This window comes from Gymnodinialimonas ulvae (assembly GCF_037543845.1).
GTDB lineage: Bacteria > Pseudomonadota > Alphaproteobacteria > Rhodobacterales > Rhodobacteraceae > Gymnodinialimonas > Gymnodinialimonas ulvae.
On record NZ_JBBIFX010000001.1, the window covers coordinates 1693842 to 1751080 of the forward strand.

General features: G+C 64.0%; 54 protein-coding genes (2 of these 54 cut by a window edge). 32 read left to right on the top strand and 22 right to left on the bottom strand.

The genetic code is table 11. The features are described from left to right. On the top strand, positions 1-592 hold the 3' portion of the coding sequence (locus V8J83_RS08165; protein ID WP_339985281.1) for a hypothetical protein. It extends 353 nt beyond the left edge of the window; only the last 592 of its 945 coding nucleotides appear in the window; the start codon falls outside the window, past its left edge; the stop codon is at positions 590-592. Positions 593-645: 53 nt separating this feature from the next. On the opposite strand, the gene V8J83_RS08170 is transcribed toward V8J83_RS08165, so the two are convergent. After that, complete coding sequence (locus V8J83_RS08170; RefSeq protein ID WP_339985283.1) at positions 646-1629, bottom strand: AI-2E family transporter; 984 nt, start codon at positions 1627-1629, stop codon at positions 646-648. 172 nt (positions 1630-1801) lie between these two features. Here V8J83_RS08170 and V8J83_RS08175 point away from each other — a divergent pair, with 172 nt between their 5' ends. After that, entirely contained in the window at positions 1802-1960 is a 159-nt protein-coding gene (locus V8J83_RS08175; protein ID WP_339985285.1) for a hypothetical protein, read from the top strand. 426 nt (positions 1961-2386) lie between these two features. Here the strand turns inward: V8J83_RS08175 and cueR are convergent, their stop codons facing one another. Next, positions 2387-2779, bottom strand: a complete 393-nt coding sequence (cueR, locus tag V8J83_RS08180) for a Cu(I)-responsive transcriptional regulator (RefSeq protein ID WP_339985287.1) — start codon at positions 2777-2779, stop codon at positions 2387-2389. A 15-nt stretch (positions 2780-2794) separates the two neighbouring features. Beyond that, positions 2795-5299 carry a heavy metal translocating P-type ATPase gene (locus V8J83_RS08185; protein ID WP_339985289.1) on the bottom strand — a complete coding sequence of 835 codons (2505 nt, stop codon included), beginning with the start codon at positions 5297-5299 and terminating at the stop codon, positions 2795-2797. Positions 5300-5485: 186 nt separating this feature from the next. On the opposite strand from V8J83_RS08185, the gene xylB reads away from it, so the two are divergent. Then, positions 5486-6976: a xylulokinase gene (gene xylB / locus V8J83_RS08190; RefSeq protein ID WP_339985291.1), complete on the top strand. Its 1491-nt coding sequence runs from the start codon at positions 5486-5488 to the stop codon at positions 6974-6976. On the opposite strand, the gene hppD is transcribed toward xylB, so the two are convergent. Next, the gene (gene hppD / locus V8J83_RS08195; protein ID WP_339985293.1) at positions 6943-8046 is read right to left on the bottom strand and encodes a 4-hydroxyphenylpyruvate dioxygenase; all 1104 of its coding nucleotides are present in this window, start codon (positions 8044-8046) and stop codon (positions 6943-6945) included. The two genes, xylB and hppD, sit on opposite strands and share 34 nt — an antisense overlap. Positions 8047-8231: 185 nt before the next feature. Between hppD and V8J83_RS08200 the strand changes: the two genes are divergently transcribed. Next, the gene (locus V8J83_RS08200; RefSeq protein ID WP_339985294.1) at positions 8232-8918 is read left to right on the top strand and encodes an SDR family oxidoreductase; all 687 of its coding nucleotides are present in this window, start codon (positions 8232-8234) and stop codon (positions 8916-8918) included. Here V8J83_RS08200 and bhcR read toward each other — a convergent pair. Then, positions 8915-9766 carry an HTH-type transcriptional regulator BhcR gene (gene bhcR, locus V8J83_RS08205; RefSeq protein WP_439649762.1) on the bottom strand — a complete coding sequence of 284 codons (852 nt, stop codon included), beginning with the start codon at positions 9764-9766 and terminating at the stop codon, positions 8915-8917. The two genes, V8J83_RS08200 and bhcR, sit on opposite strands and share 4 nt — an antisense overlap. A 162-nt stretch (positions 9767-9928) precedes the next feature. Here bhcR and bhcA point away from each other — a divergent pair, with 162 nt between their 5' ends. The 16 genes from bhcA (at position 9929) to V8J83_RS08285 (ending at position 29792) form a co-directional block, all read left to right on the top strand. After that, on the top strand, positions 9929-11119 hold the full coding sequence (gene bhcA, locus V8J83_RS08210; RefSeq protein ID WP_339985296.1) for an L-aspartate--glyoxylate aminotransferase BhcA: 1191 nt from the start codon (positions 9929-9931) through the stop codon (positions 11117-11119). Positions 11120-11130: 11 nt separating this feature from the next. Next, positions 11131-12099, top strand: coding sequence for a beta-hydroxyaspartate dehydratase BhcB (gene bhcB / locus V8J83_RS08215; protein ID WP_339985298.1), 969 nt, complete (start codon positions 11131-11133; stop codon positions 12097-12099). 27 nt (positions 12100-12126) lie between these two features. Next, the gene (gene bhcC, locus V8J83_RS08220; protein ID WP_339985300.1) at positions 12127-13290 is read left to right on the top strand and encodes a 3-hydroxy-D-aspartate aldolase BhcC; all 1164 of its coding nucleotides are present in this window, start codon (positions 12127-12129) and stop codon (positions 13288-13290) included. Positions 13291-13310: 20 nt separating this feature from the next. Further along, positions 13311-14270: an iminosuccinate reductase BhcD gene (bhcD, locus tag V8J83_RS08225; protein WP_339986040.1), complete on the top strand. Its 960-nt coding sequence runs from the start codon at positions 13311-13313 to the stop codon at positions 14268-14270. A gap of 187 nt (positions 14271-14457) precedes the next feature. Then, positions 14458-16164, top strand: a complete 1707-nt coding sequence (locus V8J83_RS08230; protein WP_339985302.1) for an AMP-binding protein — start codon at positions 14458-14460, stop codon at positions 16162-16164. 5 nt (positions 16165-16169) lie between these two features. Further along, positions 16170-17051, top strand: a complete 882-nt coding sequence (locus tag V8J83_RS08235) for a bile acid:sodium symporter family protein (RefSeq protein ID WP_339985304.1) — start codon at positions 16170-16172, stop codon at positions 17049-17051. Between the two features lie 155 nt (positions 17052-17206). Further along, positions 17207-19069, top strand: coding sequence for a glycosyltransferase family 2 protein (locus V8J83_RS08240; RefSeq protein WP_339985306.1), 1863 nt, complete (start codon positions 17207-17209; stop codon positions 19067-19069). Positions 19070-19145: 76 nt separating this feature from the next. Next, a complete protein-coding gene (locus tag V8J83_RS08245; protein ID WP_339985308.1) occupies positions 19146-20552 on the top strand; it encodes a hypothetical protein in 1407 nt (468 codons plus the stop codon). Next, positions 20545-21282: a hypothetical protein gene (locus tag V8J83_RS08250; RefSeq protein ID WP_339985310.1), complete on the top strand. Its 738-nt coding sequence runs from the start codon at positions 20545-20547 to the stop codon at positions 21280-21282. The genes V8J83_RS08245 and V8J83_RS08250 overlap by 8 nt, the downstream gene beginning before the upstream one ends. Continuing rightward, entirely contained in the window at positions 21279-23555 is a 2277-nt protein-coding gene (locus V8J83_RS08255; RefSeq protein WP_339985312.1) for a sulfatase-like hydrolase/transferase, read from the top strand. Before V8J83_RS08250 ends, V8J83_RS08255 begins: the two co-directional genes overlap by 4 nt. A gap of 291 nt (positions 23556-23846) precedes the next feature. After that, on the top strand, positions 23847-24521 hold the full coding sequence (locus V8J83_RS08260; RefSeq protein WP_339985314.1) for a DUF8453 domain-containing protein: 675 nt from the start codon (positions 23847-23849) through the stop codon (positions 24519-24521). 234 nt (positions 24522-24755) lie between these two features. After that, entirely contained in the window at positions 24756-25565 is an 810-nt protein-coding gene (locus tag V8J83_RS08265; protein ID WP_339985316.1) for a hypothetical protein, read from the top strand. Continuing rightward, entirely contained in the window at positions 25565-26695 is a 1131-nt protein-coding gene (locus V8J83_RS08270) for a glycosyltransferase family 61 protein (protein WP_339985318.1), read from the top strand. The genes V8J83_RS08265 and V8J83_RS08270 overlap by 1 nt, the downstream gene beginning before the upstream one ends. After that, positions 26695-27699 carry a glycosyltransferase family 2 protein gene (locus V8J83_RS08275; protein WP_339985320.1) on the top strand — a complete coding sequence of 335 codons (1005 nt, stop codon included), beginning with the start codon at positions 26695-26697 and terminating at the stop codon, positions 27697-27699. The genes V8J83_RS08270 and V8J83_RS08275 overlap by 1 nt, the downstream gene beginning before the upstream one ends. After that, positions 27696-28574 carry a glycosyltransferase family 2 protein gene (locus V8J83_RS08280; protein ID WP_339985322.1) on the top strand — a complete coding sequence of 293 codons (879 nt, stop codon included), beginning with the start codon at positions 27696-27698 and terminating at the stop codon, positions 28572-28574. Before V8J83_RS08275 ends, V8J83_RS08280 begins: the two co-directional genes overlap by 4 nt. A 3-nt stretch (positions 28575-28577) precedes the next feature. Next, complete coding sequence (locus V8J83_RS08285) at positions 28578-29792, top strand: glycosyltransferase family 2 protein (RefSeq protein WP_339985324.1); 1215 nt, start codon at positions 28578-28580, stop codon at positions 29790-29792. Between the two features lie 46 nt (positions 29793-29838). Here V8J83_RS08285 and V8J83_RS08290 read toward each other — a convergent pair whose 3' ends face one another. After that, positions 29839-30297 carry a DUF1178 family protein gene (locus V8J83_RS08290; RefSeq protein WP_339985326.1) on the bottom strand — a complete coding sequence of 153 codons (459 nt, stop codon included), beginning with the start codon at positions 30295-30297 and terminating at the stop codon, positions 29839-29841. Positions 30298-30343: 46 nt separating this feature from the next. Next, the gene (locus V8J83_RS08295; protein ID WP_339985328.1) at positions 30344-30835 is read right to left on the bottom strand and encodes an NUDIX hydrolase; all 492 of its coding nucleotides are present in this window, start codon (positions 30833-30835) and stop codon (positions 30344-30346) included. Positions 30836-30926: 91 nt separating this feature from the next. Between V8J83_RS08295 and V8J83_RS08300 the strand changes: the two genes are divergently transcribed. The 3 genes from V8J83_RS08300 (at position 30927) to V8J83_RS08310 (ending at position 32656) form a co-directional block, all read left to right on the top strand. Next, positions 30927-32087, top strand: coding sequence for an acetoin utilization protein AcuC (locus V8J83_RS08300; RefSeq protein WP_339985330.1), 1161 nt, complete (start codon positions 30927-30929; stop codon positions 32085-32087). Between the two features lie 92 nt (positions 32088-32179). Further along, the gene (hemP, locus tag V8J83_RS08305) at positions 32180-32362 is read left to right on the top strand and encodes a hemin uptake protein HemP (RefSeq protein WP_339985333.1); all 183 of its coding nucleotides are present in this window, start codon (positions 32180-32182) and stop codon (positions 32360-32362) included. 30 nt (positions 32363-32392) lie between these two features. Then, a complete protein-coding gene (locus tag V8J83_RS08310) occupies positions 32393-32656 on the top strand; it encodes a DUF1289 domain-containing protein (protein ID WP_339985335.1) in 264 nt (87 codons plus the stop codon). Positions 32657-32683: 27 nt separating this feature from the next. On the opposite strand, the gene V8J83_RS08315 is transcribed toward V8J83_RS08310, so the two are convergent. From V8J83_RS08315 to V8J83_RS08345, 7 genes are all read right to left on the bottom strand, one after another. After that, entirely contained in the window at positions 32684-33151 is a 468-nt protein-coding gene (locus tag V8J83_RS08315; protein WP_339985337.1) for a Dps family protein, read from the bottom strand. 115 nt (positions 33152-33266) lie between these two features. Further along, positions 33267-33698 carry a hypothetical protein gene (locus V8J83_RS08320; RefSeq protein WP_339985339.1) on the bottom strand — a complete coding sequence of 144 codons (432 nt, stop codon included), beginning with the start codon at positions 33696-33698 and terminating at the stop codon, positions 33267-33269. 60 nt (positions 33699-33758) lie between these two features. After that, complete coding sequence (locus V8J83_RS08325) at positions 33759-34328, bottom strand: cobalamin biosynthesis protein CobQ (RefSeq protein WP_339985341.1); 570 nt, start codon at positions 34326-34328, stop codon at positions 33759-33761. A gap of 56 nt (positions 34329-34384) precedes the next feature. After that, complete coding sequence (locus V8J83_RS08330) at positions 34385-34750, bottom strand: hypothetical protein (RefSeq protein WP_339985343.1); 366 nt, start codon at positions 34748-34750, stop codon at positions 34385-34387. A gap of 87 nt (positions 34751-34837) precedes the next feature. After that, a complete protein-coding gene (locus V8J83_RS08335) occupies positions 34838-35320 on the bottom strand; it encodes a hypothetical protein (protein WP_339985345.1) in 483 nt (160 codons plus the stop codon). Positions 35321-35395: 75 nt separating this feature from the next. Further along, on the bottom strand, positions 35396-36904 hold the full coding sequence (locus V8J83_RS08340) for an NAD(P)(+) transhydrogenase (Re/Si-specific) subunit beta (RefSeq protein ID WP_339985347.1): 1509 nt from the start codon (positions 36902-36904) through the stop codon (positions 35396-35398). Positions 36905-36919: 15 nt separating this feature from the next. Then, the gene (locus tag V8J83_RS08345) at positions 36920-38497 is read right to left on the bottom strand and encodes a Re/Si-specific NAD(P)(+) transhydrogenase subunit alpha (protein ID WP_339986042.1); all 1578 of its coding nucleotides are present in this window, start codon (positions 38495-38497) and stop codon (positions 36920-36922) included. A gap of 187 nt (positions 38498-38684) precedes the next feature. On the opposite strand from V8J83_RS08345, the gene V8J83_RS08350 reads away from it, so the two are divergent. Together V8J83_RS08350 and V8J83_RS08355 are read left to right on the top strand one after the other, a co-directional pair. Beyond that, positions 38685-39446 carry an SDR family NAD(P)-dependent oxidoreductase gene (locus V8J83_RS08350; RefSeq protein ID WP_339985349.1) on the top strand — a complete coding sequence of 254 codons (762 nt, stop codon included), beginning with the start codon at positions 38685-38687 and terminating at the stop codon, positions 39444-39446. Between the two features lie 167 nt (positions 39447-39613). Continuing rightward, on the top strand, positions 39614-40897 hold the full coding sequence (locus tag V8J83_RS08355; RefSeq protein ID WP_339985351.1) for a DUF3422 family protein: 1284 nt from the start codon (positions 39614-39616) through the stop codon (positions 40895-40897). Positions 40898-41017: 120 nt separating this feature from the next. On the opposite strand, the gene V8J83_RS08360 is transcribed toward V8J83_RS08355, so the two are convergent. Both V8J83_RS08360 and V8J83_RS08365 read right to left on the bottom strand, forming a co-directional pair. After that, on the bottom strand, positions 41018-42667 hold the full coding sequence (locus V8J83_RS08360) for an AMP-binding protein (RefSeq protein ID WP_339985353.1): 1650 nt from the start codon (positions 42665-42667) through the stop codon (positions 41018-41020). Then, entirely contained in the window at positions 42657-43142 is a 486-nt protein-coding gene (locus tag V8J83_RS08365; protein WP_339985355.1) for a hypothetical protein, read from the bottom strand. The genes V8J83_RS08360 and V8J83_RS08365 overlap by 11 nt, the downstream gene beginning before the upstream one ends. A 102-nt stretch (positions 43143-43244) precedes the next feature. Here V8J83_RS08365 and moaA point away from each other — a divergent pair, with 102 nt between their 5' ends. From moaA to V8J83_RS08380, 3 genes are read left to right on the top strand one after another with little or no spacing between them, the layout of a single operon-like run. Next, positions 43245-44255 (top strand): GTP 3',8-cyclase MoaA, encoded by a 1011-nt coding sequence (gene moaA, locus V8J83_RS08370; RefSeq protein ID WP_339985357.1) that lies wholly within the window; start codon positions 43245-43247, stop codon positions 44253-44255. Next, the gene (locus V8J83_RS08375; RefSeq protein WP_339985359.1) at positions 44256-44669 is read left to right on the top strand and encodes a hypothetical protein; all 414 of its coding nucleotides are present in this window, start codon (positions 44256-44258) and stop codon (positions 44667-44669) included. Positions 44670-44674: 5 nt separating this feature from the next. Beyond that, complete coding sequence (locus tag V8J83_RS08380; RefSeq protein WP_339985361.1) at positions 44675-45169, top strand: hypothetical protein; 495 nt, start codon at positions 44675-44677, stop codon at positions 45167-45169. Between the two features lie 79 nt (positions 45170-45248). Here the strand turns inward: V8J83_RS08380 and V8J83_RS08385 are convergent, their stop codons facing one another. The 5 genes from V8J83_RS08385 to V8J83_RS08405 form a co-directional block, all read right to left on the bottom strand. Next, complete coding sequence (locus V8J83_RS08385; RefSeq protein ID WP_339985363.1) at positions 45249-45731, bottom strand: thermonuclease family protein; 483 nt, start codon at positions 45729-45731, stop codon at positions 45249-45251. A 313-nt stretch (positions 45732-46044) separates the two neighbouring features. Continuing rightward, positions 46045-47208 (bottom strand): M20 aminoacylase family protein, encoded by a 1164-nt coding sequence (locus V8J83_RS08390; RefSeq protein WP_339985365.1) that lies wholly within the window; start codon positions 47206-47208, stop codon positions 46045-46047. A gap of 54 nt (positions 47209-47262) precedes the next feature. Further along, the gene (locus V8J83_RS08395; protein ID WP_339985367.1) at positions 47263-48606 is read right to left on the bottom strand and encodes an NAD(P)/FAD-dependent oxidoreductase; all 1344 of its coding nucleotides are present in this window, start codon (positions 48604-48606) and stop codon (positions 47263-47265) included. Beyond that, complete coding sequence (argE, locus tag V8J83_RS08400) at positions 48603-49757, bottom strand: acetylornithine deacetylase (protein ID WP_339985369.1); 1155 nt, start codon at positions 49755-49757, stop codon at positions 48603-48605. The genes V8J83_RS08395 and argE overlap by 4 nt, the downstream gene beginning before the upstream one ends. Continuing rightward, positions 49750-51615: an ABC transporter ATP-binding protein gene (locus V8J83_RS08405; protein ID WP_339985371.1), complete on the bottom strand. Its 1866-nt coding sequence runs from the start codon at positions 51613-51615 to the stop codon at positions 49750-49752. The genes argE and V8J83_RS08405 overlap by 8 nt, the downstream gene beginning before the upstream one ends. Before the next feature lie 267 nt (positions 51616-51882). On the opposite strand from V8J83_RS08405, the gene V8J83_RS08410 reads away from it, so the two are divergent. The 4 genes from V8J83_RS08410 to V8J83_RS08425 are packed head-to-tail and all read left to right on the top strand — an operon-like array spanning position 51883 to position 56202. Continuing rightward, on the top strand, positions 51883-53601 hold the full coding sequence (locus V8J83_RS08410; protein ID WP_339985372.1) for a peptide ABC transporter substrate-binding protein: 1719 nt from the start codon (positions 51883-51885) through the stop codon (positions 53599-53601). Between the two features lie 56 nt (positions 53602-53657). Further along, a complete protein-coding gene (locus V8J83_RS08415; protein ID WP_339985374.1) occupies positions 53658-54053 on the top strand; it encodes a hypothetical protein in 396 nt (131 codons plus the stop codon). A 21-nt stretch (positions 54054-54074) separates the two neighbouring features. After that, positions 54075-55091, top strand: a complete 1017-nt coding sequence (locus V8J83_RS08420; RefSeq protein ID WP_339985376.1) for an ABC transporter permease — start codon at positions 54075-54077, stop codon at positions 55089-55091. Further along, positions 55084-56202 (top strand): ABC transporter permease, encoded by a 1119-nt coding sequence (locus V8J83_RS08425; protein ID WP_439649763.1) that lies wholly within the window; start codon positions 55084-55086, stop codon positions 56200-56202. The genes V8J83_RS08420 and V8J83_RS08425 overlap by 8 nt, the downstream gene beginning before the upstream one ends. Here V8J83_RS08425 and xseA read toward each other — a convergent pair. Next, positions 56199-57239, bottom strand: partial view of an exodeoxyribonuclease VII large subunit gene (xseA, locus tag V8J83_RS08430; protein WP_339985378.1) — the 3' portion only. The gene runs 525 nt beyond the window's last position; the window shows 1041 of its 1566 coding nt (coding positions 526-1566); its start codon lies beyond the right edge, outside the window — the gene reads right to left on this strand; its stop codon occupies positions 56199-56201. The genes V8J83_RS08425 and xseA overlap by 4 nt on opposite strands.

Consider the following 57239-nt stretch of genomic DNA (forward strand, 5'->3'; position numbering starts at 1 on the left):
CGACGCGCGCCTGCGGGCCGCCGATGCCGCCAGCACCGGGCGATTCGGAACCGAAACCTATGAAGGAGACACCGATATGACGACCTCCAATCACACAGAAAATCCGAGCCTCCGAGACCGGGCCTATGCCTCCGCCGAGGTCCTGCGCGGCAAGATCGAAGACGGCATGGGGAACCTGCCCAACGGCGCCAAGGCCCGCATCCGCGCGGCGCGCGAAGCGGCGATCAACGCACAAGCGCAGGCCGAGCACCACGCCAGCCGCGCCGCCACCGCCACAAAGCAGACGGCGCAGGAAAATCCCTTGTTGATCGGAGCGCTTGTGTTCGCCGCAGGGGCCGCGCTTGCCGCTGCCTTGCCCCGCACGTCGGTCGAGAACCGCAGCATCGGTGCACATCGCGACCGCCTCTTCGACGAAGCCGATCGTGTGTTCCGCGAAGAGGTGGAGAATGCCAAAGTCCTGGCGCGCGATACCGTCGCCAAAGGTCAAGAGCAGGTGAAAGACACCATCGGCAGCGTCGCCGACACCGTCAGCGAAAAGGCGCAGGATATGAAATCCGGCAACGGCCGTCCCAAAGTTGCCGCGCACGGCTGAAGCGCTGTCTCAGGACACGATCAAGGCCCCGGCACCCGAGTGCCGGGGCTTTCTCATGCCGGCCTGTCGGATGCTCCCATCATGTAAAGCGCCCAAACCAACACCGGGATCGCCACGAGCCCGCCGACCGGGCCCCAAAGCCACAACCAGCCGACCAGCGACAGGAACACCAAAAGCGGGTTCAGAGACATGTGCTGACGAACCAGCGTCGGCGTGGCGAATTGGGCCTCAACCATGTTGAGCGCAAGAAAGATCGCGTCTGGCAGAAAGCTGAACGCGCCGTCGAATGTCACCATACCGACAACAATCAAAGCAAGCGCAACCAGCCCGGGTCCGAGATACAGCATGTAATTCAACAGGAACGTCGCAAGCCCCCAAAGATCGGTTTGGGGCATGCCGATGGCCATCAGTGCGAAGGTCACGCATGCCCCAAATCCCGCATTGATCAAGGTCACCGTCAGGAGATACCGCGACACCCGGTGTTCGGCTGCCTGCAAACGCCGCACGTCGATGCTTTCGAAGGCGGCGGCCATGTGCGCATAGAGCTCGGTTCGACTAGCGAGAAAAAAGTAGAGCGTTCCGACGAAGACCAGAAACGCGCTGAAGACGGCGGGGCCGTAGGACAGGGCATCGAGGAGGTTCGGGATCGGTAGATCGTCCTGCGCAGTGGCGCCCTCCTCCGCACCGTTGGACGACTGCGCCTCTTCTACCAGCGCGTCGGCCACGGTGTCCTGCAGATCGCGCATGCCGTCCAAGGCGTTTCGGGCCAAGGCGACAAGGCTTTCGAACTCGAACCAAATCACGGGCGCTTGCCGGATCGCGTGGCTGAGCGTCGGCTCAAGCAACACGACCAACGTGATCGCAGCCAGCAGGAACATCGAAAGAACCGCAAACGCCGCCGCCGCCGTATGAAAGCCACGGTTTACCATCCAATCTGTCAGCGGGGACAGGACGACGCCGATCACAACCGCGCTAAGGACCGGTGCCAAGATGGATTGCCCGAAGTCCATCGCGGCAATCGTGGCCAGCGCGCACAAAACGATAAGGCAGGCCCGGACGGCGCGCGATTAATTGTTTTCCATTTCACGCAAGCGCGCGATCCGGCGTTTGGTTCCCCGCCTCCCATAACGAGTCAAATGGCAAAGGACCCGGAACCAAAGGGCGATCGAAGGGTTGTTGTCATGCAAACCAATCGCAGGAGACTTCGCCATGAGCCACATCGCCAACGACGAAAACCTTGAGAAACTCAAAGGCTCCGAGCAGCATCACGAATTGAAGAACCGGCCCGGCAAGGAAGGCGATCCCAACCACGTGCGCAAGGCCGACAAGGAAGCCCTCGGCGTGACGCCGCAAGGGGAGAAAACCTGACCCTTTCCGTGTAGGTGTCGCAGGTCGCGAGAACATCCCACGCCCCGCACCGCCCAAACCTTTTGTTTGTTTGCGCGGATGCGGGGTTTTGGGGTGTCTCGGTCCCGTCTTTCGAAACTTGATCGGCGCATCTGTTGCCGGGCAGGAATGCCTCCCGAACACAATCAGGGGTCGTCTTGCTGAGGCCAGGCTTGGTCGATCTGTCGCTGTTCCATATCGAGTGGATCGCACCCCGTTTCCACGCGAAGACTTCTCGCTTTATTGTCCGCGGCATCTCACAACCGTGTTCGATCCGGCCCCTCTCGAAATCAAAGGCCATTGAAAAAGTCGCGGTCCCGGCACGGCTTTGATCGCTGTTCCACTGGCTTGATCGTTATGGTCGATTGCCCACATATTGAGGCGCACGGACCCGGCCGCCCCCACCGCCTAGCTTTCGTCCCGCGCCAAGGACATCAAGATCGGGCAATCCGGTCGATGATCTCCGGCGCAGCTTTCGACCAGCTCGCCAAGGGTTGCCCGCATTTCCGACAGATCCGTGATCTTGCGATCAATCTCGGCAAGGTGTTGCTGCGCCACCTGCTTCACCTCGGCGCTGCTGCGCGCCTCGTCTTCGTAGAGCGCCAGAAGCGTGCGGCAATTGGCAATCGGAAACCCCAGCGCCCGTGCGCGGCCCAGAAACGCCAGCTTGTGCAAATCGCTGTCCCGGAAATCGCGGTACCCGTTTTCACCGCGACGGGGCCGGATCAACCCGATCTCCTCGTAGTACCGGATCGTCTTTGGCGGGACGCCCGACGCCTTCGCAACTTCACCGATGTTCATGGGCACCCCCCCGGTTCATGCTGCCGCCACCGCCTCGGCGGCTGCCGCGCTTGGCGCGGGCGGCCCTGAGTTCGGCAGGGTCACCGGGCGCACCCCGCGCAGCCGCAGCGCATTCGACAGCACCGACACCGATGACAAGGCCATCGCGCCCGCCGCGAAAACCGGCGACAACAGCACTCCGAACACCGGGAACAGCACGCCCGCCGCCACCGGGATCAGCGCGGTATTATAGGCAAAGGCCCAGCCGAGATTCTGGCGAATGTTGCGCAGGGTCGCACGCGAGATTTCGTGCGCATTGACCACCGCGGACAAATCGCCCGACATCAGGACAACATCCGCCGCCTCGACCGCCACATCGGTGCCGGTGCCAATCGCCACACCAACGTCGGCATGGGCCAGCGCCGGTGCATCGTTGATTCCGTCGCCAACGAAGGCCACCGTTTTCCCGCCAGCACGGAGCCGGTCGATGGCCTCGATCTTGCCGCCCGGCAGGACCTCTGCGACCACGTCATCGATCCCGACCTCTGCCGCGATGGCTTGCGCGGTGGCCTGCCTGTCGCCGGTGATCATCGCCACGCGCAGGCCGCGCGCCTGCAACGCCCGCACGGCGGCAGCGCTCGTTGGTTTGACCGCATCGGCCACGGCGAATTGCGCGGCGATGGCCCCGTCGATGGCCAGGTAAAGCACCGTCTTGCCCTCTGCGGCGCGATCCTGAGCGGTATTGCCCATGGCACCCATGTCGACCCCGGCGCGCTGCATCCAACGCTCGGCCCCGATCACCACCGCACGCCCATCGACTTGGGCGCGCACACCATAGCCCGGCGTTGCCTCAAAGGCAGATGGCTCTGACAAGTGCACCCCCTCGTCCCGCGCGGCGCGGACAATGGCGTCGGCCACCGGATGCTCTGCCCGTGCCTCGACCGAGGCCGCCAGCGCCAATGCATCCGCGCGCGTGATCCCCTCCGCAAGGTTCAGGTCGGTCAACTCTGGCCGCCCCTCAGTCAGCGTTCCGGTCTTGTCGAAGGCCACGACATGAGCGTCCGACAGCCGTTGCAACGCGTCGCCTTTGCGAAACAGGATGCCCATCTCGGCTGCGCGCCCCGTGCCCACCATGATCGAGGTCGGTGTCGCCAGCCCCATCGCACAGGGGCACGCGATGATCAGGACAGACACCCCCGCCACCAGCGCGAAACTCAGCGCCGGTTCCGGCCCCACCAACAGCCACACCACAAAGGTCAGCGCGGCCAGCGCCATCACCGCCGGAACGAACCACATCGTCACCCGATCCACCAGCGCCTGGATCGGCAGTTTCGCGCCCTGCGCCTCCTGCACCATGCGGATGATTTGCGCCAATGCGGTGTCCGCCCCCACCCGCGTCGCGCGATATCGCAGGCCACCCGCGCCGTTCACCGTGCCGCCCGTGACAGCGTCGCCAGGCCCCTTGCTTTCGGGGATCGGCTCCCCGGTGATCATGCTTTCATCGACATGGCTCGTGCCGTCGATCACCGTGCCATCCACCGCGATCCGTTCGCCGGGGCGTGCGATCACGACGTCGCCGACCCGCACCTCCCCCAGCGCCACATCCAGGATGCCGCCATCGCGCTCCACCCGCGCTTCACGCACCTGAATGCCGACAAGTCGCTGGATCGCTGCACCCGTGCGCCCCTTGGCACGCGCTTCCAAAAAGCGACCGACAAGGATCAAGCTCACGATCACCGCCGCCGCCTCAAAATAAACGGCGCGCGCAATCTCGGGCAAAAGGCCGGGTGCAAACGTCGCCACCAGCGAGAACCCGTAGGCCGCCAGAGTGCCGACAGCGACAAGGCTATTCATGTCGGGCGCGCCCTTGACCAGCGCGGGCAGGCCCTTGGCGTAAAACCCTCGCCCCGGCCCCAAAAGCACCAGCGTCGTCAGCGCAAACTGGATCAACCAGCTTGTCTGGTGCCCGATCGTCGCCTCGATGACCCCGTGCATCCCGGGGATCATATGCGCGCCCATTTCCAACACGAAGACCGGCAGGCTCAGGACAACCGCCCACCACATGCGCCGTTCGGCCGCGTCGGCCTCTTCGGCCCTCCGGGCGCTCTGATCCACCGGGGCCTCGGCAGTCTCCACCTGACCAGGATACCCCGCCTGCGTGACCGCGTCGGCCAGCGCCTGCGCCGGGACCACGCCTTCCAACACGCGCACTGCGGCCGCCTCGGAGGCCAGGTTGACCGATGCCTCGACCACACCCGGCACCTCGGCCAACGCGCGCTCGGCCCGCCCGACGCAGCTCGCGCAGGACAGCCCCCGAAGGCTCAGTCGGATCTCTTCGCCACGCGCCGGATACCCCGCCACCTCCAGCCGTTGCGCCGCACGCGCCAACGCTTCCGGCGCGGCGGCCTCGAAGGTCGCCTGCTCGGTCGCAAGGTTGACCTGCACCGCACCGATGCCCGGTACATCTCCAAGCGCCTTCTCCGCGCGTCCGACACAAGACGCGCAATTCAATCCTTCAAGGCTCAACGCATAACGCGCCATAAACGGCTTCCCTTCGCAGCGCCGGGCCAAAACAGCCCCGCACACCGTCATATGAGGGTTCCATCAACTGGAAGGTCAAGCCGTTGCGGCAAAATCCGCGCCCGCCCACGTACCGGGACGATTTGCCTTCGACCGCCGCTTCGCCCTATCTGGGCGCAACGTCTGGCCAAAATGCGGGGGCACCGGGTGACCTTCTACCTCGGGATCGACATCGGAACCTCTGCCGTCAAGCTCTGCCTTGCCGATAAGGCGGGGCATGTGCGGGCCACCGAAGACGCGCCGTTGACGGTGCGAACGCCGTTCCCCGGCGCCAGCGAACAGCACCCGCAGGACTGGCTCGATGCATTGCGCGAGGCCGCCGCGAAACTCCCCTCCGAGCTGCGCGCAGAGGTAACGGCCATCGGCCTCTCGGGGCAAATGCACGGCGCGGTTGTGCTTGATGCCGACCTGACCCCCATCCGCCCCGCGATCCTGTGGAACGACAGTCGCGCCGACACGCAATGCACGACCTTGACGGCACGTGTCCCCAACATCGGCACACTTTCGGGCGTGCCGCCAATGCCCGGCTTCACCGCACCCAAGCTGCTCTGGCTGGCTGAACACGCGCCCGATGATCACGCGCGCATCGCCCGGGTGATGTTGCCCAAGGATTACGTCGGCCTCTTCCTGCACGGCGTGCGGGTCACGGACCCCTCCGACGCCGCCGGAACCTCCTGGTTCGACCAGGACGCGCGCACTTGGTCGCCCAGGCTCTGCGCCGCCTCCGCCACCGATCCCGCATGGCTGCCCGACATCCTCAACGGCACCGCCATCGCGGGCCACCTCCGGCACGAAGCCGCCGCTGACCTCGGCCTGCCCGCGGGCATTCCGGTGGCCACCGGCGCGGGCGATGCGGCGGCGGGCGCGGTGGGCATCGGCGCGGTCGAGCCCGGCGATGGCTTCATCTCGCTTGGCACCTCGGGGCAGCTTTTCGTCACCACTGAAACCTTCCGCCCCAACCCCGAAAGCCGCATCCACGCCTACGCCCACACCCTGCCGGGGCGCTATTTCCAGATGGCCGCGATGCTCAACGGCGCGCGGCCCATGGCGTGGCTTGCGCAACTTCTGGACCGCCCCATCGCCGCACTTCTGGCCGAGGCGGAGGCCATCGCCGACACGGCCTCAGGGCCCTTGTTCCTGCCGTACCTGACTGGTGAGCGGACACCACACGGCGACGCCGATATCCGCGCCGGGTTCTGGGGCCTGTCCGAGGACACGACCCATGGGGCCCTCATGCGGGCCGTGGTCGAGGCCATCGCCTTCAGCTTCGCCGATGCGCAGGCCGCCATGGCCGCGGCGGGCACAAACCCCGACCGCCTGCTGGCCATCGGCGGCGGCACGCGCAGCGATTTCCTTTTGCAGATGATCGCGGATGTCATGGGGCTTGCGATTGGCCGCTCGGACGGGGCCGATGTCGGCCCGGCCTTGGGTGCGGCCCGTCTGGCACAAATCGCCACCGGCGCACCCGCGGCGCAGGTCGCCACCAAGCCCGAGGTCTCGCGTTGGTTCACCCCCGATAGAGCGCGGGCCACGTCGTTGGCGCCGCGCCTTGCCGGATATCGCGCGCTTTATCCGGCGTTCAAATCGGTGAATACCGCGATGGCTCAGGCCTCTTTCAACACGCCGCGGTCGATCTGATCGGCTTCGATCGACTCGAACAGCGCCTTGAAATTGCCCTCGCCGAACCCGTCATCGCCCTTGCGTTGGATGAACTCGAAAAAGATCGGGCCAATCACGGTCTTCGAAAAGATCTGCAACAGGATGCGCGTCACGCCGCCATCAACGACCCCCTCCCCGTCGATCAGGATGCCGTGCTGCTTCATCCGCGCGATCGGCTCTTCATGGCCGTGCACGCGGTCATGGGACATGTCGTAATAGGTGTCGGGCGGGGCGGGCATGAATTCGATCCCGGCGGCGGAAATCCGGTCCACCGCGTCGTAGATATTCTCGGTGGCAACCGCGATATGCTGGATGCCCTCGCCGCCATATTCCTGCAGGTATTCTTCGATCTGGCTGGTCTCGTCCTTGGATTCATTGATCGGAATACGGATCTTGCCGCACGGACTGGTCAGCGCGCGCGAAAACAGGCCCGTCTGCTTGCCCTCAATGTCGAAGAAGCGGATCTCGCGGAAATTGAACGCCTTGGCATAGAAATCGTACCAGGTGCTCATGTTGCCGCGCGCCACATTATGCGTCAGGTGATCGAGGTAATAGAACCCCGCGCCCTCGGGCTTCGGGTCGGCCTCCGCGAGCCAGTCGAATTCCGCCGCATAGGGCGACCCGGCCTCGCCATAGGTCTCGACGAAGTACAACAACGAGCCGCCAATCCCGATGACCGCGGGCACATCCAGTGTCTTGTCCGCGCCCTTGTATTCCTCGGCCCCGTAGTCGACCGCACATTTCAGCGCGTGCTGCGCATCAACCACGCGCCACGCCATCGCCGGTGCACAGGGTCCGTGGGCGTCCACGAACCGGCCCGCGTGGCTGTTGCGGTCGCAGTTGAGGACATAGGTGATATCGCCCTGCCGATAGAGCGAGATATCGCGGCTCTTGTGACGCGCGACCTCAACGTAACCCATGGCCTGAAACAACGTCTCCAGAACGCTCGGGTCGGGATGGGCGAATTCGACGAATTCGAACCCGTCGGTTCCGGCCACATTCAGGGCGTCGATGACAGCTTTCGGGGCGTCGTGCGGAAATGGTCCCATCGGGGATCCTCCTGTTTTTCGCATCGCGTGGAACGTGCCCTTCACGCGACAAACAAGACCCCGGCCCGCGGGGAGCCATCCGGCTCGGTTGCAGGTGTAACCAAAAAGGCCGGCGCAATCAAGTTTCGGCTGAACCGAAGCGGCGCTCGCGCGTTGGCAATATGAAACCTTGAAAGGACGGCCCCATGTCGAATCCAACCTCGAAATCAATCCTCATCACCGGCGCATCCAGCGGCATCGGCGCGGCCACGGCCCGCGCGGCTGTCAAGGCGGGCCATCGCGTCGCCCTGCTGGCGCGGACCGACGACAAGCTGTCCGACCTCGTCGCGGACCTGGGCGATGCCAACGCCTGCAGCATCCCCTGCGACGTGACCGACGTGCGCGCTCAGACCGCCGCGTTCGAGGCCGCCGCAACGCGCTTCGGCGGGATCGATGCGGTGTTTGCCAATGCCGGTCTGGGCGCGGCGGCCAAGGGAACCGAGCAGGGCGATCTCGAAAACTTCCGCACCATGATCGACGTGAACATCTTCGCGCTGACCGTGACGTGCAAACTTGCCATCCCCTACCTAAAGGCCAACGGGGGCGATTTGGTCGTGACCGGGTCGCGCGCGGGATACGAAACATTGGCCGGGTCGGTCTATGGCGCCACGAAATGGTTCGTGCGCGGCTATGCCGACAACCTCGCCGCCGAGCTTGAGGGCACCGGCGTGCGTGTCACGAATGTGAATCCGGGCATGGTCGACACGCCGTTCTTCGACGATCCGAAACCCGATGCGCTCAAACCCGAAGACGTGGCGCGCGCCGTGATGTTCGCCATCGAAGAGCCGGGCCACGTTCGCATGTCGTCGATCCAGATCTATCCGGCGCGCTAGAACTGATACCCCATGGCCGCCGACAGATCGTCGGCGGCGCGCACCACCGAGGCCGCAAGCCGTTCCGTCTCGGTGGTGCTCACCCGGCTGACCGGGCCCGACACCGACAGGCCCGCAATCGCCCCGCCGCTCAGGTCAAAGATCGGCGCCGCGATACAGCGCATGCCTTCGTTCTTCTCCTCATCGTCGATCGCATAGCCCCGCTCCCGCGTCGCCTCCAGATCGGCGCGCAGGGCGGTGGGTTCGGTCAGGGTCTTGGGCGTGAACTGATCCAGTGGCGCCGTGGCAAACAGGCGCGAAAGCCGATCGTCGCTCATTTGTGCCAAAAGCGCCTTGCCGATCCCCGACGAATGCATCGGCGACAAGGTGCCCGGCGGAAAAAACGCCCGGATCGTCGCGTGGGTCTCGACCTGACCCACGAACAACACATTCATATCCCGCGCCACGCCCAGGTTCGCGGTCTCCCCGGTGGCTTCCATCAATTGCCGCAACACCGGGCGCGCGCGATCCACCAATGACGTGCGCCGCAGATACCGCGCCCCGATCACAAACGCCCGCGCGCCCACATGCCAAACCTGCGCGCCCTGATCGAATTCCACCAACCCGCGCCCCTCCAGCGTCACAAGGATGCGGTACACCGTGGCCGGCGATTGGCCCAGATCCTCGGCCAATGCCGACAACGTGGCGCCCGGCAGGGTCGACAAATGCTCAAACACCTCCATCGCGCGATCCAGCGACTTGATCGTGTTCTGCGCCGTTTTATCATCCCAATCCCGAGGACGTCCCCGCGCGCGCGCGCGCGGCGAACGGAACGGGTCGGGGGAAGAATCGCCGTCATTCATGGTCATGCCCGCATAGGTTGAAAATCTATTTCACAGGATGAAAAAAGATAAGTCTCTGATTTTTCAACCCTAACCGACCCTCTACCACTTTTGAAAAACGATTTCAAAAAAATTGTGAAAAAGGGGCGCGCGCCGTAGATTGCGGCATCGATTGGAGGAGACGGCACCATGACAACCCAGAACCCAGTGTTCATTCCCGGCCCGACCAACATGCCCGAGGCCCTGCGCCGCGCATGTGATCTGCCGACGATGGACCACCGCTCACCCGCGTTTGCGGACATCTTGCACCCCGCTCTTGCCGGCGTGAAGCAAGTGCTGAAATCCAAAGACGCCGAGATCTTCGTGTTCCCCGCCACCGGCACCGCCGGGTGGGAAGCCGCGATCACCAATACGCTGTCGCCGGGCGACAAGGTGCTGGCCGCGCGCAACGGCATGTTCTCGCACAAGTGGATCGACATGTGCCAACGTCATGGCCTCGACGTTCAGGTCGTCGACGTGACCTGGGGCGAGGGCCTGCCCGTCGCGCAGTTCGCCGACATCCTCGCCGCCGACACCGCGCACCAGATCAAGGCCGTGCTCGCCACCCACAACGAAACCGCGACCGGCGTGGTCTCCGACATTGCGGGCGTGCGCCGCGCGCTCGACGCCGCCAGCCACCCCGCGCTGTTCTTCGTGGACGGCGTCAGCTCCATCGGCTCCATGCCGTTCGACTTCGACGCCTGGGGCGTGGATATTGCCGTGACCGGCAGCCAGAAAGGGTTCATGCTGCCCGCGGGCCTCGCGATTATCGGCGTGTCGCCCAAGGCCATGGCCGCCATCGAAGGCGCCACCTGCGCGCGCACCTTCCTCGATATCCGTGACATGAAAAAGGGATACGAGGCCAACGCTTATCCCTACACCCCGTCCGTTGGCCTGTTGAACGGTCTCAAGATGGCTGCCGACATGCTGTTGGACGAAGGGCTCGACAATGTCTTCGCCCGTCACGCCCGCATCGCCGATGGCGTGCGCGCCGCTGTGCACGCCTGGGGGATGGAGCTGTGCGCCGTCTCGCCGGATCTCTATTCCAACACGGTCTCCGCAATCCGCACGCCCGAAGGCTTTGACGCGGGCCGCATCTGCAGCCACGCCGCCGCGCGCTACGACGTCGCGTTCGGCGCGGGTCTGGGCGATGTCGCGGGCAAGGTGTTCCGCATCGGCCACCTCGGCAGGCTCACCGATGTGCAGGCCCTCTCGGGCATCGCCACGGCCGAGATGGTCATGGCCGATCTGGGCCTCGACATCACGCTCGGCTCGGGCGTTGCCGCGGCACAGGAAACCTACCGCCAATCCGCCGCCACCCTGGCGCTGGCCGCAGAATAAGGAGCAATCTTATGAAAGATATGGCCTCTCCCCTGCCCACCTATGATGACGTGGTCGCCGCGCACGAGCGGATCGCACCCTACATCCACCGCACGCCAGTCCTGACCTCCACCTACCTCAACGAGCTGACCGGGGCAGAGCTGTTCTTCAAATGCGAGAACTTCCAGAAGGCCGGCGCCTTCAAGGTGCGCGGAGCCTCCAACGCGGTCTTCGGCCTGTCGGATGAGCAGGCGGCCAAGGGCGTGTGCACCCATTCGTCCGGCAACCACGCGCTGTCGCTCAGCTACGCCGCCGGGCGTCGCGGCATCCCGTGCCATGTCGTCATGCCGCATTCCGCGCCGCAGGCCAAAAAGGACGCGGTGCGCGGCTACGGCGGGATCATCACCGAATGCGAACCCTCCACCACCTCGCGCGAGGCCGTCTTTGCCGATGTCCACGCCGCGACCGGGGCCGATTTCGTGCACCCCTACAACGATCCGCGCGTCATCGCCGGGCAAGGCACCTGTAGCCGCGAATTCATGGAACAGGTCGACGGCCTTGATAGCGTCATCGCCCCCATCGGCGGTGGCGGCATGATATCCGGCTGCTGCCTGACCCTGTCGCACATCGCCCCCGACGTCGATATCTTCGCCGCCGAGCCCGAGCAGGCCGATGATGCCTACCGCAGCTTCAAGGCCGGACACATCATCGCCGACGACGCGCCCGTGACCATCGCCGATGGCCTCAAGGTGCCGCTCAAGGAAAACACCTGGCACTTCGTGTCGAACCATGTCACCGACATCCTCACCGCCTCCGAAGACGAGATCATCGACGCGATGAAACTCACCTGGGCGCGGATGAAAATCGTGATGGAGCCGTCCTGCGCCGTGCCGCTGGCCACGATCCTGAAAAACCCCGAGGTCTTCAAAGGCCGCCGCGTCGGTGTTGTTATCACCGGCGGCAACGTTGACCTCGCCAAGCTGCCCTGGATGGCCGCGTAACCCCTGTTTGAACATCGGAGAAACACTATGAAAGATATGGATTCCTTCGCCGACTTCGAGGTTGGCTTCGACATCCCCGCCAAGCCCGGCATGCCCGCATCCGAGGTTCAGACGCCCGCGCTGGTGCTCGACCTCGGCGCGCTGGAGCGCAACATCAAGAAGATGGGCGATTACGCCAAGACCCACGGCATGCGCCACCGCGTGCACGGCAAGATGCACAAATCCGTCGACGTGGCGCTTTTGCAGGTCGAACTGGGTGGTGCCTGCGGCGTCTGCTGTCAAAAGGTGTCCGAGGCCGAGGTCTTCGCCCGTGGCGGCATCAAGGATGTGCTGGTGTCGAACCAGGTCCGCGACCCGAAGAAGATCGACCGCCTGGCCCGCATGCCCAAACTTGGCGCGCGCACCATCTGCTGCGTGGATGATCTGAACAACATCACCGATCTGTCCGCGGCCGCCATGCAGCACGGAACCGAGATCGAATGCCTCGTGGAGATTGATTGCGGCGCGGGCCGCTGCGGCGTGACCACCACGCCCGAGGTGGTCGAGATCGCCAAGGCCATCGACGCGGCCCCCGGCCTCAAGTTCGCAGGCATCCAGGCCTATCAGGGCGCGATGCAGCACATGGACTCGTACGAAGATCGCAAAGCCAAGATCGCCATCGCCGTGGCGCAGGTCAAAGACGTCGTGGATACCCTCAAGGCCGATGGCATCTCGTGTGACATCGTCGGCGGCGGCGGCACCGGCTCGTATTATTTCGAGAGCACATCGGGCGTCTACAATGAGCTTCAGTGCGGCTCCTACGCGTTCATGGATGCCGATTACGGCCGCATCCTCGATGCCGACGGCAACCGCATCGACCAGGGCGAATGGGAGAACGCGCTGTTCATCCTCACCTCCGTCATGTCCCACGCCAAGGCCGACAAGGCCATCGTCGACGCAGGCCTCAAGGCGCAGTCTGTCGACTCCGGCCTGCCTGTGATCTTCGGGCGAACGGATGTTGAATATGTGAAATGTTCCGACGAACATGGCGTGGTTGCAGACCCTGATGGTGTTCTGAAAGTGAATGACAAGCTGCATCTCGTGCCGGGCCATTGCGACCCGACCTGCAACGTGCACGACTGGTACGTCGGCGTCCGCGATGGTGTCGTTGAGACCGTCTGGCCCGTCTCCGCACGGGGCCGCGCTTACTGATGAGCGGCGCACAACATGAAATGGCGATTGTCCCCGAGGGGATGATCGCCGACCTGCTGACCCGCGATGCGGCGTTTGCAGCAGTCGAAACCGTCTTTGCTGCGATGGCCGCCGGGGCTGCGCAAAACTTTCCCGTGGTGCGCGAGGCGATGCCCACCGAAGACGCGCTCTACGGCTTCAAGGGCGGCGTGGCGCCTGGTGTGCTCGGCCTCAAGGCAGGCGGCTACTGGCCGCATAACCTCGACAAGAACGGCCTGATCAATCACCAATCCACCGTCTTCCTGTTCGAGCCCGAGACGGGCCGCGTCAAGGCGATGGTGGGCGGCAATTACCTGACCGCGCTGCGCACCGCCGCCGCGTCGTCGGTGTCGATCAGGCACCTCGCCCGGCCCGACGCGAAAGTACTCGGCATGATCGGCGCGGGCCATCAGGCCACGTTCCAGATGCGCGCCGCGCTCGAAACCCACGATTTCGAAAAGGTCATCGGCTGGAACCTGCATCCCGAAATGCTGCCCAACCTTGCCGCCGTCGCCGCCGAGATGGATATCCCCTTCGAGCCCGTCGATCTGCCCGGCATGACCCAGGCCGATGTGATCATCACCATCACGTCAAGCTTCGCGCCCAGCCTTCTGGCCGAGCACGTCAGCCCCGGCACGCACATCGCGTGCATGGGCACCGACACCATCGGCAAGCAGGAGGTCGAGGCCACCCTGCTCGGCAAAGCCACCGTCTTCTGTGACGAGGTCGCGCAATCCACCAGCCTGGGCGAAGCGCAACACGCCGTGGCCTCGGGCCTCTTGAAGGCCGACGCCATCACCCAGATCGGCGCGGTCATCAACGGCACGCATCCCGGCCGAACCTCCGCGGATGAAATCACGCTGTTCGACGGCACCGGCGTCGGCCTGCAGGATCTCGCCGTGGCCTCATCCATCGTCGATACGGCGGTCGCCAATGGCACCGCGACCATCGTGCCGATCTAAGGCGCCATTCGGCCGGGGCGGGTCCAGCGCTCGCCCCCGCCACCCCGCGCACAGTCTTTCTCCCCAACGCCCGCGACCCACAAACCACACCCCTGCGCCGCGAAATCCGTCTTGACGCAGCTTCCCGCTTTCCCCCGCGCCGAAACCCGGTATCGTCCCCCCGGGAGAAATTGGGAGGTTTCACACCATGACGGATCGGCCTTGGACGGCGTTCTATCGCCCCGGCGCGCGCACCGAGATCGCGGCGCCGGCCTACCGCAATCTGGGCGACCTGATCGGTTCGGTGGCCGAGACCTTCGGCAAGGCACCGGCCTTCACCTGCTGCCTGCCCAACGGCATGAACGGCACGCTCAGTTTCGCGCAAGTCGATGAGATGTCGGATGCCTTCGCCGTCTACCTGCGCGAGGTCGCGGGGCTCAACGCGGGCGACCGTGTCGCGGTGCAGATGCCCAATTGCCTCGGCTTTCCGGTCGCAGCTTTCGGTGTGCTCAAGGCAGGCTGTGTTCTGGTCAACGTGAACCCGCTCTACACCGCCGAGGAGATGGCCAAGCAATTCGAAGATGCCCGCCCCCATGCGCTGGTGATCGTCGACATGTTCGCCGACAAGATCCCCGCCGCCACGCAAGGCCACCCGATCCCCAATATCATCGTCACGCGTGTGGCGGAATTCTTCCCCGTCCTGCCGCGCGGCATCGTGGGGCTGGTGCAAAAGGTCTGGGACCGCTCCGTCCAACCCATTGAAATCGCCCATATCCGCCTGCCCTCCGCGCTTTCGGCGGGGCGCGCGCATCGCGACAGCGGCGCCATCGAGGTCGAGAAATACCACCAGGGCGTCGGCGCCGATGACATCGCCGTCCTGCAATACACCGGCGGCACCACCGGCGTGTCGAAGGGCGCGATGCTGACCCATGCCAATCTGCTCTATAATATGGAGCAATCCATGGATTTGCTCAGCGGTCTGGACCGCGGCAAGGAAACCATCCTGACCGCCCTGCCGCTCTACCATATCTTCGCGTTCACGGTGAACATGCTGGCGTTTTACTGGATGGGATCGCGCAATATCCTGATCCCCAATCCCAGGCCGCTCGGCAACCTCAAACGCGCGTTCGAGAATTACAAGATCACCTTCATGACCGGCGTGAACACGCTCTTCAACGGGCTCACAAACGAGATCTGGTTTCGCGACAGCCCGCCCAAACACCTCAAATTCGCGGGCGCGGGCGGCATGGCTTTGCAGGCCTCGGTTGCCGAGAAGTGGGAAGAGATCACCGGCAAACCAGTGCTGCAGGGTTACGGCCTGACCGAAACCTCGCCGGTCCTGACGTTCGAACCCTTGGGCAAGACCCGCCCCGGCACCATCGGCATTCCCGTGCCCTCCACCGACATCGCGATCATGGACGATGCGGGCAATCCCCTGCCTCTGGGCGAGACCGGCGAGATTGCCGCGAAGGGCCCACAGATCATGAAGGGCTATTGGGAAAAACCCGACGAGACCGCCGCCACCATGGCGGGCGAATACTTCCTGACCGGCGATATCGGCTACATGGATCCCGACGGCTACATCCGCATCGTCGACCGCAAGAAGGACATGGTCGTGGTGTCCGGCTTCAACGTCTATCCCAATGAGGTCGAGGATGTTTTGGCCGCCCACCCCGGCGTGATCGAGGCCGCCGTGATCGGCGTGCCGGATGAGGCCAGTGGCGAGGCCGTGAAGGCCTTCGTTGTGCTCAAGGACACCAGTGTCACACCCGAGGCGATCCGCGCCCATTGCAAGGAACACATGACCGCCTACAAGGTGCCCAAACGGGTCGAGCTTCGCGATGAACTGCCAAAATCAAACGTCGGCAAGATCCTCCGCAAGGACCTGCGCGCCGAAGAAATGAAGGGGGCCTGAGGCACATGGTTGATGAATTCACCCAGACACTCCTCGGGATCATGGTTGCGATCATCATGCTCGGCATGGGCGCCTCCCTGACCCCGCGCGACTTCTACCTCGCGCTCAAACGCCCCTATGGCCTCGCCATCGGCGTGATCAGCCAATACGGCATCATGCCGCTTCTGGGCTTCCTGCTCGCCACCTTCCTCGTGGTGCCCGAAACCATCGCCATCGGCATCCTGATTATGGCGTGCATGCCGGGCGGGACGACCTCGAACATCTTCACGTACTTCTCCAAGGGCAACCTGGCCCTGTCGGTCCTGATGACCGTGACAAGCACCGTGACCGGCTTGATCCTGATCCCGGTGATCTTGCTGCTCTATGCCGCAGCACTTGATCTCGAAATCCCCCGCGAAGATATCATCGCCGTGCTGATCGTGCTGCTGGTGCCTGTCGCCATCGGCATGACCTTGCGCAAACTCAACGCCAATGTGGGGGCTGTGCTGGAATTTGGCGGCGCTTTGTTGGGCGTGTTCTTCATCTTCTTCATCGCCGTGACCTGGGTGCCGCAAAACTGGCAATTCCTGCTCAACACCACGCCGGCGACCTACGCGGCGGCCATTGGCCTGGGCCTCGTGGGCATCACCATCGGCTACCTCTTCGCCAAACTGCTGCGCCTGCACCCGCGCAATGCGCGGACCGTGGCGCTTGAAACCGGGATCCAGAACGGCCCCCTGGCCATCGCGATCGTCGTCTTCACCTTCCCGGCTGAGCAGCAGCAGGCGATCATGGCCGTGCCCGCGCTCTATTCGCTCTTCATCGTCTTGATCAGCACCGGCGTGACGCTCTTCTTCCGCCGCGCCAACACCGCCGCCGAGCAGAAAATGCCCGACAGCCTCCTCTGACCGAACCAACGGAAACCCCGCACCCCACCCCTCCTCGAGCCTCCGGCTCTCCTCGCAACCACGCCCCCGCGCCTCTCCTCCATCCTGCGGATGTCCTCGCAGCGGTCCTGCCTCCGCTCCGCCCCCATTCCAAACGCCCGGCCAGCCGTGCTAGCGTGGCGCAAACACCGGCAGATCCGGGGGCCAACCCGGAACCCGAAGGGGCAGATGTGCAGCACCTGAAGACCACTTCCAAACACGGGCAGATCCTGGCCGTGTCGATGATGAAGGACGAAGCGCCGTTCCTTTTGGAATGGGTGGCGCACCATCTTGCTGTGGGCTTCACCGACCTGCTCGTCTACACCAACGATTGCTCTGACGGCACCGACACGATGCTGCAGCGGCTCGAAACCCTGGGCCTTGCGCATCACCGGGTCAACGACATCGCCCCCGGCCTCAAGCCGCAGCCCTCCGCCCTCAACCATGCGCAGGCCGAACCCATCGTGCGCACCGCCGATTGGGTGATTGTGTTCGATGCCGACGAATTTCTCTGCATCCGCCACCCCTCCGCCTCCGTCGAAGGTCTGCTCGATGACGCCACCGCGCAGGGTGCGAACGGCATCGTCATCACGTGGCGTATTTACGGCTCTGCAGGCAAGGTGGACTGGTCTCGCGCGCCCGTGACCGAACAATATACACGCGCCGCGCCGCCGTTCTGGAACAAGGGCTGGGGCGTAAAGACACTCTTCAAATTCGACCATACGAAATGGAACCTCGGCATCCACCGGCCCAAGATCAAAAACAAATGGCTCGAGACCGACTTCCCCGACAGGGTCAAATGGCTCAACGGCTCCGGCCTGCCGATGGAGGAGTATTTCAAGTTCCGCGGCTGGCGCTCGATCCGCCGCACGCTTGGATACGAGTGGTGCCAGATGAACCATTACGCCGTGAAATCCGTCGACAGCTATGCGATCCGCAAATTCCGCGGCAATGTGAACAACAAGAAGGACAAGTATAATTCCGACTATTGGGCGCTGCAGGACCGCAACGAAGTTGAAGACCGCACCGCCCTGATCCACGCCGACCGCCGCGCCGAAATCATGGCCGAACTGCTCAAGGATCCGGTCCTGCACAAGCTTCACCACGCCGCCATCGACCGGGTCGAAGCCCGCCTCGCCACCTACAAGCAAACCCCTGCCTACACCAAACTCCGCGCCGACCTGATCGACGCCGGCAAAACCCCCATCACACAGGTCGAGGCCAAACCGCCGCAGGCCCGCGACCCCGCCAAGATCGCCGCCCTGATGAGCCGCGTCGAAAAGCAGGCCGCCGATACACCGCCGCAGGAGCGCCGCAACGACACCATCGCCGGGTGGGCCACCGTCGATGGTGACCCCTATCTCGACACGATCGACCTCTCCGGCGACATCGCGCTGGAATGGGTCGAAAACCACGGCATCGCCCTGCCTGCCGACCCACGCATCTTCGCCCCCGAAAGCCTCGATGTGATCCTTGCGGGGCGCTTCGACCGACGCCATGCCCGCAACATCGCCGGTTATCTCGATGGCTGCACCCGTGTGCTTGAACTCGGCGGCGGCGTCGGCTTCATCGCCCTGCGCACACTCTCGATCAGCCAGGGCCTCACCTACATGGTCCACGACAGCCGCAGCGCGTTGATATCCTATGGAAAAACGCTGGCCCAACGTGCCGGGCTTGCGGACACAAGCCGCCTCAAATTCACCGATGGGCCGCTGATGATCAATGGCGCGCCCACGGGCCTTCAGGCCTGTCTCAGCGATTTCAAACCGGTTGCCCTGCGCCTGGGGCGCGCCTCCGAACTGCCGCCCGAAGCCCTCCCCCAACTCGACCTCGGCACCCTGCGCCGCGTGCTGATCCCCGTGGTGTCCGACGACCAGGCCGCGCAATTGCGCGCCGCCTACACCCCCGCGCTGGCCGCCAAAGGCTTCCGCGAAGACCCCGACCGCGCCGCCTCCGGCTCCCTGCAATTCGACCGCTGCGAAGACGGCTCCGCCGGATAAGCGCTCGCTCCGCGAAACCGGGCTTCCATCGGCCCCGCCGCTTCGCCTAACGTGGCGCAACGAAGGGGGCCGCGCCGTGACCGACACACCGCAAGACAAGGATGAAACCGCCAGCCACGGCGTTGTCCTGCGCGCCAGGAACGGCGATTTGATCCGGTACGACCCTTCGGGGCTCGTGATGCGGCTGAGCGATCGCGTTGTCGCCGATCTCGCCCTGCGCCTGCCGGATCGCGGCGATGCAAGCGCGCCCTCGGCGCAGGCAGAGCCGATTGATCCGCCCCCCGGTATCGACGCGTGGAACGCCCGGCGTGACGGCTGCTGGACCCGCTTCACGGCCCGCCTCGAAGGCGCGCAAGGCGTGCGCGCGTTTCGTCAGCATCGCGACGGCGGTGACATCATCGCCGACGCCAATGGACCCGTGCTCGGCCTTCTGGGGCTCGGTGGCGCGCGGGCGGCGCTGGCCAACCCCGGCCGTGCCGATTTTCCCTTTCACATCACCGCGCCCGCCGATGATATCGGCGCCGTGGGCCATGCCGGGATCGAACAGGCGACGCGCACCGACCGGCTCGAACATCTGCGCGAGATGACCCACGAGGCCCTTGTCGCCCAGACCATCGTGCAGTGGCGCATGGACGATTACGGCCCCCTGCCGCTGTTCATGGCCCGGGTCGAGACCGACAGTTCCGCCACCGCCGCGGACCTCGCTTGTGGAAAAGCTGTGGAAAACCTGTTGATCGCTGCGGAAAACCTCAAATCCGCCGCTGCGCTTATGGACAAGCGGGCCAAAATCCTCGCCGTCACGCTCGATTTCGCGCTGGAGGATCATTCCCCCTCCGCCACGGCCTATCGCGACGGCATGCTTGCGGTGATGGAGGCCGTGTCCTCCGGCCTCTGGGCGCTTGGCTTCGATCGCCCGTTGTTCGTCACCCGCATCGAATCCGGTCTGCCCGAGGTCGCGCCGCAACCCGCCCTCGATGGCCAGTGGGAATTGTCGTGGAACCACGGCGATCAGCGCCTCGTCCCCTCCGCCCCCGCCTATATGTTCGATCTCGACGCTTACGACCGTCCGACCGAGGCCGCCCGCATCCAGCAGGCCGAGATGACCGCCCATGCAATCGTCGGGGCCGCGAGCTGGAAATGCCCGATCCTGCATCTCGCTGAAATCGAAGGCCAATCGCTTCGCGTCACGGCCCGTGCCGATGGCCCGCTGGTCCTCGATACCGTCGACGGTTTTGCGCTCACCGATTGCGTGAACGGCGCGCGGATCACCGGCGGACAGATCGCCCCCGACGATCCGCAGGCGGTGCTTCTGACCCTCGACAAAGTCCCCGAAGGTGCGGGCCTTCGCCTTGCCTATGCGTGCGCCGGGCAGCCGCGCGGATACCTGCGCGACACCTGGCAGGACCAAAGTGCAACCGGCGCGCCCCTGCACCGCTATGCCCTGCCCGCCCATCTCCCCGTGACCGGGGGCCGCAATGCTTGAGCTGCCCGACGCCCTGCCCCAAGGGGCCCTGTGCGCCGCCAGCCCCGCCGCCGCTGGCCCGGCCCTGCAATCTGCGTTGTGGTGGCACGGATGTCCCGATGCGATGCAACTCGACAGCACAACCGGGGCCGTCACCCGGTGGAATGCGCAAGGCTCCAGCCCCGCAGCCATTCCCACGGAACCCAACAAGAACAACGGCCTGATCACCGAGATCGACACGCTTTTCGGCCTGCAATGTCGGGCGCAGACCCATTGCGGTCTGGTGGCCGAGGCCATCACCGAAAACGCCGCCACCGCCACGCTTGCGATCCGTTTCTACACCACCCCCGGCGACGACGCCCGCACCTTGCTGACGCTCAACACCGGCGACAATTACCTCTTCCTCTCCGGTGCCGACGGCCTGCTCACCGCCAAGGATGATCAAGGCCGCGTCTCCACCGATCTCCCCCTGCCCGCACAGGACGCCCCGCATCTCGCCATCGTCTCGCTCAACGGCGACCACCTCGCCCTCTCGCTCGGCGACGCACACGCCACCGCCACCGCCGCCATCGGCATCCTCTCCGGCCCCGCCGACCTCTTCATCGGCTGCCGCAACCAGCGCCCGCGCCTGCTGAAGACCCTCGGCGCTGCGCTGATCCTCGACGTCTGGCTCTTCCCGGGCCGCACCCTCTCCCACACGGACCCCGCAACCAAAGCCCTCCAACGCCACCACCTCTGGGCCTCCGAATGATCCCCCGCGACGGCAATATCTGCGTCATCTGGGTCGATGACATGATCGACGTCTTCACCTGGCGCGACACGTTCGGCCTCCGCATCCAGACCCCCAACCTCGACCGCCTCATGGCCGAGGGCGTGCGCTTTTCCAACGCCTACGCCACCGTGCCGCTCTGCGCGCCGTGCCGGGCGGAACTGGCCACTGGCATCTCGCCCTTTCGCTCCGGCCTCGTCGATCTCAACCGCTTCTGGCGCGACATCTCACCCCCCGAAAAGGCCTGGGCCTACGACCTGCGCCGGGCCGGGTTCTACAATTTCACCACTGGCAAGGTGGACGCCAATTACAAACCCATGCCCGAGGCGTACCGCCGGCTTCTTTTCCACGAAGACCCCCTCGCCGAAGACCGGGGCAAACGCCACAATGTCCACGCCTACCTTGACCGCGGCCCCGGCATCAAAGGCGTGAACCACCCCAACGATGCGGGCGAATACGATCACACATTCTATGATTACCGCGTCGCGCAGAACGCCATCGACCACCTCGCCCGCGCGGACCCATCCCGCCGCCACCTGATCCAGCTCGGCTTCAAACACCCGCATTACAACCTCGTCGCCCCCGACCGGTTCTACGCCCAATACGACCCCGCCGACATCGTCTGGCCCACCATCGCCTCGCCAGAGGATTACTTCGGCCCGCAACCCGGGTTCGCCGTCTACGAGGCCGCCTATATCGCCAACGGCCAATGGACGCCCGAAAAGGCCGGCGACAACGCCTGGCGGCAAGTCGTGCGCGCGTATTTCGCCTGCATCTCCCATGTCGATCACGAGATCGGGCGCTTCATGGAGGCCCTGCGCGCCTCGCCGCTGGCAGCCAACACAACCGTCATTTTCCTGTCCGACAACGGCTTCAACCTCGGCACACACGACAGTTTTCACAAGATGTCCCAATGGGATAGCGCCGCCCACGTCCCCCTCGGGATCTGGCACGCCGACCTAGCGCCGCGCGAGATTGACCTGCCCGTGTCGCTCCACAACATCCCAAAAACCATCATGGACCTCGCAGGCCTCCCGCCGCGCCCCGACTGGACCTCCGGCCAATCGCTCCTGCCCCTGATCGAAGACCCCGCAGCCTTCGACGCCACCAAATCGCCTGTCACCTGCGTCTTTGGCACCCTCTCCGTCCGCCCCTCCGTCGCAGGCCTCTCGCAATACCGCTACTTCCGCTATCCCAACGGCGAGGAACACGTCTACGATCTTGTAGAAGATCCGGGCGAAACCACGAACATCGCCGACACCGCGCCGCTCACCGCGCTCCGCGATGAGCTCATCCGCGGCGCGCTCGACCTTGGCCTCGACCTGCGCGGCTTTGAAAACCCGGCCTGCGGCGTCAACGCGATGATGGCCGTCGACGGCTCCGTCGTTCTTGCGGGCGGGCGCGCCGACAATGATTACTGGGCCTATGGCGCGGATGCCGAAAAGATCGTGGAGGATGAAGACGGCGGCACCGATACCCTTTGGTACATGGCTGGCCCCGACGATTACGTCCTCCATGTCCCCGCCAACATTGAAAAAATCCGCATTGCCACCGTCGTCTCCCGCAAGGAAGATGGCGACCCGAAAGACCGCGAGGGCAAGCGCATCCGCATCGTCGCCCATCCCGACAGCCCGATCGAGTTCGAGACCTCCGAGCGCGTCGAAGTCGATGTCACCGGCTCCTCCGGCGACGACATCATGATCGGCCTCAAACACGGCGCCGCCACCTTTTACGGGGGCGCGGGCAACGACACGATGATCGCCCGCGCCAAACAGGCCAACCGCCGCCATGCCTTCTACGGCGAGCAGGGAAACGACACGCTCCACGGCGGCCCGGGCCGCGACACGCTCGACGGCGGCACCGGCGACGACGTCATTTACGGCCACACCGGGCGCAACCACATCTACGGCGGCCACGGCAACGATCTTATAGAAGATAGTGAAGGCGCGAGCACCATCGACGCAGGCCCCGGCCGCAACACGCTCCTGCTTGGCGAGGGCGGCCACGACGTCACAACCGGCCCCGGCGTGACCCACATCACGCCCGAGGCGGGCGCCAAGACCTTCCGCCCAGCCTACGGCGGCGTCACCGTGATCCACGGCTGGCAGGCGGACCAAACCTACGACCTCAGCGCATGGCCCGAAGCGCCGACCATCACCCAGACCGGAGACGTCGTGCGCCTGCGCTGCGGCCTCTCGATTGTCGACATCACCGGTGTGCCGCACGGCACTGACATCACGGGACAGATCGCATAGCCCCGCTCTCGTCGGGCCTCGGTTCGGCGATCCAACGGCTGCTCTCTGGCACTTTATGGTGGCCAGGACATCGCACAGAACGAGCGGTGCACCAAGCCTCACCAAATCGCCGGGCCTTGGGGAGGCCCAACGATAGCGGGTCGGCTCCGCCGCTGTTAACCCGCTGGGTGCTCAACATGGGCTTTTGGCATGATGGCCGGCGCCAGTTTATAGACCAAGAGCGCTTTATTGCCCTACCAGTCAAAATCACGATGATGCCCTGGTAGCCAAAAACTTGTGAGGCGTAGCTTAATGAATAAATATACTATCAGACACGAGAAGACTAACGACGCAAATCACCTCTTAGGTGATGGAAAAATAGCGGTTGGAATGACGCTTGGTGTTATTACTTCAGCGTTGGGCTGGATAGCGCTCACATACCTTGCCGATACCAATTCAATTGGTGAAGGCCTCTCAATCGACCCGATTTTGGTTTCACTACTAGTCGCATTTACTTCGACCTACTTAGCCGCCAAAGCGCTGACCGAACAACGCAAAACCAGGGAGGCTAGCACGGACCCTGTTTTGATCGCTCATCTAGGGCAGCGCGCAGATGCAGCCGAGATGGTAACGTTTCTAATCAGCAACATAGGAGCAGGCGCTGCACTGAATGTTCACGTGGATGTCGAAAAACCTGACGCTGATACGGAGAGGTACAATTTGTCTACAGACATATTCCGACGTTATCATCCATTTTCCGTTATTCCCCAAGGAAAGGACATCGAGTTCAATCTCGGTGTAGGTTTTCGGCTGTTTGAAGTTGGCCCCTTACCACCGTTCAAGGCGACGCTTTCGTATGAAGATCTCGCAGGTGACCAATATGAAAGCGATTTCACCATCGATATTCGTCAAATGGAAAAAATGACCTCGCATAAGTCTCCTCAAATGCGGATCGTGAGCGCTTTGGAAGATATGGCCAAAAATTAGTGACCACCCGAGCTCAAGAAGAAGCGAGATCAAATCCCTAACAAACCCTTACCAAAAACGCCTTTCTATAACCAAATCAACACCTTAACCCCCGGTTGCAACCTTGCAACCACCCAACCCGCATGCCCTCCCTCCCAAAACCCTTTGCCTTGCCGCCCCCAATCGGCGAAAACAGGGGCCAACGCGAGCGGGACCAATCCCGCCCACCCCGAGCAGCAATCAAAGGCCAGCCAAATGGACCTCTCCCGTCGCCCCGTCGCCTCCCTGTGGATCGGCGAGCGCCTGCAATATCTCAACCAACTTTGCCTTGCCTCGCACCTGCGCCACGGCCATCCGGTGACGCTTTACTGCACCGATAACGTCCAGAACGCCCCCGAAGGCGTCGACGTTCGCCCCGCGACCGAGATCATGGATATCCCCATGGATATCGTCGAGCAGACCTCGGCCAGCTTCCTCAGCAACGTCTTTCGCTACAAGATGATCCAGGCCACCGGCGCCATCTGGATCGATTGCGACGCCTTCTGCCATGCGCCGTTCCCCGATGAATGGGAACATATCTACGCCGGCCACGGCATGCGCGGCGCGCTCAATTGCGGTGTCGTCGGCATCCCGCGGCAGGGCGAATTGATGGACCAGCTTCTCGATTATTACGAGAACCTCCCCGATTTTCCGCCCTGGTGGAACGACCGGCAGAAACGCCGCATGGGCCGGCAGGACGACAAGCTCCCCCACCCCGTGCGCATCTACAAGACCGAGCGCACCGCATTTGGCCCGCAGGCCTTCACCCATTTCGCCAAGCAGACCGGCGATATCGAACGCGCGATGACCTCCGACGTGCTCTACCCCGTGCCGTTCCAGCTCAACGATATTTTCTACGACCCCCACGGTCGCGTGGAGGGCTGGTTTACCGATAGAACCGTCTCGGTCCATCTCTACACCAACGGCACGAAACCGTGGTGGCGCAAGAACCCGCCGCTGGAAAATTCCTACGCGTGGCGCATGGCCCAAGAGGTCGGGATCACGCCCGAGGACGCGCTGGAATAATGTCCGACGCCGCCCCATCGCTCGACTTCCGCCCGGATGAACCGATGCGCTGGACGCCGGAATGGCACGCGGATGTTGTCTCGGTCCCGTGGGGGGAAGAGGAGCCAAAGGGATACAAACGCGCGGCGGGCCTGTTCACCGCAGACGGCGCGCATCTGCCCGACAGCCACTCCTGGCGCTACGCCGACGAGCCGGTCACCGTTGTGCCGAACGGACCCGCACCGCAACCGGTCGAACGGTTGGAGGGGCGCTGGCTTTATGGCGGGGTGTTCTATGCGCATTTCGGACATTTCCTCGTCGAAACCACCGCGCGGCTCTGGGCCGCAGAACAGGTGCCGGACCTCGCCGGCTTGTTCTTTTTTCCCAAACCGCGCCTCACACATGAGTTCAAGCCGCTCAAACCCTACCGCCCGTTCTTCGAACAATTGGGCCTCGGCCACCTAAAGATCCGCCTGCCGCAAAACCCGGTCGAGATCGCCGAAATCACCTGCCCGCCGCCCGGCTTTGGCATCGACACGATGATTGCAGGTCGCCCGGAATACCGCGATTTCATGCGCCGGCGCCTGTGTGCGGACGTCGCCCCCGAAGGTGCCGAAAAGCTCTATATCACCCGCTCGGCGCTCACCTCCCGGCGTGGGCGCGTCGTGGGCGAAGAACGGATCGAAGCCTTCCTCGCCGCCGAGGGCTACCGCATCTTTCATCCGCAGGATCACCCGATCGCCGAACAAATCGCGCAATACCGCGCCGCGCGACAGATCGTGGCGCTGGATGGCTCCGCGCTGCATCTGGCCGCCATCGTCGCCGACCCGGAGGCTGAGGTTGCCCTGATCAATCGCGGACCGTCAATGAATATCGAGGATTACATCCTGCAGTTCCAAACCTTTGCAGGCCTGACACCGACCCGGATCGAAGCCATTCGCGGCTGCTGGTCGCCCGACGGCAAACGCTTCGTCAAACGCGAGGCGCAGGCGCATTTCGACTTCCGCGCCGCGGGCCAGGCGCTGCACCGAGCGGGTTTCATCACCAAACCCTCTGTCTGGTCCGACCCGCCCGAGGCCGAGCTTGCCGAACAGATCGCCCGCCTCGCGGAGCGGTTCGGCATCGGCCTTGTCTACCGGGACCTGCGCTGATGCTGTGTGGCCAGCCCGCCCTGATCGTGACCCCGATGAAGAACGAGGGGCCGTATATCCTGGAATGGATCGCCCACAACATGGCCTGCGGGTTCGACCGGTTCATTGTCGTCACAAACGATTGCGAGGATCAGACCACCCGCATCCTCGACCAGTTGGAGGCGCTGATCCCGCTCAAGCACCTGCCCAACCCCAAGATGATCATGCGCGACCGGGGCAATTGGCACATCATGGCGCTGCGCTATGCCTCGCTGTTGAATTTCTACAAGGACGCGGGCTGGATCTATTTCACGGATGTCGACGAATTTCTGAAAATCCATGTCGGTGCTGGCACGCTGCAGGATCTGCACGACGCAGCCGGGGGATTTGACGTTGTCTCTCTGACCTCGATGCCGTTCGGCTCGAACGGGGTGACGGCGTTCCGCGACGCGCCGGTGGTCGCGCAATTCACCACCCAATCGAAGGATTACGAGGCTGGCGATATCACTGACAGCGCCATCAAGACGATGTTTCACAATGATATACGCTTTGACGTGCGCCGCAACCACCGGCCCCGGCGCACGGATTTCTCCACCACCGGAAAACGTTGGATCGACGGAAGCGGGCGCGCGTTTTCGGACGCGTGGACGGATGGCAAAGCCAAATCCATCTCGCCGCTCGGCTCTACCGATCTTGCGCAGTTCAACCACTACGCCGTGCGCTCGGCGGAGGCGTTCCTGATCAAGGTCGCGCGCGGCGATGCGGTCACGCAGACCCGCCTCGATGTGCAGCGCAGCCTCGATTACTGGCACCGTTACAACCGCCCCGGCACGCCAGATTCCTCGCTCGCAGATGGCCTGCCGGAAGCCGCCCGCATCCGGGCTGAATTGCTGGCAGATCCGGAACTGGCCGCGCTGCATGCGGAGGCGGTGGCCTGGCACGAAGCCAAGGCGCACGCGCTGCGCGACGACCCAGAGATTGCAGACCTCGTCAACGCCCTCGATCTGGACGATCCGGTCCGATGAGCGACTTCACAATCGCCACCATCGCGCGTGAGCCTTGGCCGATCCTCGCGCGTTTCCTGCGCTGGCATCTGGATCAGGGGGCCAAGCGGATCATCCTTTACCTCGATGACCCGAACGATCCGTCGCTGCGCCGCTTGCGCGGTGATCCACGGATCGACGCCCGCCCCTGCACGCCCGCGCTTTGGGCCAGCTTGGGTCTGGACCCCGACAGCCGCTTCACCCGCCGCCAACGCCACGTTCTCGCGCAGGCCTATGCCGATACGCCCGAGGGCTGGTTGCTGGTGCTCGACGCGGATGAGCTGGTGTGGTTCCAGGGCCGCACCGTGCCGCAGGCGCTCGCAAGCCTGCCCGCAGAGGCCCGAAGCCTGCGGGTCAAAAGCGCCGAACAGGTGATCTTGCCCGATGGCGGCAGCGGGTTCCGCGTGCCGATCGAGCGCAGGGCGGTGACGCGCGTCTACGGCGCGGATGCCGCGTTGCTGCGCATCCGGTACGGCCTTGTCTACCACCCCGAAGGCAAGAGCTTCCACCGCGCGGGGCAAAGTGGGCTGACGATGCGGCTGCATTGGGCCGAAGATGCGCACGGAACCCGCACCCCCGGCCCCGTCTGGGGCGCTGCGGAACAGGCGCATCTGATCCATTACGCTGCGCCCGATTACGAGCGCTGGCGCGCCAAGGTCGCATGGCGACGTGGCGCGCATGGGTTCTCGCAACCCGTCAAGGACCGCCTCGATCAGATCGCAAACGACCCCGATCCTGAACCCGGCTACCGTGCGATGTTCGATACGTTGCACCGACTGACGCCCGAGATTGCGGCGACGCTTGAGGCCGAAGGCGGCCTGTTGCGGGACGGTCCCAAACTGGACGGGGAGGGTTAGGCCATGGCCGGGCGCGTGATCATCACCATGATGAAGGACGAAGCGCCGTTCCTGCTCCATTGGATCGCGCATCACCGGTTGCTCGGGTTTGACCACATCATCGTCTTCACGAACGATTGCAGCGATAGCAGCGACGCGATGCTCGACCGGTTGGCCGAGATGGGAGAGGTCACGCATATCCGCAACCCGGTCCCCGAAGGCGGCAAACCGCAACCCATCGCCCTGCGCCACGCGGACAAGCTGGCCGAAGTGCAGCGCGCCGAATGGGTGATCGCGCTCGATGTGGATGAATACCTTGCCATCAAGCCCGGCGCCGGACGGCTGGATGACCTTTTGGCCACCGCGCCCGAGGCCGACGGTTTTGCGCTCACGTGGCGCATGATGGGCTCGAACGCGCGCATCGACTGGACCGATCACCCGGTGACCGAGGCCTATCCCCACGGCGCACCGGACCTGTTCCGCAAAGGGTGGGGGGTGAAGACCCTGTTCCGGCCTTTCGCGAATATGAAGCTCGGCATCCACCGCCCCACCGTGAAGGGCAAAGACAAGACCGCGCTTTTGAACCGGGCCTGGGTCAATGGCTCCGCCAAGCCGATGACCCGTGCCTTCAAGACGGAGATGTGGCGCTCGTCGCTGGCCACGCTCGGCTACGCTCACGCCGAGATCGCCCATTTCGCCACCCAATCGCAGGAGGCCTACCTGCGCCGCGCCGCGCGCGGCAACGTCAACGCCAAGCCCGCCAAATACGACGCGACCTATTTCGGCATCTTCGACCGCAATGAAACCACGCCCGACACTCTCGGACGCTACGCCGAGGCCACGCAGGACCGTGTCGCAGGCTATCTTGCCGATCCGCGCCTGTACGATCTACAGCAACGCGCGCAGGCCTGGCACGCCGATCACCGACGGATCATGCGCGCAGCTCCGGATTTCGCACAGTCCCTCGCGGCCCTGCAGACAGCAAGCGACATCCCGTTTGATGCGCTTGACGAAGTCCTCTTCACGCAACCGCTCGCCCCCGCAGGCAAAGACTTGGTCGCACGCATGCAGGCCGACGGTGTGCCCGACCGCGACATCGCCCGCAGGTTGGCCCGGACCATCGCGCAGATCGAAGCAGACCGCGATGCGGCCGACGCAACCGAATTGCGCGCCATGGGTGTCACGCCCGACTATGGGGACTGGGACCAAATGCCCGCTGGTTTTGCCAAAAGAGACTGAACGCTCCACCACCGACCAGCCCCGCGCCCTCCGGACACCGCAGTGCTCAATTCGCCTTTTCGGGCGGCGGACCAGGCAGGGGCAGGATCGGCACGCCATCCTCGATCAAGGATTTCGCCTCATCCGCGTTGGCCTCACCATGGATCGGCCGTTCGGGCACATCCCCCAGATGCATCGCGCGGGCTTCTTTCGCGAAGCTGCCGCCGACATAGGTGGATTTTTTCTCGACATGTTCCCGCATCTGTCGCAGCAGCGCCTCGGCCGGATGTGCGGGCTCCGACAAGGAGGGCGTGGGCGTGGGCACAGGTACAGGCGCCGGGGCCTCCTCCGCCGCGCGGCCCTTTTTCGGCACCGGCGGTGCCATCATCGCCTTTTGCACATCCGTGGCTCCGCAGATCGCACAGGCCACCAACCGCTTGCCCTGCAACGTGTCGTAGGCATCGGCGGATTGGAACCAGCTTTCAAACCGGTGTCCTTCGGCGCATTTCAACGTGTAGCGTATCATCGTGGGTAAGACTTATGGGGATCGCGGGCCGCTTCAAGTCGCCTTATCAGCGCAGCCGCTCCAAGGAGAACGATCGGATCAATTGTTTCAGCTCGCGCTCCGCCAACTTGCTCGCCGCCTTCTTGAGGCTCATCCACTTGCGCCTGCGTTGCCCGGCTTCGGGGTAATCCTCGGCCAAATCCCGCACACGGATCGGGAAAACGGCAACGATCACCGGCAGGGTCTCGGACGGGCTCATCCACTTGTTGTAGGTGTACAGCCCCAGGCAGATGTCATGCACATCGCCGCGGGCACCGGCCTCTTCCCAGACCTCCTGCGCGGCGGCTTCGGCCGGGGTCATGCGGTCCATCGGCCAACCCTTGGGAAGGATCCAACGCTTCGAATAGCGTGACGTGACCAGCAAAACCTCGACTTTTTTCTGCCCGTCCTTCTTTACCACGCGATAGGGCAAGCCCGCGAATTGCGTGCGAGGGTCGCGTTTGGACCCGGTGCGCAACCGCAGGGGCGGCTGCTCGGCGGTGAAGGTCTTTTCGGCCATGGGGTCTGTTTACATGCGGCAAGGCTGTGCGCAATCGCCCCGGCCCGGCTATGCTTGACCACGGGGCAGTTTGGCGTAGCTCTGTGGCCGGATGAACATGCCCGCGCGCCCCATAAACCCGAAGCCCGCCCCGTTGGCGCAGCCGTTATTCCTCGGCTCGGAGATCTATCGCGGGTCCAGCTATGGCGCCTGGCATCCGTTGCGCGTGCCTCGCGTGTCGACTGCGATGGACCTTTCGCGCGCCATGGGATGGCTGCCGGGCGCGCAATACCGAACCTCGCCGCGCGCCAAACCCGCCGCCCTGCATGCCTGGCACACCCCCGACTACATCGCAGCTCTGCAACAGGCCGAGGAAGCGCAGGCCGTCACTGACACCATACGCGCCCGCCATGGCCTCGGCACCGTCTCGAACCCCGTCTACCCCGAGATGTTCCGCCGCCCCGCCACCGCCGCCGGGGCTTCGCTTCTGGCCGGAGAACTGCTGCGCCACGGTGGCGCGATCTACCACCCCGGCGGCGGCACACATCACGGCTTTCCCGACCGCGCGGGCGGCTTCTGCTATCTCAACGATCCTGTTCTCTCCATACTGTCACTGCGTCGAAACCGCGCCCGGCGCATCGCCTATGTCGACATCGACGCGCATCATTGTGACGGCGTGCAACACGGCTTTGCGGGCGATCCCGACACGTTGCTGATTTCGGTCCACGAAGACCGGCGCTGGCCGTTCACCGGCGCGCTGGACGACGCGGGCGGCGGCAATTGCCTGAACCTTCCAGTGCCGCGCGGGTTCAACGACAACGAAATGGCGTTGATCCGCGATGCGGTGATCCTGCCGGCGGTGGCCGGGTTCGCCCCTGATGCGATTGTCCTGCAATGCGGCGCGGATGCCGTGACCGAGGATCCGCTCAGCCGCCTGACCCTGTCCAACAACGCGCATTGGGCCGTGCTGCGCGGCTTGATGTCGCTCGGTGCGCCCCGCCTGCTGGTGCTCGGCGGGGGCGGCTACAATCCGTGGTCTGTCGGGCGGCTCTGGACCGGGATCTGGGCCACGTTGAACGGCCACGCGGTCCCCGAGCGCCTGCCGCCCGAGGCCGAAGCTGTTCTGCGCGCGCTGCGTTGGGACAAGGCGCGCGCCGGTCGCAATCCGCCCGAACATTGGTTCACCACGCTGCGCGACATACCCCGACCCGGCCCGATCAGCCACGCGGTCGAGGCCGGTGTCGCGGCCCTGCGCGCACGCCAGATCATCTGAGCCGTAACCCGAGCAAAATCATCAGGATTGACACATCCGACTCTTTTAGTCAGATTTAGAGGATGAAGCGGACCCAACAGAGAGATCGACCCATGACCTACCAGGCGAGACTGACCGAACCAGATACGACGCCCCCGCCTGCGCCGCGTCCCACGGCACCGATCTATGATGCGCAACGCCTCGTAGGTGCGGATCAGACGGCGCAGATCGTGCTCGACGATAAGACTTACACGCTGCGCGTCACGCGGGCGGGTAAATTGATCCTGACGAAATAACGACGTGCACCCAGCCAACCGAGGCCAGGAATGACCAAGAAAGTCCCAAGCCCCTGCATCGACGTCTGCAAGTTCCGCCGTGGCGGGCATTGCATCGGCTGTTCAATGACCAAGGCGCAGAAGTCGCTGTTCAAGCAGCTCAAGAAACCCGCCCACAGACGGGCCTTTGTCGAGATGCTTCAGGCACAGCAGACGGCACTGGGAAAATACAAGCACTGGTCGCCGGAATATGCGCGCAAGTGCCTGAAGAAGGGCTTGAAACCGCCGTTCAAAGAGGTGGCGAAGGCCGGGTGATCCCGCCCTCCGCGTCTCACCATCGGATCAGCGCAGATGGGCGCGCAACATCCATGCGAATTTTTCGTGGACCTGCCCCCGCGCAATACACAGATCTTCGGTCAGCGTATCTTCATGCTCGGACGCAAGCGCGCCCGCAGCGCCAAGCGTCGCGGCCAGCGTTTCCTGCGCCGCCTGCATCGCGGCAACCATCGTCTTGTCATCGGCGTGGCCGTCATGCTCGCTCACCTTGGAGCGCGCAACCATGGCCGAAAGCACGCCCTCAGCGTGCCCATCCAGCGCCTTGATCCGCTCGGCAAGATCGTCCTGCGCGGTGAAATGATCTTCGTAGATTTCCTGAAACAAATCATGCAGCGGACCGAACGCCATGCCGGTCACGTTCCAATGAAAGTTTTGGGCCAGCATCGTGGTGACGGCGGTTTCGGCGACAGCCTGATTAAGCGCTTCGCAGATGGCGGTTTGCGCACTGGGGCTGAGATCGGCAGCAGGTTGCATGGATGTCCCTCCGGATTTTTGGATTTCGAATGGCTGGCGACCGCTACGGCTGGCTGGCTTGATGTCAGACATAGGCGATTGACCGAACTTGTCTAGACTCGTTCTAAGTTATTCCTCACGCCACATGACGCAGGCGGCCGGTGTTGAGCGCGCGGGCCAGTGATTGGATCAGGAACCCGACATTGCGTTGGCCGTGGCGCGGGATGCGGCGCGTCAAGAGAAACGTCAGGCTGTCCGTGTCGCGTCGGCTGGCAGCGTCCAGCGCCGCCAGCAACCACAGCTCATCAAAGCTCACGTCCCGCGCGGAGGGTTGGTAGATGCGCAGCTTCGGCAATCCGCCCTGCCCCGACAGCCCCCGAAACAAAGCCAGCGCCAGCGCGTCGGCGGCGCGGGTCGGGTCACTCGACAGGGCCGCGCAGGCCTCGAACAGATCCGAGCGCGCGGCGCAGCGGCTGCGCGCGGAGGCCACACGCAGAAACCCGAGCCTGGCGCGATCCACGTCCGCGTCGGGCGAGGGGACATCCGTTTGGTGAGCAAGGGCGTGCATGGCGTCATTATTCCGAGTGTTATACTCAGGTAACGCATTCGCTCCAATTCTGCAAGGTCTTCAGAACACCAGCCGCCAGATGTTGTTGGTGCCCGCCTCCGCCAGAAGCAGCACCGCAAACAGCACGCGCCACGACCAGTCGCGCACCCGCCGCCACAGTACAACAACAAGAAACGCCGACACGGCCAGCTCCAGCGGCCCGATCCAGCCCGCGCCATACAAGCTGTCCCAATAGCTGAACGGGCTGTCGAAGACCCAATCGCTCAGGGGCCAGAGATGCGGCCGCCCGTCGCCCGCATGCAGAGGCAAATCCAACGCGATATGCAACAAACCCGCCCCCGCAAACGCAAGCAGAACCGGCAGGCTCCGCCACAGCGCCACCCCCAACAGCGCCCCCCACAGGATCAGCGAATTGTCGATCGCAAAAATCGTTTGCCAGCTGTCCGAGAAATAGAGCTCATCGAACACCACCTGCGCAGGCGTCCCCACCACCAGCAAATGCCATCCCACCATCAGGTACAAAGACAGATCGGGCAGCAAGCCCCCGGCCAACGCCGCGCCAAGCGTCCAACGCATCTCGGGCCGTCCAAAAGCGGCGGCTCCGAAGATCAGGTGGGCAGGCGTGTTCATCCGCGCACCCTGCCCGCCCGCCCCTGTGGAGGGAAGCGTTCAATGGCGCGCGCGGGTCAGACGAACACGAATTCGATCACATAGCGCTCCTGTGCGCCGCTGCTGGAATGAACGTAGACGTAAAGCTGCCCGTTTGCGGTGCGGAAGCGCACGTCGTGAAAGGTGCCGTTGGTATGCGTCGTCGTGAAGAAGCTCGGCCCGTGAAGGATCCGAACGCGCGCCTGCTGTCCCGGACGGACGCTAAGATACCAGCATTGCGACGCCTGTCCGGTCACGTAACCCTGCACCGCATGGGCATAGGCGCCGCTGGGGAATTGCACGGTGTTGCAGCCGTGACCCGTGGCTTGGGCGGGCATCGGGGAAAGGGTGGCGGTCACGGACGAAATCGTCAGCGCGGACGCAGCGAGAAGGGAACGGAACATAACGGGCCTCATGGAACGACTTTGGGGACAATGCCCCGACGCTACACAACCGCAGGCGATTCACCGAATGAAATCGCACCCGCCCGCTTAACCTTGTTCCCAAATCTGCGCGCAGGCCTCTTCCAGCTGACGCAGCGCCGCGCCGCTGCCACGCAGGTCGAAGCTGGCCGCCTCGAACGCCGCTTGCGCCGGAAGGCTCACGCGGTTCCCGCCGCTCAGCTGCGCGCGCAGCGCCACGATCTCCGGATCATCATAGGCAAGATCCGAGCGCATGATCTGCAACCGCCCGCCCGATGGAACATAGGCCTCGACCTGCACTTCCGTTACCGCACCGCCGATCTCGAACACTGCGCCGGTGGCATCACCTGTGGCGTTTGCAGTGGGCGCGACCGTGTATTCCACCCGCATGCGACCGTCGCGCCGCCGGTCACACGACAACGCCAATGAGGTGCCGTCCGCATTCGTCGTCCAGACCCCGGCCGATGTCCCCGCCCACCGGAATTGCCACTCCGCTGCCGCAGGCCCCGCCGCCAAAGCGCACACCGCAAAACACAAAAATCCGATCCGCATGAAAAATCCCCCGAACACATGTCCGGGGGATCATCGCAAATCTTGCTGCCTTCCGGCAAGAACGTCCGACCGGCCCTAGCCGACCTTGGGCAGCAGGCTGTCGATGGACGCCTTCGCATCGCCGTAGAACATCCGCGTGTTGTCCTTGTAAAACAGCGGGTTCTCGATGCCGGAATAGCCCGTCCCCTGGCCCCGCTTGGACACGAAGACCTGCTTGGCCTTCCAGCATTCCAGAACCGGCATACCGGCGATGGGGCTGTTGGGATCGTCTTGTGCTGCCGGGTTCACGATGTCGTTGGACCCGATCACGATGGCGACGTCCGTATCGGGGAAGTCGTCGTTGATCTCGTCCATCTCCAGCACGATGTCATAGGGCACCTTGGCCTCGGCAAGAAGCACGTTCATGTGCCCCGGCAGACGGCCCGCAACGGGGTGGATGGCGAACCGCACCTCCTTGCCCGCCGCGCGCAGCTTGCGGGTCAACTCCGCCACGCCCTGCTGCGCCTGCGCCACGGCCATGCCGTAGCCGGGGATGATCACGATGCTGTCGGCCTCGTTCAACGCATTGGCCACGCCGTCCGCGTCGATGGCGATCTGCTCGCCCTCGACCGCCATCTGCTCCCCCTGTGCGCCGCCGAAGCCGCCAAGGATCACCGATACGAACGACCGGTTCATCGCCTTGCACATGATGTAGGACAGGATCGCACCGGACGAGCCCACAAGCGCACCCACAACGATCAAAAGGTCATTGCCAAGCGAGAAGCCGATGGCCGCCGCCGCCCACCCCGAATAAGAGTTCAGCATCGAGACCACGACCGGCATGTCCGCGCCGCCGATCCCCATGATCAGGTGGTAGCCGATGAACAGCGCCAGCGCCGCCATGACCACAAGCGTCCAGCCGCCCGATCCGCTGAGGTACATGATCAGCAGGACCACCGACAATGCCGCCGCCGCCGCGTTCAACATGTGACCGCCCGGAAGCTGCGTCGCACTTGTGTCGATCTTGAACGGCAGCATCGAAGAATTGCCCGACAACTTGCCATAGGCGATGACCGACCCGGTGAAGGTCACGGCGCCGATCCAGATGCCAAGCGCCAGTTCGACCCTCAAAATGCCGATCTCGACGCCGGTTTTCTTGCCGATCAACTCGCCGAAATTCGACATTGTGCCCAACAACGCATAGGCCGCATCGCTCAGCGGGCCTTCGGGTTGCGGGAACGGCAGGTCTGCGGCGGCAAACTCGCCCGCCACGCGCACGATCTCGATATGGGCGTTGAACCCAACGAAGACCGCCGCAAGGCCGACCAACGAATGCATGATCGCCACAAGCTCGGGCATCTGCGTCATCTGCACCTTGGTGGCCAGTTGATAGCCAACCGCAGCCCCCGCAGCGATCAGGATGATCGACATGACCCACAGGCCCGATCCGGGCCCGATCAACGTGGCCACGACCGCAATGGCCATGCCCGCAATACCGTACCAGACGGCGCGTTTGGCGCTTTCCTGCCCCGAAAGGCCCCCAAGCGACAGGATGAAGAGAACAGCCGCAACGGCGTAGGCGGCGATGGTAAATCCGAAATCCATGGTCCCGTCCCTCGCTTAAGATTTCTGGAACATGGCGAGCATGCGCCGTGTCACGAGGAAGCCACCGAAGATGTTCACGGCGGCCATGAAGATACCCAAAGCGGCCAATATCGTGATCAGCGCCGAGCTGGACCCGATTTGCATCAGAGCGCCCAGAATGATGATCGACGAGATCGCATTGGTCACCGCCATCAGGGGCGTGTGCAGGCTGTGCGCCACATTCCAGATCACCTGGAAGCCGATGAAAACCGACAGGATGAACACGATGAAATGCTGCATGAAGCTGGCCGGCGCAATGAGACCAACGGCCAGCACCAGCGCCGCGCCGATCCCGATCAGGGTGATCTGGTTCTTGGTCTGCGCCTTAAAGGCCGCGACTTCCTGCGCGCGCTTTTCCTCGGGCGTCAGCTCGGGCGGCGGGGCCGCTTTGGGCTGCGCCGCGATGGCCGCGACTTTCGGCGGCGGCGGCGGGAAGGTGATCTCGCTGTCGAAGACCGCCGTGGCGCCGCGGATCACGTCATCGTCCATGTCATGGTTCACGACCCCGTCCTTCTCGGGCGTCAGGTCGGTCATCATGTGGCGGATGTTGGTGGCATACAGCGTGGAGCTTTGCGCCGCCATCCGGCTGGGGAAGTCGGTGTATCCGATGATCGTCACGCCATTGTCGGAGACGATCTTTTCGTCTTTCACCGTCAATTCGCAGTTCCCGCCACGCTCGGCAGCAAGGTCCACGACGACGGAGCCGGGCTTCATCATCTCGACCATATCCTTGGTCCAGAGGATCGGCGCATCGCGGCCCGGGATCAGCGCCGTGGTGATGACGATGTCCATATCGGGCGCGATTTCGCGGAATTTCTCAAGCTGCTTGGCCTGGAATTCCGGGCTCTGTGGCGGCGCGTAGCCACCCGTTGCGGCACCGTCGGGCAATTCGTCGTCGGAGAATTCGAGGAACACGAACTCCGCGCCCATCGATTCAATCTGTTCGGCCACTTCCGGGCGCACATCGAAGGCGTAGGTGATCGCGCCAAGGCTCGTGGATGTTCCGATTGCGGCCAGACCGGCCACACCGGCACCAACCACCAGAACCTTCGCCGGCGGCACCTTGCCCGCCGCCGTCACCTGGCCCGTGAAGAACCGGCCGAAGTTGTTACCGGCCTCGATCACCGCGCGGTAGCCCGCGATATTGGCCATCGAGCTCAGCGCGTCCATCTTCTGGGCGCGGCTGATGCGCGGCACCATGTCCATCGCGATGACATTCGCGCCCTTGGACTTCGCGGCCTCCATCAGCTTTTCGTTCTGACCGGGGTAAAAGAACGAAATCAACGTCTGCCCATCGCGCAGTTTTTTCGTCTCGGCCGTGGTCGGCGGGCGCACCTTGGCGACGATGTCACTGGCCTTCCACAGGGCGGCGGCGGTCTTGACCACCTCGACGCCCGCGTCGGCATAGGCCGTGTCCGAGAACCCGGCGGCCTTGCCCGCCCCGGCCTCGATCACGCATTCATATCCCAGTTTCTGAAGCTGCAATGCGCTGTCCGGCGTCATCGCCACCCGCGCTTCACCGGCTTCGATTTCCTTCGGAGCCCCTATTTTCACTGGCATTCCCCCGTCTTTGTGGTGGTCGCTCACCATCTGTACCGGCGCCCCATAGCAAGGCACGCGCACATCCACAACGATGATTAGTGCGCATTTCTTGCGTGCACAGGTGTATACCGTTTTCATTTGTTTCGCGGTTGCCGCTAACGGATCCGGAGTTAGGCTGCACCGAACGGGAGGGCGGATCATGGAACATTCGGGACGACACGCAGTGGTCACGGGCGGCGGCACGGGCATCGGGCTTGGCATCGCCATGGGCCTCGCCGAGGCCGGGGCCGAGGTCACGATCACCGGTCGCAACCAGGCACGCCTCGACGCCATCGCCGCAGATCACCCGCGCCTGCATGCCCTGCGCATGAATGTCGACAACGTCGAAAGCGTGCGCAACGGCATCGCCACCGCCGCCCAGGCGCGCGGCCGGATTGCCATCTGCATCGCCAATGCGGGCATTGCCGAACCCGCCCGTTTTGCCAAGGAAACGCCGGAACACTGGCGCGCCATCATGGCCACGAACCTCGACGGCGTGTTCCTCACGTTTCAGGCCGCGATGGCCACTCTCGGGCGCGACGAATGGGGCCGGATGATCGCCATTTCTTCCATCGCGGGGCTGCGCGGGTTGAAAGGAGCGATTGCCTACACGGCCTCCAAACACGGTGTCATCGGCCTGATCCGGGGGTTGAGCGAGGAATACATGGGCTCCAACATGACGTTCAACGCGCTCTGTCCAGGCTATGTCGACACCCCCATCGTCGACCGCAATGCCGCCCAGATCGCCGAGCATCAGGGCATCTCCGAGGCCGATGCCCGCGCCGCCCTGGCCCGCGCCAATCGCCACAAGAAATTGCTCGACACCTCCGAAATCACCGCCAGCGCGCTCTGGCTTTGCTCGGATGCGGCGGGTTCGGTGAACGGGCAGGCGATCCAGATTGCGGGCGGCCATGTGACTTGAACGCCGACCTCAAGGCGCAATTGTTCTGCCTTTCCGGGGGGTTGCACCGTTCGGTATACAATTGCACCCCACCAACCCTTTCAAATCATTGAATTTTCCGGTTTACACCTGCGTTCATTCGCCTATGTGGAAGATCAACATCTATTGGCACGAAAGCCCTACGGTCCATGCCCCTTGAAGACCATCCGCTGCGCTATCAGCTGTCCAACGAACTTCACGCGCGCCCGTTTCCCACCGTGTCCTGCCCCGGTCAGGCGGTCTATCTCGCGATCAAGCCCGCGAAACAGGCCGCCAAACGCGACCGCGCGCGCGACCGGGCGCACCTGCTTGCGCTGCTCGATCGCTTCGGCGCGCAACATCCCGGCCCGGACGCCACGCATTACTTCGCCCAACTCGGACGGTTCCACCTGAAGTGGGAAAGCCACACCGAATTCGTGACCTACACCGCTTTCCTCGAAAACGGCGCAGACCGCCCGTTCGATCCCGCCGCGTGGGAGGTGTTTCCAGAGGATTGGCTTGATGAGGCCCCCGGCACCCGCATCACCTCCGCCCATATCCGCTACGTCGATGCGCCCGGGGACGAGGCCGATATCGTCGATCAGATTACCGAATGGTTCGTGCCCGAAAGCCTCACGGCCTCACGCGTTCTGGACGACGCCGCCATCGTCGCGGGCGATTTCCGCATCGACAGTGCCGGGCACATGCGCTTTGCCATCTTCACGCAACCCAACACCGGCGCGCGGCGGATCGGGCGCATCGTGCAGCGCATCTGCGAGATCGAAACCTACAAGACCATGTCGATGCTCGGGTTTCCGCGCGCCCACGAGATCTCGCGCCAGATGGCGGAGATCGACGTGCGCCTCTCGTCTCTGGTCGGGGATCTGACCGGAGATGTCAGCAAACCCGATGAAACGCTCAACGATCTGCTTTCGGCGGCGGCGGAGCTTGAGAAATTGCAAACCGAATCGGCCTTCCGTTTCGGCGCGACCGGGGCCTATGAGGCGATTGTGAACCAGCGCATCGCCGTGTTGCGCGAGGAGCGTTTCCAGGGTCGCCAGACCTTCGCGGAGTTCATGACGCGGCGCTTCGATCCGGCCATGCGCACCGTGAAATCGACCGAGGCCCGCCTGTTGGGCATGACCGACCGGGCACTGCGGGCCGGAGACCTGCTTCGAACCCGCGTCGATGTGGACCGTTCGGCGCAGAACCAGCAATTGCTCGAATCGATGGATGCGCGGTCCGACCTGCAGTTGCGGCTGCAGAAAACGGTCGAGGGGCTGTCGATTGTCGCGATCAGCTACTACGCGCTGAACCTCGTGATCTACCTGATCCGGCCCATGGCGGACCCCCTTGGCGTGTCCGAGGGCCTGCTGACGGCGGGCGCGGTCTTGCCGGTGGTGTTCGCGGTCTGGCTCGTCGTGCGTTCTATCCGCAAGAGCATCGAGAAATAGCGCGCGACTTTGCGGTTGCGGGGAGCTGGCAAGGGGCAGGCGACCTGTATCTGGCGGATTTTTTTTGAGTATTTTTGAAACAAGGAAGATGGGCCTGCGCGCTGAGCCCGTCCGTGCGCCTTATGGCGCGCGCAGGGCGCGGCGCAGGATTTTGCCCGTTGCGGTCATCGGCAGGCTGTCGCGCCTGTGGATCTGGCGCGGCACCAGGTGGGCGGAGACCTTGTCGCGCACGAGGGCCTTGAGGGTCGCGTCGTCCACAATGGCGCCCGGGCGCAGCACCACATGGGCCACGACGATTTCGGTTCGGATCGGGTCGGGCCAGCCCACCACTGCGGCCATCGTCACATCGGGATGGGCACACAGCGCCTGTTCGATCTCCACCGGGCCGATGCGATACCCGGCCGAGGTGATAACGTCGTCGTCGCGGGCGTGGAAGATCATCTGCCCGTCGCTTTGTCGTGTCGCCAGATCGCCGGTGCGCAGCCAGCCATCCACAACCTTCGCCGCCGTCGCCTCGGGCTTGTTCCAATAGCGCAGCATCATCACCGGATCGGGGGCCGCGACACAAATTTCGCCGATCTCGCCGCCCGAGACCGGTTTATCGGCGGGGCCCAGGACCGCCACGTCGTGGCCAGGGACCGGCAGGCCCATCGCACCAGAGGTGCGTCTAAATAAGGAGTCGGCACCGGAGGTGCGTTTAGATAAAGAATCGGCGCCGGGTTGCCGCGTCATCACACCATCGCAGGCCGCCACAACCAGGTTTGCCTCGGTCTGACCGTAGAATTCGTTGATCGGGCAATGCAGCGTCTCGCGGCCCCAATCCAACAGGTCACCGCCAAGCGCCTCGCCGCCCGATCCGATGGCGCGCAGCGCAAGGCCTGTGGGCGCCTTGGTCTGCCGCAAGAGGCGCAGCGCCGTGGGCGGCAGGAAGCTGATCGTGACGGGGTGGCGCTTGAGGAAGGCGAACGCGGCATCGGGGTCGAATTTCGCGAACCGGTGTGACATCTGCGGCACGCCGTAGAAAAGGCACGGCACCGCCATATCCATCAGCCCGCCGATCCACGCCCAATCCGCCGGGGTCCACCCGAGATCCCCGGTCTTCGGAAAGCCTCCGTAGGCCAGCTCCAGACACGGCAGATGCCCGTAGAGGAACCGATGCGCATGCAAGACGCCCTTCGGATCACCCGTCGTGCCCGAGGTGTAGATCATCACCGCCGGGTCTCTAGCCGCCGTCTGCGCCATCGCAAAACCGCGCGCGTCGCAGGCCATGGCCGTGTCCAGCGCAAGCGCGCCCGCGCGGTCCGTCGTTGACACGATCAACGCATCCCCCGCCACCGCGCGCACCCGCTCTTCGAAATCGCCATCCACGATCACCGCCGCCGCGCCGCTGTCGCGCAACCGGTAGCGCAGCGCGTCTTCGCCGAACAACGTAAACAGCGGCAGAGAGATCGCCCCGAGCTTCCACGCCGCCAGATGCGCGACCAGAACGCGCGGGTTCTGCGCCATGGCAATCGCCACCCGGTCGCCGCGCCCGACACCCTTCCCGGCCAGGGCCACGGCCAACCCGTCAGAGGCGCGCTTGAGATCCCCGAAGGTCCATATCTCGTCGGGCGGGCCGATGTGGCGCACGGCCACGCGGTCGGGGTCGCGGCGCGCCCACCGCTCGCAACAGACCTCGGCCAGGTTCAACGCCTGCGGGATGTCCCACGCGAAACCGGCCCGCATCGCGGACCAATCGTCAAGCTCCCGGATCAGACGCCTATTCGGCAATCACCGTCACCGTCGGCAACGACGTCAGGTCCAACCCCAATGCCTGGAATGCCGCCAACGACAGGCGTGAGCCCGAACCCTGGGCACCCCCCGATGGCCGCGCCGCTACCTCGACCGTCGTGCCGTTGGGCGCAACGACCGTCGCAATCCGCTCGCGATCGACCAACGGTGTCTCGATCCACAACCCCGGCTCGGCCGCATCGCCCAGGCTCGCCACGGTAAAGCCACGCACCGCATCGCCCTGCGCCGTGTCGCCCTCGGCCACGGCGTCCGCGCGCAGAGCATCATCGCTCGGTGCGATGTCGGCCGCTTCGGCCTCGCCCACCTCGGGCTCCGTGATCACCGCGCCACCGCCACCGCCATCGCCACGCGCGAAGGGGCTGCTGCCCGCCGATCCGCCCTCGAACATCCCGCCAAGACCGCCGGAACACCCCGCCATCGCCAAAACCGCCACACCCAATGCAATAGGTCGCATCTCGCACCTCCTCAAAACCCTATTGCCGCAAATGCTATGCGCGCCCCGCATCCCTCGCAACCGTGACTTGCCCCGGCCCCGGCACGCGCATACGGTTCCCCCATGGACCAGACCGCCCCGCTTATCGACCCGTTCCAACGCGCCATCACCTATCTGCGCGTCAGCGTCACCGACCGCTGCGATTTCCGCTGCGTCTATTGCATGTCCGAAAACATGCAGTTCCTGCCCAAGAAGGAACTCCTCACCCTCGAAGAACTGGACCGGATGTGTTCCACCTTCATCCATCTGGGCGTGCGCAAGTTGCGTATCACCGGGGGGGAGCCGCTGGTCCGCCGCGATATCATGACCTTCTTTCAGGGCATGACGCGCCACCTTGAGGCCGGGACGCTCGATGAATTGACCCTGACAACCAATGGCAGCCAATTGGCCCGCTTTGCCGAACCGCTGGCCGCCGCCGGGGTGCGCCGGATCAACGTCTCCCTCGATACGCTGGACGGGGCGAAATTCGCCGAAGTCACCCGGTGGGGCCGCTTGCAACAGGTGCTTGATGGCATCGACGCGGCCCAATCGGCGGGCCTGCGCGTCAAGATCAACGCCGTCGCGCTCAAGAACTTCAACGAGGATGAGCTGTTCACCCTGCAGGAATGGTGCGCCAGCCGTGACATGGACCTGACCTTTATCGAAGTCATGCCGATGGGCGATCTGGGCAACGAAGACCGGCTTGATCAATATTGGTCGCTCAAGGATCTGCGCGCGCGGCTGGCCGAACGCTTCACGCTCACCGACCTGCCCCTGCGCACTGGCGGCCCGGCCCGCTACGTGGAGCTTGCACAAACCGGACAGAAAATCGGCTTCATCACGCCACTGACCCACAATTTCTGCGAATCCTGCAACCGCGTGCGCCTGACCTGCACCGGGCAGCTTTACATGTGCCTGGGGCAGGAAGACATGGCCGACCTGCGCGCGCCATTGCGGGCCTCCGAGGGCAACGCGCTTCTCGAAGACGCCATCCGCGCCGCCATCGGGCGCAAACCCAAGGGCCACGATTTCGACTATTCGCGGCAGGCGGTCGACGGCCAGATGTCCCGCCACATGAGCCATACGGGCGGGTAAATGCCGAAACTCTGGGTGCGCTTCGACAAGGCCAACGACGTCATCATGGGCGACGCCTATGTCGAGTTGATGATGCTGACCAGTCCGACCTTCGATGCGGTCTTTGTCGCCCACGGCCAAAAACCGCTGCTCGATCTGATCGGCTCTTCTCGACAAGAGCACGAGGTCTTGAACGAGGCGATGCCAGAAGACATGCGGCGGCCCCGGCAGCCCTCCGACAGCCCATGGACGGATGCCGACACGGGCCTCGCCATGTGCCGAAACCTGCGCCGCGCCATGGCAGACCGGCCCGAGGATTTCGACGAATGGCCGGGGATGGTTGCCGATGTGATCGAAGTCATTGCACCGTTCGAAACGGTCCTGGCGCGCGCCAAAACCCGGGGCGCCCGCTTGCAGACCTTCGCGGATTACTGAGGCGAGTGCCCCCTTCGAACCCGCCCCCGGAATCCGCCGCTCGCCTGCCCGCCGCCCTTGCCCTTGCGCTGGCCGGTGGCCTGAGCCTCTTTGCGGCGCTGCTGACCCACGAATTCCTGACCTTCGGCGCCCCCGGCCATGGCCTTCTTAATGCCGACCGAAGCCTCTGCCCCGACATCGCCTGCCCCACGACCGGCATGATCGTCGTGGCCCATGTCGCCAAGGCCATCGGCGCCGCGATCCTGTTTGCGTTTATCGGTGTGATCTGGCCCTCGGGAGGGTTCCGGCTAGGGGTCGCGGCGCTTGCCTTCACGCTTCAATATCTGGTGTCACTGGTCGGCATCGCCTCCGGCTACCGCGCGCAATTCGGCACCACCTGGGCCTGGTGGGAGCCGTTCGCCGAGCTTCTGTGGAACCCGCTCCTGACGCCGCTGTTGTTGCTGGCCGGGTTGGCCCTTCTGTTCGGCCTCGATCGCCACCTGAACCGATCCCGGCTATAGTGCGTCCGCGCGCGCAGAAGCCCGCGCAACTCACCGGCAACGGTACTGCTAGAAGCCCGCCTACAGCCGATTTTGTGGTTTATTCCGGTTGAACCCCGAGGGCTTGAAAATGCGCGCACCAATCCACCGCGTCGTCGCCGGGGCTCCAAGGTACGACGTAATCGGTGCGCATCATCATCGTATCTATACGAGAGCCCCGCTCCGTATTGCGCCGCAACACGTCTGCGATGAACCGACCGGAGAAACTACCGGGTTCGATGTATTCCAGACGAACCTCGGTTCCGTTCGGAAGCATGTCCTCCAGTTCCAGCCGCGCCAAGCTCCCATAATAGGCCTCTTCTTCGCAATCCTCAGACCGGTGCATTTCCGGTGCGTCGATTCCTCTAATTCGAATGCTGACCTCGGTTGTAACGTCTGGCCAGATATTGACACGCGCATCAAAGGTATCGCCATCAATGACACGCAGAACCTCGCCAAAAAATGGCCCCTCAAATTCCTCCGCCTGTGCGCTCAAAGGCGGGTGGCCGAATAACGCGCTCATCAATGCTAAGGAAAATCTCATCACGAGCCTCGGTTTGATTGTATCTCCAGACCGTGCATGTCCACAGGACCGCAATCAAGGGCAAGTTCCGCAGGCCACCACGGCGCGCCGCTTCGCCTTTGCGCACCAAAGCCAATCACAGTGAAATCAGCCACGAAAAATGCGTCTCCACGTGTATATCACGTTTCATAACAATGGCTTATAACGCAACCGCCCGCCCGCCACTGTACTGGCGATCGGGCGTTAACCACGTTTCGATTAATTCTTATACAATAATAAGAATGTAACGCAATAACAGATGCTTAACCCCTTTGCGCACGCGTGCACATCCGCCTTACGCCGCTGGCATCCGCCGTTCCACGATCTCCGCCCACCAGCTGCATCCCGCCGGGATCGCCTCGTCGTTGAAGTTGTATTCCGGGTGGTGGACCATCGCCGTGTCGCCGTTGCCCACAAGGATATAGGCTCCCGGACGTTCCTCCAGCATGAAGGCGAAATCCTCGCCCCCCATCACCAAAGGCGCGTCCTCGCAATCGCCCGAGACGGCCTTGGCCACCTCGGCGGCAAACTCGGTCTGTTCCTCGGAATTGACCATAACCGGATAGCCGCGGGTGTATTCCACCTCGGCCCGGCCCCCAAACGTCGCCGCGATCCCTTCGCAGATCTCCGGCACCCGTTTGTTGGCGAGATCGCGATTTTCCGGCGACATGGTCCGCACCGTCCCTTTCAACGTCACCGTCTCCGGGATCACGTTGAAGGCTTTGGATTCCGTCTCGAACGAGGTGACGGAAACAACGATCTGGCTCACCGGATCGGCGTTGCGCGCCGCGATCGTTTGCAACGCCGTGACCGCATGGGCCGCCATCACGGTCGTATCGATTGTTTCCTGGGGTTTCGCGGCATGGCCGCCTTTGCCCTTGAAGACGATCTCGAACACATCCGTCGCCGCAAAGAACGCGCCGGGCCGGATCGCGAACGAGCCCACCGGACGGCCCGGCCAATTGTGCATGCCATAGACCTCGTCGATGCCGAAGCGCTCCATCATGCCATCGTCGCACATCTCCTTGCCGCCGCCGCCGCCCTCTTCGGCAGGCTGGAAAATCACCGCGACCGAGCCGTCGAAATTGCGGGTCTCGGACAGGTATTTCGCCGCCCCCAGCAACATCGCCGTGTGCCCGTCATGGCCGCAGGCATGCATCGCGCCCTCGGTTTGCGACGCGTAATCAAGGCCCGTCGCCTCGAAAATCGGCAGCGCGTCCATATCCGCCCGCAGGCCAATCGTACGCCCCTTCGTGTCGGATTTGCCCTTGATGATCCCGACCACGCCGGTGCGCCCAATTCCGGTCACGACCTCATCACAGCCGAACTCGGCCAGCTTCTCGGCAACCAGTGCCGAGGTGCGGTGCGTCTCGAACAGGATCTCGGGATGCATGTGGATATCACGCCGCCATTCGGTGATTTCGGGCAGCAGTTCGGCAAATCGGTTCTTGATCGGCATTTTGGTTCCCCTCGGTGGACGTCCGCGGAAGCGACGGCACGTGATGTGTTTGGGCTAGATATTAGGGCCTGCGCGGTCACGCGCCACCGCATACGAACGGTTGAGCGCAAATCTGGTCAGATCATGGCCCGGATCGCGCCCCAGCGCCAGATCCGCAACGATGCGCCCGTACGCCGGACCGATGCCAAATCCGTGCCCGCACATGCCCGTGGCGACAATCAGGCCGGGGATCTTGGCGCAATGATCCACCACAGGCACCTCGTCCGGCAAAACGTCGATCATCCCGGCCCACGCATCGCGGTGATTTACGTGGCCTATATCCGGGTAGGCTTGCGCGAAACGGCGCTTGATCTCGCTTACCTTGGCCATGTTGGGCGCAGGGTCGAGGACACGCATACGCTCGAACGGGCTGACCTCATCGTGGCGCCAGAACCGCGGCGTACCAAGCGCGTCGGGAAACCCCTTGGGCGCCGACCCGCTGAGCACCACGCTGAACGCCCCGCTCAACGCCAACGGCAAGTAGCGGCGCGCGTGGCGGATGGTATCCTTGCCCAGGTGCAATTCCGCGAACCCCGCCGGGGCCAGCGTATAGCCGCCATCTTCGCGCGGGCGCGCCGCCCATCCTTCGGCGGCAACGCCCCCCGGCAACGCCTGCGGCAACGGTCCCGTCGCCAGCGCGGTTGAGCGCACGGACAGTTGCGGAATATCCACGCCGTGTCGGTTCAGGAACAAAGATGACCAAGCCCCCCCGGCCAGCACGACCTGCGCACAGGCAATTGTCCCCGCCTCGGTGATCACACCGCTAATCGCGCCACCGGTGCGCTCCAGCGCGCGCACGGCGCAGCCTTCAATAATCTGCGCCCCTTCGGCCTCGGCCATCCGCGCCAGCTCGGGCACGGCGCCCCATGGCTCGGCCTTCATGTCCGTGGGCGTGTGCAGCCCGCCGACATAAGGCCCGACCGGCCCGCCCAACACTTGGGCCAGCTTTCCGCGCGTCATCAGGTGGCTGCTAACCCCCAGCGGGCGCGCCGCGTCGAGCCAGCGTTGAAATCCGCCCATCTCGGCGTCGGTCTTGGCCAGATAACTGACCCCCACTTGCCGCACACCCAGCCGCCCCTGCGCCTCGGCATCGAGGGATTGCCACAGGCTTTGCGCCTCCATCGCAATCGGGATTTCCGCAAGATCGCGCCCCTGCACCCGGATCCAGCCCCAGTTGCGGCTCGATTGTTCCGCGGCGACCCGGCCCTTTTCCAGCACCACGACACGCAACCCGGCGCGCGCCGCAAAAAGCGCTGTCGAGATACCGATCACGCCCGCGCCGATAACGGCAAGGTCCACGGTTTGGGGCAAATCCCCCCGGAACGGTTTGGGTGGCGGCAGCCGGAAAGGCGCGGTCATGCAAGCTCGGTCAGAAGGTTTTCCATGAACGTTTCACCCTGCCGGAACTGATCCAGCGTGATGAATTCGTTGGGTTGATGGGCCTGGTCGATGTTGCCCGGACCGCAGACCACGGCGGAATAGCCGCCCGCCTGAAACTGCCCGGCTTCGGTCCCGAAACTGACCACGCCCGAGGCATTGCGCCCGGTCAGGCGGCGGACCATGGCCTCGGCCTCGCCCTCCGCTTCGGCGCGCAGGCCCGGCACGTCCCAGCGCGGCGTCACGTTGATTGCGGCCTCCGGGCGCACGGCTTTCATCCTGGCCTCGATCTCGGCAATCTTGGCGAGGATCCTGGCCTTCCACTCGGCCACATCATCACTCGGCAAGGCCCGCAGACCCAGGATGAACCGACAATCCTTGGCGGTGATGTTATGGGCCGTCCCGCCCTCGATCATGCCGACATGCAGGGTGGAAAAGTTCGGATAATACGGGCTGTCCGGGTCGGCGGCAGCGGCGCTTTCGTCGTTTTGTTCATTGGCCCATTGGATCAGGCGCGCGGCCTCCATGATCGCTGACACGCCGTCGGGTTGCAGCGAGGAATGGATCTCGAACCCACGGAAATGCAGGTCGAACCCGGTGCCGCCCTTGTGGCCATTGATGATGCCCATCTCGGTCGGCTCGCCAATGATGGCCATGGAGGCTTTGGGCACCACGCCTTGCATCGCTTCGATCATCGGGGGCGCACCGACGCAGCCGATTTCCTCGTCGCGGCTCAGCGCGAGTTGAACGGGCCGGGACACGCCCCGACGCTTGGCCTCCACCACGGCCCAGATCGCCAGCGCGTCGAAGCCCTTCATGTCGCAGGTGCCGCGTCCGTAAAGCTTGTCGTCTTTCTCGGTCACAATGAACGGGTCGGTGTCCCATTCCTGCCCGTCGACCGGCACCACGTCTGTGTGCCCCGACAAGATCACACCGCCATCTTGCTGAGGTCCGACATGGGCAAATAGCGACGCCTTCTGCCCGGTGTCATCGTAATCACGGGCGGCGGAAATCCCGTGGTCGCCGAGATATCCTTCGACCCAATCGACCAGCGCCAGATTGCTATCGCGGCTGATCGTGGGAAAGCTGATGAGTCTGTCCATCAACGCGCGCGGGCTGAGCGGATCAGGCATAAAGCGGGCTCCCCTTGCCTTTGGCAGGTTCGCGTTCGAACTCCCCCCAATCGCCGACAAGCACTTTGTGACCGGGCGAGATTTCTTCGTAAAGCGACGGACCGGGTTCGAAATCCATGCCATGCACGGGCGACGGTATCGGCTTGAAGTTGAGGTCCTTGTCGGTCTTGCGCTGCGCCGGATCGGCCACCGGAACCGCACTGAGCAGCGCGCGGGTGTAGGGGTGCTGCGGATTCTCGAAGATCTGCTGGCGGGGGCCGATTTCCACGACCCGGCCCAGATACATGACGCCTACATCGTGACTGACCCGTTCGACCACGGCCATGTCGTGGGAAATGAACAGGTAGCTCAAGCCCATCTCCTGTTGCAGCTCCATCATCAGGTTCAGAACCTCGGCCTGCACCGACACGTCCAGCGCGCTCACCGCTTCGTCGGCGATGATCAGCTTGGGTTGCAAGGCCAGCGCCCGCGCAATGGCCACGCGTTGGCGTTGGCCGCCTGACAATTCATGCGGATAGCGTTGCATGTAATCGCGCGGCAATTGCACCCGGTCGAACAGGGCCGCGACCTTGTCGGTGCGCTCCTGCGCCGAGCCTGCGCCGTAGTTCACCATCGGTTCGGCCACCTGAAGGCCCAACCGCATCTGCGGGTTGAGCGAGGCGAACGGGTCCTGGAAGATCATCTGCATCTGCTGGCGCGCGCGGCGCAACTTTTCGGGGCCCATGGCGAGGATATCTTCGCCGTCCAGTTCGATGGAACCTGATTGCGGCTCGACCAACCGCAGGATCGACCGCCCGCAGGTGGATTTGCCACAGCCGGATTCGCCCACCAGCGACAACGTGCGCCCTGCGTTCAGGCGCAGCGACACGTCTTCAACCGCGTGAACCTGCGCCACCGTGCGGCGCAACAGGCCGCCGCGCACCGGAAAGCGCGTGATCAGGCTGTCGACCTTCAAAAGCAGCTTGTCCGTCCCCTCGATCGGGTCCGTCGACAGCTCTTCCCGACCCAGAAGCTTCATCGGTTCCGGCAAGGCCTTGCCGCGCATCTCGCCCAGTTTCGGGACCGCTGCCAGAAGCGCCTTGGTGTATTCGTGCTGCGGGTTGTTGAAGATGTCCTCGACCGGGCCTTCCTCGACCTTGCGGCCGCGGTACATCACGATCACCCGGTCGGCCATCTGCGCCACAACCGCCATGTCGTGGGTGATAAACAAGACGCTGGTGCCGGTCTCGTTCTTGAGCCGGTTGATCAGCGCCAGGATCTCTGCCTGGATCGTCACGTCGAGCGCGGTGGTCGGTTCATCTGCTATAAGAATGCGCGGCTCGCACGCCAGCGCCATCGCGATCACGATGCGCTGCCGCATGCCTCCGGACAACTCATGGGGATATTGCTTCAGGCGGCGCTCGGGCTCGGGGATGCGCACCAGCTTCAGCAACTCAAGCGCGCGCGCGCGGGCCTTTTCACCCGACATGGAAGTGTGGACACAGATGCCCTCGGTCAGCTGCCGTTCAATCGTGAAGACCGGGTTGAGGGCCGTCATCGGCTCCTGAAAGATCATGCCGATGTCGTTGCCGCGGATGCTACGCATCATGCCGGTGCCTTGCTTGGCAAGATCCGTGGGCTCCGCTTCGCCCCGATCAAACAGCAATTCGCCGCCTGCGATCTCGCCGCCGCCAAACTCCACCAACCGCATCAGCGACAGCGAGGACACCGATTTGCCGGACCCGGATTCGCCAACGATGCAAACGGTTTCGCCGGGCTGCACGTCGAACGAGACGTCTTCGACCCCGACCACGCGGCCGTTCTTTGTCTCGAACTCCACGCGCAGGTTGCGCACTTGGGCGATGGGCTGGTCCAGCATTTGGAAAGACGCTCCGGAAAGGATGGTTGGCAGACGGTAGGACCGCGCCGGAATGCTGTCAAATTCTACGATTGCCCATTGATTGGGCAGAACGCCCGGTAGAAGGCTTGCTTTTTCGCGGCGTTATGCAAACGATGTGCAAATTGGCAGATTGCGTTCCGCGCCGCTTGCGGCCCTGCGCGTCGGCTTCCACAAAGACGCGCATGCGCCGTCAAGGCGATAGGCCCATCAGAGGCGAGAGCGCCCAACAAGGAGAGAATGAAACCCATGACACGCAAAGTTCTTTTGCTCGGAGCAGCCGCAGTGGCGATGGCTCCGATGGCCGCCTGGGCCGACGGGCACCTTGCCCGCGGCGGGTCGGGCCACCTCAACATCATCTATTGGCAAGCGCCCTCGACGCTCAACCCATATCTTTCGGGCGGCACGAAGGAAGTCGAATCGGCCTCGCTGGTTCTGGAATCGCTGGCCCGCTTCGATGACACCGGCACCATGGTGCCGTGGCTCGCCACCGACATCCCCACCGTCGAGAACGGCGGCGTCAGCGAAGATCTGAGGCAGATCACATGGACCCTGCAAGACGGCGTGACCTGGTCAGATGGCTCGCCCCTGACCGCCGCGGACGCTGTGTTCACCTGGGAATATTGCACCCACCCCGAAGGCGGTTGCGCGCAGAGCAGCTTCTTTGACGGCGTGGAAAGCATCGTGGCCGTTGATGACCTGACCATTCAGGTGACCTTCGATCAGCCCACACCGTTCCCCTATACCGCCCTTGTCGGCTCCGAGAGCCCGATCATCCAGGCCGCTCAATTCGCGGAGTGCATGGGCGCACGCGCGCCCGAATGCACCGAGGCCAACTTCGGCCCGATCGGCACCGGTCCTTTCGTTGTCACGGATTTCCGTCCAAACGACGTGATCGAATATGCGGCGAATGAAAACTACCGCGTACCGGATCAGCCGCACTTTGCCTCCATCACCTTCAAGGGTGGCGGCGATGCAACCGCGGCAGCGCGTTCGGTTCTCGAAACCGGCGAGTTCGACTACGCCTGGAACCTGCAGATCGACCCGACGATCCTCGCGCAGATGGAAGCGCAGGGGAATGGCACGGTTGTGACCGCGTTCGGTACCTCGGTCGAGCGTCTGCACATGAACCAGACCAACCCCGACCCGGCGCTTGGCGACCTGCGGTCCACCGTAGAGGGTGGCGCGCATCCGTTCCTGACCAACCCGGTCATCACGACGGCCATGTCCATGGCCATCGACCGCGCGCTTCTGGTCGAGGTGGGCTACGGTGCCGGCGGCCAGCCGACCTGTAACGTGCTCCCCGCGCCCGAGCTTTATGCATCGACCGCCAATGATGGCTGCCTTGTGCAGGACATTCCGGGCGCGATTGCGATGCTGGATGAAGCCGGCATCGTCGACAGCGATGGCGACGGCATTCGTGAATACGAAGGCACGCCGTTGCGCGTTCTCTACCAGACCTCGACCAACGCCGTCCGTCAGGACACGCAGGCGCTCGTCAAGCAGTGGTGGGATGAACTCGGCATCGAAACGGAACTGCGCAACATCGACGCGTCGGTCTTCTTCGGTGGCGATCCGGCGTCGCCCGACACCTTCCAGAAGTTCTATGCCGACATCGAGATGTACACCAACAACTTCTCTGGTGTGGACCCGCAGGCCTACATGGCAAGCTGGCTGTGCAGCGACATGCCAAGCCCGGCGTCGCAGTGGCAGGGCAACAACGTGCAGCGCTTCTGCTCCGAGGATTACGATGCGCTCGTCGAAGAGATGGCCGGTACGGCCGATCTGGATCGTCGTGGTGAATTGGCCCGTGCGATGAACGACATGCTGGTGCAGTCCGGCTCGATCATCCCGCTGATCCACCGTGGTGGCGTGTCCGCGCATGCCAACTCCCTCGGCGGCATCCGCATGTCCGACTGGGATTCGGAGTTGTGGAACATCGCCGAATGGCACCGTATCCCGGAATAATGTGACACTGGCCCGCGCAGCATCTGTTGCGCGGGCCACCTCATGCCCCTGACCCCATGATTTATCGCGCCCTCCCCCTGGCCCTCGGCCTGACAGCCCTCGCGCATCCCGCGAGCGCTTTTGGCGACCTCGATTGCTTCGCCGTCGAAACCTGCACCGCTGGCACCTGCGTCGCCGATCCGGCTATATTACCGTTTCCGCTTGAATTCGACTGGGCCGAGCGCACCGTCGCCCTGCCCTATGCCGGCGAGGTCTTCACCCTCGAAAGCGTCGCCACAGAACTGTCAGGGTCGGACCATCAAGGCTACCTCGCGTTCGAAGACCCGGCGGACCGGGAACATGGCCCGAGTCTTTTTCTGCAATTCACCGGCCCATCAATCACCGCAACCTTTGACATGGGTGCCGGCAGCCAGTCCCATACGGCCCGCTGCGCACCACAGGAAGCCGCCTGACATGATCGGACCCGACCGCCCATGCTGACCTACACGATCCGCCGACTGATCCTAGCGATCCCGACGCTGCTGTTCATCAGCTTCATCATCTTCATCATCGTGAAGCTGAGCCCATCCGACCCGACGGCAAACCTGCCGCTGACCATCCCGCCTGAAGTGCGCGAACAGATCCGTGAAAGCCTCGGCGTCAATGATCCGATCCTCGTGCAATACCTCAAATGGCTGAAGCTGATGGTCTGGGACGAGCCCCTGCACCTGATCGACGGCTGGCTCGGCACCGATCTGGCGCCACCCGATACGCCCGGATCGCGCATCATCTCCTACCAGACACGCTCGCCGGTGATGGACCTGATCATGCAGCGCATGCCGCAAACGCTCTGGGTCGTGGGCACCTCCTACATCGTCGGCATCCTGATCGCGCTGCCGCTCGGCATCATCTCGGCCTACAAGCAATACTCCGTCTTCGATCAGCTTGGCACGTTCGTCTCGATGCTCGGCTTCTCGGTCCCGACGTTCTTCACCGGGGTGCTCTTCATCGTGATCTTCGCCGTGAACCTGCAATGGTTGCCCTCGGTCTATGACACCACGCTTGAGGTCACGAATTGGGACACCTTTGTGCTCCAGTTCAAACAGATGATCATGCCGGTCATGGTGTTGGGTCTGTTCAACGCCAGCCAGATCAGCCGCTACATGCGCGCCTCGATGCTCGACAACCTCAATCAGGATTACGTGCGCACGGCGCGCGCCAAGGGGCTTGGCGAGTCGACGGTGGTTCTGGTCCATGTGCTGCGCAATTCGATGATCCCTGTTGTCACCGTCATCGCACTCAACGTCCCCGCAGTCTTTGGTGGGGCCATCATCACCGAGCAGGTGTTCAAGGTGAACGGCATCGGTCAGCTTCTGATTGTCGCCATTCAGGCCGGGGACGTGCCCGTCGTGCAAACTGTCAGCTTCATCTTCGCGGTGCTGATCGTGCTCTTCAACCTGATCGCCGATATTCTATACGGCGTGCTGGACCCCAGGATTCGCTATGACTGATCGTAACGATCCCTCCCCCCGCCCGCTGGCCACATCCGGTGCCACGCCCGCAGGCGCCGCACCGCTGGTCGATCCCGCCGAGCCGAGCGTCAGCCGCATGATCCAGGAGCGCCCGCCGCGCAACCAATGGTTCGACGTCTGGGATCAGTTCAAGACCCACAAAGGCGCGCTCTTCGGGCTGGGGTTCTTCCTCTTCGCGCTGGCGTTCATCCTGATCGGGCCGCTGGTCTGGACGGTGGATCCACAATTCGCCGACATCCGCGCACGGAATTCGAACCACATGCTGTCCTGCCTGAATGTCGAGGGCGCAACCTGGGGCCAATGGTTCCAGTTGATGACATCCTGTTTCACTGGCCCGGAGGAGTTCAGCCGTGCCAATGCGGATCAGTTCCTCAAAGTGTCCTGGTCACATCCGCTTGGCACCGACCAATTGGGCCGCGACATGCTCGCGCGCCTGATGACCGGCGGGCAGACCTCCATCGCCGTGGGGCTGACCGCGATGCTGCTGGCGCTCTTCTTCGGCACGCTGATCGGGGTGCTGGCGGGCTACTTCAAGAAGCTGGACGGCGTCTTGATGCGGATCACGGACCTGTTCCTGGCGATCCCACTGCTGCCCCTGCTGTTGGTCATCATCATGCTGTTTCGCGATCAGCTCCGGAATGCGTTCGGACCCGAGGGCGGGATCTTCGTGCTGATCGTTGTGGTGATCGGCCTGACCTCATGGATGCAAACCGCGCGGGTCGTGCGTGGTGACGTGCTGGCCCTGAAGGAGCGCGAATTCGTGCTGGCCGCGCGGTCCATCGGCACCAAGCCCTCGAACATGATCATGCGGCACATCCTGCCCAATGTCATGTCGGCGATCATGGTTTCGGCCACACTTGGCATCGCCAACGCGATCATCACCGAAAGTGCGTTGTCGTTCCTCGGCCTCGGCTTCCCGTCGGATTTCCCGACCTGGGGCCGGATCCTGTTCGACGGCACCGATTGGCTCAGCGCCTATCCCGAACGCGTCATCTGGCCCGGGATCCTGATCTCGCTCACCGTGCTGTCGGTGAACTACATCGGCGACGGTTTGCGCGACGCATTGGACCCCCGTATCCGCGGCCGCTAGAACAGGCTGCCCTGCCCCCCACCCGGCTTTGGCGTCTTGGCGGGTTTCTTCGCGGCGGGTTTCGGCGTGGCCCCGGTTGGCGTCACGCCCAACCGGCCATCGGCAAACTCGATCTCGAGCGCGGCCTGCGCCTGGGCCTGGGCCTTTTCGGTCAACACCGCCTCGCCCGACCGGATCACCGCATAGCCACGCGCCAGCGTCTGTTTGTAGCCCAAGGTCGTGCGCAGACGCTCCAACCCCTCCAGCTGCGCGCGCCGCCGCATAACCGAGGCCTCGGCGACCTGCGCGAAGCGTTCCGTCGCGGTGCTCAGGCGCTCCTCCATCTGCGATGTCCTCGTCGTCAATCTTCGCGGGTCGATCCGCCAGCGGCTCAACGCCCGACGCCCTTCCCGCAGCAGCGCCTGCAGGCGCGCCGGGCTCAACCGACCCGCTGCGCGCCCCAGGTCCAAACGCTTTGACGCCACCGCACGCTCCAGCGCCGGGTCGAGTCGCGCGGCGAGGCGATCCAGTCGCGCGCGCGCATCCTGTGTACGGCCCTTCAAGGCCGGCGACAGGCGCAGCGCGGCCAGGTCCAACCGTTGCCGCGGCGCCTCCAACACAGCGTCCGGGCGTGGCAGAGCGCGGCTCACATCGCGCACCCGTTGGCCGCGCGCCGCCAGAGCGCCCGTGATTGCACGGGTCAGGATGCCATCCTGCTGACGCACCCAGTTCAGCATATCCAGCCGCACCGGCACCGCTTTTTCCGCCGCGCCCGTCGGCGTCGGGGCGCGGTAATCGCTGGCGTAATCAATCAGGGTCGTGTCCGTCTCGTGCCCCACGGCAGAGATCAGCGGGATGTCGCTTTCGGCGACCGCGCGGACAACGATTTCCTCGTTGAACCCCCACAGATCTTCCATCGAGCCACCGCCGCGCGCAACGATCAACAGGTCCGGCCGCGGCAATGCCCCACCCGGTGTCAGTGCGTTGAAGCCCCGGATGCCATTGGCCACCTCGGGCGCACAGCGCTCGCCCTGCACCGTGACGGGCCAGATCAGCAC

What these genes read in the sequence shown, in the direction of transcription:
- bhcC (WP_339985300.1), top strand. Translation starts at nt 12,127, where the DNA reads ATGAAAGATATGGATTCCTTCGCCGACTTCGAGGTTGGCTTCGACATC.
- bhcA (WP_339985296.1), top strand. Translation starts at nt 9,929, where the DNA reads ATGACAACCCAGAACCCAGTGTTCATTCCCGGCCCGACCAACATGCCC.
- V8J83_RS08230 (WP_339985302.1), top strand. Translation starts at nt 14,458, where the DNA reads ATGACGGATCGGCCTTGGACGGCGTTCTATCGCCCCGGCGCGCGCACC.
- V8J83_RS08395 (WP_339985367.1), bottom strand. Translation starts at nt 48,606, where the DNA reads ATGACCGCGCCTTTCCGGCTGCCGCCACCCAAACCGTTCCGGGGGGAT.
- V8J83_RS08420 (WP_339985376.1), top strand. Translation starts at nt 54,075, where the DNA reads ATGCTGACCTACACGATCCGCCGACTGATCCTAGCGATCCCGACGCTG.
- V8J83_RS08410 (WP_339985372.1), top strand. Translation starts at nt 51,883, where the DNA reads ATGACACGCAAAGTTCTTTTGCTCGGAGCAGCCGCAGTGGCGATGGCT.
- V8J83_RS08275 (WP_339985320.1), top strand. Translation starts at nt 26,695, where the DNA reads ATGCTGTGTGGCCAGCCCGCCCTGATCGTGACCCCGATGAAGAACGAG.
- hppD (WP_339985293.1), bottom strand. Translation starts at nt 8,046, where the DNA reads ATGGGACCATTTCCGCACGACGCCCCGAAAGCTGTCATCGACGCCCTG.
- V8J83_RS08415 (WP_339985374.1), top strand. Translation starts at nt 53,658, where the DNA reads ATGATTTATCGCGCCCTCCCCCTGGCCCTCGGCCTGACAGCCCTCGCG.
- V8J83_RS08290 (WP_339985326.1), bottom strand. Translation starts at nt 30,297, where the DNA reads ATGATACGCTACACGTTGAAATGCGCCGAAGGACACCGGTTTGAAAGC.
- V8J83_RS08315 (WP_339985337.1), bottom strand. Translation starts at nt 33,151, where the DNA reads ATGCAACCTGCTGCCGATCTCAGCCCCAGTGCGCAAACCGCCATCTGC.
- V8J83_RS08265 (WP_339985316.1), top strand. Translation starts at nt 24,756, where the DNA reads ATGGACCTCTCCCGTCGCCCCGTCGCCTCCCTGTGGATCGGCGAGCGC.
- V8J83_RS08200 (WP_339985294.1), top strand. Translation starts at nt 8,232, where the DNA reads ATGTCGAATCCAACCTCGAAATCAATCCTCATCACCGGCGCATCCAGC.
- V8J83_RS08375 (WP_339985359.1), top strand. Translation starts at nt 44,256, where the DNA reads ATGCCGAAACTCTGGGTGCGCTTCGACAAGGCCAACGACGTCATCATG.
- V8J83_RS08310 (WP_339985335.1), top strand. Translation starts at nt 32,393, where the DNA reads ATGACCAAGAAAGTCCCAAGCCCCTGCATCGACGTCTGCAAGTTCCGC.
- V8J83_RS08175 (WP_339985285.1), top strand. Translation starts at nt 1,802, where the DNA reads ATGAGCCACATCGCCAACGACGAAAACCTTGAGAAACTCAAAGGCTCC.
- V8J83_RS08285 (WP_339985324.1), top strand. Translation starts at nt 28,578, where the DNA reads ATGGCCGGGCGCGTGATCATCACCATGATGAAGGACGAAGCGCCGTTC.
- V8J83_RS08330 (WP_339985343.1), bottom strand. Translation starts at nt 34,750, where the DNA reads ATGTTCCGTTCCCTTCTCGCTGCGTCCGCGCTGACGATTTCGTCCGTG.
- V8J83_RS08185 (WP_339985289.1), bottom strand. Translation starts at nt 5,299, where the DNA reads ATGGCGCGTTATGCGTTGAGCCTTGAAGGATTGAATTGCGCGTCTTGT.
- V8J83_RS08235 (WP_339985304.1), top strand. Translation starts at nt 16,170, where the DNA reads ATGGTTGATGAATTCACCCAGACACTCCTCGGGATCATGGTTGCGATC.
- V8J83_RS08390 (WP_339985365.1), bottom strand. Translation starts at nt 47,208, where the DNA reads ATGCCGATCAAGAACCGATTTGCCGAACTGCTGCCCGAAATCACCGAA.
- V8J83_RS08270 (WP_339985318.1), top strand. Translation starts at nt 25,565, where the DNA reads ATGTCCGACGCCGCCCCATCGCTCGACTTCCGCCCGGATGAACCGATG.
- V8J83_RS08295 (WP_339985328.1), bottom strand. Translation starts at nt 30,835, where the DNA reads ATGGCCGAAAAGACCTTCACCGCCGAGCAGCCGCCCCTGCGGTTGCGC.
- V8J83_RS08340 (WP_339985347.1), bottom strand. Translation starts at nt 36,904, where the DNA reads ATGGATTTCGGATTTACCATCGCCGCCTACGCCGTTGCGGCTGTTCTC.
- moaA (WP_339985357.1), top strand. Translation starts at nt 43,245, where the DNA reads ATGGACCAGACCGCCCCGCTTATCGACCCGTTCCAACGCGCCATCACC.
- V8J83_RS08250 (WP_339985310.1), top strand. Translation starts at nt 20,545, where the DNA reads ATGCTTGAGCTGCCCGACGCCCTGCCCCAAGGGGCCCTGTGCGCCGCC.
- V8J83_RS08355 (WP_339985351.1), top strand. Translation starts at nt 39,614, where the DNA reads ATGCCCCTTGAAGACCATCCGCTGCGCTATCAGCTGTCCAACGAACTT.
- bhcB (WP_339985298.1), top strand. Translation starts at nt 11,131, where the DNA reads ATGAAAGATATGGCCTCTCCCCTGCCCACCTATGATGACGTGGTCGCC.
- V8J83_RS08385 (WP_339985363.1), bottom strand. Translation starts at nt 45,731, where the DNA reads ATGAGATTTTCCTTAGCATTGATGAGCGCGTTATTCGGCCACCCGCCT.
- hemP (WP_339985333.1), top strand. Translation starts at nt 32,180, where the DNA reads ATGACCTACCAGGCGAGACTGACCGAACCAGATACGACGCCCCCGCCT.
- V8J83_RS08260 (WP_339985314.1), top strand. Translation starts at nt 23,847, where the DNA reads ATGAATAAATATACTATCAGACACGAGAAGACTAACGACGCAAATCAC.
- cueR (WP_339985287.1), bottom strand. Translation starts at nt 2,779, where the DNA reads ATGAACATCGGTGAAGTTGCGAAGGCGTCGGGCGTCCCGCCAAAGACG.
- V8J83_RS08335 (WP_339985345.1), bottom strand. Translation starts at nt 35,320, where the DNA reads ATGCGGATCGGATTTTTGTGTTTTGCGGTGTGCGCTTTGGCGGCGGGG.
- V8J83_RS08365 (WP_339985355.1), bottom strand. Translation starts at nt 43,142, where the DNA reads ATGCGACCTATTGCATTGGGTGTGGCGGTTTTGGCGATGGCGGGGTGT.
- V8J83_RS08320 (WP_339985339.1), bottom strand. Translation starts at nt 33,698, where the DNA reads ATGCACGCCCTTGCTCACCAAACGGATGTCCCCTCGCCCGACGCGGAC.
- bhcD (WP_339986040.1), top strand. Translation starts at nt 13,311, where the DNA reads ATGGCGATTGTCCCCGAGGGGATGATCGCCGACCTGCTGACCCGCGAT.
- V8J83_RS08325 (WP_339985341.1), bottom strand. Translation starts at nt 34,328, where the DNA reads ATGAACACGCCTGCCCACCTGATCTTCGGAGCCGCCGCTTTTGGACGG.
- V8J83_RS08425 (WP_439649763.1), top strand. Translation starts at nt 55,084, where the DNA reads ATGACTGATCGTAACGATCCCTCCCCCCGCCCGCTGGCCACATCCGGT.
- V8J83_RS08405 (WP_339985371.1), bottom strand. Translation starts at nt 51,615, where the DNA reads ATGCTGGACCAGCCCATCGCCCAAGTGCGCAACCTGCGCGTGGAGTTC.
- V8J83_RS08350 (WP_339985349.1), top strand. Translation starts at nt 38,685, where the DNA reads ATGGAACATTCGGGACGACACGCAGTGGTCACGGGCGGCGGCACGGGC.
- argE (WP_339985369.1), bottom strand. Translation starts at nt 49,757, where the DNA reads ATGCCTGATCCGCTCAGCCCGCGCGCGTTGATGGACAGACTCATCAGC.
- V8J83_RS08255 (WP_339985312.1), top strand. Translation starts at nt 21,279, where the DNA reads ATGATCCCCCGCGACGGCAATATCTGCGTCATCTGGGTCGATGACATG.
- V8J83_RS08300 (WP_339985330.1), top strand. Translation starts at nt 30,927, where the DNA reads ATGAACATGCCCGCGCGCCCCATAAACCCGAAGCCCGCCCCGTTGGCG.
- V8J83_RS08280 (WP_339985322.1), top strand. Translation starts at nt 27,696, where the DNA reads ATGAGCGACTTCACAATCGCCACCATCGCGCGTGAGCCTTGGCCGATC.
- bhcR (WP_439649762.1), bottom strand. Translation starts at nt 9,766, where the DNA reads ATGACCATGAATGACGGCGATTCTTCCCCCGACCCGTTCCGTTCGCCG.